The 57,671-nt window shown below is 62.0% G+C and carries 50 protein-coding genes (2 of these 50 only partly in view); 24 read left to right on the plus strand and 26 right to left on the minus strand.

What is annotated here, in order from left to right; genetic code table 11:
• Positions 1-1,278, plus strand: partial view of an NAD(+) synthase gene (locus ABRA89_RS09010; RefSeq protein WP_349941128.1) — the 3' portion only. It extends 801 nt beyond the left edge of the window; 1,278 of the gene's 2,079 nt are visible here — the last part of the coding sequence; its start codon lies beyond the left edge, outside the window; its stop codon occupies positions 1,276-1,278.
• Between the two features lie 21 nt (positions 1,279-1,299).
• Here ABRA89_RS09010 and ABRA89_RS09015 read toward each other — a convergent pair whose 3' ends face one another.
• Both ABRA89_RS09015 and ABRA89_RS09020 read right to left on the minus strand, forming a co-directional pair.
• Positions 1,300-3,255, minus strand: coding sequence for a hypothetical protein (locus tag ABRA89_RS09015; protein ID WP_349941129.1), 1,956 nt, complete (start codon positions 3,253-3,255; stop codon positions 1,300-1,302).
• A gap of 50 nt (positions 3,256-3,305) precedes the next feature.
• Entirely contained in the window at positions 3,306-4,601 is a 1,296-nt protein-coding gene (locus tag ABRA89_RS09020) for an adenylosuccinate synthase (protein ID WP_349941130.1), read from the minus strand.
• A 280-nt stretch (positions 4,602-4,881) separates the two neighbouring features.
• Between ABRA89_RS09020 and ABRA89_RS09025 the strand changes: the two genes are divergently transcribed.
• Positions 4,882-5,784: a DMT family transporter gene (locus ABRA89_RS09025; RefSeq protein ID WP_349941131.1), complete on the plus strand. Its 903-nt coding sequence runs from the start codon at positions 4,882-4,884 to the stop codon at positions 5,782-5,784.
• 86 nt (positions 5,785-5,870) lie between these two features.
• Positions 5,871-7,418, plus strand: coding sequence for a putative bifunctional diguanylate cyclase/phosphodiesterase (locus ABRA89_RS09030; RefSeq protein ID WP_349941132.1), 1,548 nt, complete (start codon positions 5,871-5,873; stop codon positions 7,416-7,418).
• A 795-nt stretch (positions 7,419-8,213) separates the two neighbouring features.
• Here the strand turns inward: ABRA89_RS09030 and ABRA89_RS09035 are convergent.
• Positions 8,214-10,142 (minus strand): methyl-accepting chemotaxis protein, encoded by a 1,929-nt coding sequence (locus tag ABRA89_RS09035; RefSeq protein WP_349941133.1) that lies wholly within the window; start codon positions 10,140-10,142, stop codon positions 8,214-8,216.
• Positions 10,143-10,694: 552 nt separating this feature from the next.
• Between ABRA89_RS09035 and ABRA89_RS09040 the strand changes: the two genes are divergently transcribed.
• On the plus strand, positions 10,695-11,798 hold the full coding sequence (locus tag ABRA89_RS09040) for a diguanylate cyclase (protein WP_349941134.1): 1,104 nt from the start codon (positions 10,695-10,697) through the stop codon (positions 11,796-11,798).
• A 15-nt stretch (positions 11,799-11,813) separates the two neighbouring features.
• On the opposite strand, the gene serA is transcribed toward ABRA89_RS09040, so the two are convergent.
• From serA to ABRA89_RS09055, 3 genes are all read right to left on the minus strand, one after another.
• Positions 11,814-13,412, minus strand: coding sequence for a phosphoglycerate dehydrogenase (gene serA, locus ABRA89_RS09045; RefSeq protein WP_349941135.1), 1,599 nt, complete (start codon positions 13,410-13,412; stop codon positions 11,814-11,816).
• A gap of 287 nt (positions 13,413-13,699) precedes the next feature.
• A complete protein-coding gene (locus ABRA89_RS09050; RefSeq protein ID WP_349941136.1) occupies positions 13,700-14,875 on the minus strand; it encodes a phosphoserine transaminase in 1,176 nt (391 codons plus the stop codon).
• 179 nt (positions 14,876-15,054) lie between these two features.
• Positions 15,055-15,870, minus strand: a complete 816-nt coding sequence (locus ABRA89_RS09055) for an outer membrane protein (protein WP_349941137.1) — start codon at positions 15,868-15,870, stop codon at positions 15,055-15,057.
• A gap of 277 nt (positions 15,871-16,147) precedes the next feature.
• Here ABRA89_RS09055 and metX point away from each other — a divergent pair, with 277 nt between their 5' ends.
• The 11 genes from metX to ABRA89_RS09110 all read left to right on the plus strand — a co-directional run bounded on the left by metX (position 16,148) and on the right by ABRA89_RS09110 (position 26,433).
• Complete coding sequence (gene metX, locus ABRA89_RS09060; protein ID WP_349941138.1) at positions 16,148-17,335, plus strand: homoserine O-acetyltransferase MetX; 1,188 nt, start codon at positions 16,148-16,150, stop codon at positions 17,333-17,335.
• Entirely contained in the window at positions 17,332-17,988 is a 657-nt protein-coding gene (gene metW / locus ABRA89_RS09065; RefSeq protein WP_349941139.1) for a methionine biosynthesis protein MetW, read from the plus strand. Before metX ends, metW begins: the two co-directional genes overlap by 4 nt.
• Positions 17,989-18,073: 85 nt before the next feature.
• The gene (locus tag ABRA89_RS09070; RefSeq protein WP_349941140.1) at positions 18,074-19,345 is read left to right on the plus strand and encodes a hypothetical protein; all 1,272 of its coding nucleotides are present in this window, start codon (positions 18,074-18,076) and stop codon (positions 19,343-19,345) included.
• A gap of 51 nt (positions 19,346-19,396) precedes the next feature.
• A complete protein-coding gene (locus ABRA89_RS09075; protein WP_349941141.1) occupies positions 19,397-20,761 on the plus strand; it encodes a sensor histidine kinase in 1,365 nt (454 codons plus the stop codon).
• Positions 20,758-21,399 (plus strand): response regulator transcription factor, encoded by a 642-nt coding sequence (locus ABRA89_RS09080; RefSeq protein ID WP_349941142.1) that lies wholly within the window; start codon positions 20,758-20,760, stop codon positions 21,397-21,399. Before ABRA89_RS09075 ends, ABRA89_RS09080 begins: the two co-directional genes overlap by 4 nt.
• Positions 21,400-21,619: 220 nt before the next feature.
• A complete protein-coding gene (locus ABRA89_RS09085) occupies positions 21,620-21,892 on the plus strand; it encodes a hypothetical protein (protein WP_349941143.1) in 273 nt (90 codons plus the stop codon).
• Between the two features lie 111 nt (positions 21,893-22,003).
• Positions 22,004-22,981, plus strand: a complete 978-nt coding sequence (locus tag ABRA89_RS09090; protein WP_349941144.1) for a PQQ-dependent catabolism-associated beta-propeller protein — start codon at positions 22,004-22,006, stop codon at positions 22,979-22,981.
• Positions 22,982-23,030: 49 nt separating this feature from the next.
• Positions 23,031-23,723, plus strand: coding sequence for a cupredoxin domain-containing protein (locus ABRA89_RS09095; RefSeq protein ID WP_349941145.1), 693 nt, complete (start codon positions 23,031-23,033; stop codon positions 23,721-23,723).
• Between the two features lie 73 nt (positions 23,724-23,796).
• Complete coding sequence (locus tag ABRA89_RS09100; RefSeq protein WP_349941146.1) at positions 23,797-24,594, plus strand: ABC transporter ATP-binding protein; 798 nt, start codon at positions 23,797-23,799, stop codon at positions 24,592-24,594.
• Complete coding sequence (locus ABRA89_RS09105; RefSeq protein WP_349941147.1) at positions 24,591-25,460, plus strand: ABC transporter permease; 870 nt, start codon at positions 24,591-24,593, stop codon at positions 25,458-25,460. Before ABRA89_RS09100 ends, ABRA89_RS09105 begins: the two co-directional genes overlap by 4 nt.
• A 64-nt stretch (positions 25,461-25,524) precedes the next feature.
• The gene (locus tag ABRA89_RS09110; protein WP_349941148.1) at positions 25,525-26,433 is read left to right on the plus strand and encodes a hypothetical protein; all 909 of its coding nucleotides are present in this window, start codon (positions 25,525-25,527) and stop codon (positions 26,431-26,433) included.
• A 33-nt stretch (positions 26,434-26,466) separates the two neighbouring features.
• Here the strand turns inward: ABRA89_RS09110 and ruvA are convergent, their stop codons facing one another.
• From ruvA to ABRA89_RS09160, 10 genes are all read right to left on the minus strand, one after another.
• A complete protein-coding gene (gene ruvA / locus ABRA89_RS09115; protein ID WP_349941149.1) occupies positions 26,467-27,087 on the minus strand; it encodes a Holliday junction branch migration protein RuvA in 621 nt (206 codons plus the stop codon).
• The gene (locus ABRA89_RS09120; protein WP_349941150.1) at positions 27,084-27,494 is read right to left on the minus strand and encodes a type II toxin-antitoxin system VapC family toxin; all 411 of its coding nucleotides are present in this window, start codon (positions 27,492-27,494) and stop codon (positions 27,084-27,086) included. The genes ruvA and ABRA89_RS09120 overlap by 4 nt, the downstream gene beginning before the upstream one ends.
• A complete protein-coding gene (locus tag ABRA89_RS09125; RefSeq protein WP_349941151.1) occupies positions 27,478-27,741 on the minus strand; it encodes an AbrB/MazE/SpoVT family DNA-binding domain-containing protein in 264 nt (87 codons plus the stop codon). The genes ABRA89_RS09120 and ABRA89_RS09125 overlap by 17 nt, the downstream gene beginning before the upstream one ends.
• Before the next feature lie 77 nt (positions 27,742-27,818).
• Positions 27,819-28,337: a crossover junction endodeoxyribonuclease RuvC gene (ruvC, locus tag ABRA89_RS09130; protein WP_349941152.1), complete on the minus strand. Its 519-nt coding sequence runs from the start codon at positions 28,335-28,337 to the stop codon at positions 27,819-27,821.
• A gap of 103 nt (positions 28,338-28,440) precedes the next feature.
• The gene (locus tag ABRA89_RS09135; protein ID WP_349941153.1) at positions 28,441-29,862 is read right to left on the minus strand and encodes an FAD-binding oxidoreductase; all 1,422 of its coding nucleotides are present in this window, start codon (positions 29,860-29,862) and stop codon (positions 28,441-28,443) included.
• Positions 29,863-29,997: 135 nt separating this feature from the next.
• On the minus strand, positions 29,998-30,771 hold the full coding sequence (locus ABRA89_RS09140) for a VOC family protein (RefSeq protein WP_349941154.1): 774 nt from the start codon (positions 30,769-30,771) through the stop codon (positions 29,998-30,000).
• 38 nt (positions 30,772-30,809) lie between these two features.
• The gene (locus ABRA89_RS09145) at positions 30,810-31,523 is read right to left on the minus strand and encodes a DUF1428 domain-containing protein (RefSeq protein ID WP_349941155.1); all 714 of its coding nucleotides are present in this window, start codon (positions 31,521-31,523) and stop codon (positions 30,810-30,812) included.
• 13 nt (positions 31,524-31,536) lie between these two features.
• Positions 31,537-32,142 (minus strand): dihydrofolate reductase family protein, encoded by a 606-nt coding sequence (locus ABRA89_RS09150; RefSeq protein ID WP_349941156.1) that lies wholly within the window; start codon positions 32,140-32,142, stop codon positions 31,537-31,539.
• Between the two features lie 43 nt (positions 32,143-32,185).
• On the minus strand, positions 32,186-32,872 hold the full coding sequence (locus tag ABRA89_RS09155; RefSeq protein WP_349941157.1) for a glutathione S-transferase family protein: 687 nt from the start codon (positions 32,870-32,872) through the stop codon (positions 32,186-32,188).
• Positions 32,872-33,354, minus strand: coding sequence for a VOC family protein (locus tag ABRA89_RS09160; protein WP_349941158.1), 483 nt, complete (start codon positions 33,352-33,354; stop codon positions 32,872-32,874). Before ABRA89_RS09160 ends, ABRA89_RS09155 begins: the two co-directional genes overlap by 1 nt.
• A gap of 52 nt (positions 33,355-33,406) precedes the next feature.
• Here ABRA89_RS09160 and ABRA89_RS09165 point away from each other — a divergent pair, with 52 nt between their 5' ends.
• Positions 33,407-33,901, plus strand: a complete 495-nt coding sequence (locus ABRA89_RS09165) for a MarR family winged helix-turn-helix transcriptional regulator (protein ID WP_349941159.1) — start codon at positions 33,407-33,409, stop codon at positions 33,899-33,901.
• A gap of 13 nt (positions 33,902-33,914) precedes the next feature.
• On the opposite strand, the gene aroQ is transcribed toward ABRA89_RS09165, so the two are convergent.
• The 3 genes from aroQ to ABRA89_RS09180 form a co-directional block, all read right to left on the minus strand.
• Positions 33,915-34,352: a type II 3-dehydroquinate dehydratase gene (aroQ, locus tag ABRA89_RS09170; RefSeq protein ID WP_349941160.1), complete on the minus strand. Its 438-nt coding sequence runs from the start codon at positions 34,350-34,352 to the stop codon at positions 33,915-33,917.
• A gap of 39 nt (positions 34,353-34,391) precedes the next feature.
• A complete protein-coding gene (locus tag ABRA89_RS09175; RefSeq protein WP_349941161.1) occupies positions 34,392-36,203 on the minus strand; it encodes a chloride channel protein in 1,812 nt (603 codons plus the stop codon).
• A 176-nt stretch (positions 36,204-36,379) separates the two neighbouring features.
• Positions 36,380-36,670, minus strand: a complete 291-nt coding sequence (locus ABRA89_RS09180) for an HlyU family transcriptional regulator (protein WP_349941162.1) — start codon at positions 36,668-36,670, stop codon at positions 36,380-36,382.
• Between the two features lie 190 nt (positions 36,671-36,860).
• Between ABRA89_RS09180 and ABRA89_RS09185 the strand changes: the two genes are divergently transcribed.
• Positions 36,861-37,706, plus strand: a complete 846-nt coding sequence (locus ABRA89_RS09185; protein ID WP_349941163.1) for a DMT family transporter — start codon at positions 36,861-36,863, stop codon at positions 37,704-37,706.
• A gap of 69 nt (positions 37,707-37,775) precedes the next feature.
• Here ABRA89_RS09185 and ABRA89_RS09190 read toward each other — a convergent pair whose 3' ends face one another.
• The 3 genes from ABRA89_RS09190 to ABRA89_RS09200 all read right to left on the minus strand — a co-directional run bounded on the left by ABRA89_RS09190 (position 37,776) and on the right by ABRA89_RS09200 (position 40,807).
• The gene (locus ABRA89_RS09190; protein ID WP_349941164.1) at positions 37,776-38,492 is read right to left on the minus strand and encodes a DUF1013 domain-containing protein; all 717 of its coding nucleotides are present in this window, start codon (positions 38,490-38,492) and stop codon (positions 37,776-37,778) included.
• A 166-nt stretch (positions 38,493-38,658) separates the two neighbouring features.
• Positions 38,659-39,690, minus strand: coding sequence for a sodium:calcium antiporter (locus ABRA89_RS09195; protein WP_349941165.1), 1,032 nt, complete (start codon positions 39,688-39,690; stop codon positions 38,659-38,661).
• 112 nt (positions 39,691-39,802) lie between these two features.
• Positions 39,803-40,807, minus strand: a complete 1,005-nt coding sequence (locus tag ABRA89_RS09200) for an NAD(P)H-quinone oxidoreductase (protein ID WP_349941166.1) — start codon at positions 40,805-40,807, stop codon at positions 39,803-39,805.
• Between the two features lie 424 nt (positions 40,808-41,231).
• On the opposite strand from ABRA89_RS09200, the gene rcdA reads away from it, so the two are divergent.
• The 4 genes from rcdA to trxA all read left to right on the plus strand — a co-directional run bounded on the left by rcdA (position 41,232) and on the right by trxA (position 49,011).
• On the plus strand, positions 41,232-41,762 hold the full coding sequence (gene rcdA, locus ABRA89_RS09205) for a protease adaptor protein RcdA (RefSeq protein WP_349941167.1): 531 nt from the start codon (positions 41,232-41,234) through the stop codon (positions 41,760-41,762).
• Positions 41,763-41,841: 79 nt separating this feature from the next.
• The gene (gene addB, locus ABRA89_RS09210) at positions 41,842-44,991 is read left to right on the plus strand and encodes a double-strand break repair protein AddB (RefSeq protein WP_349941168.1); all 3,150 of its coding nucleotides are present in this window, start codon (positions 41,842-41,844) and stop codon (positions 44,989-44,991) included.
• Complete coding sequence (gene addA / locus ABRA89_RS09215; RefSeq protein ID WP_349941169.1) at positions 44,988-48,635, plus strand: double-strand break repair helicase AddA; 3,648 nt, start codon at positions 44,988-44,990, stop codon at positions 48,633-48,635. Before addB ends, addA begins: the two co-directional genes overlap by 4 nt.
• A gap of 58 nt (positions 48,636-48,693) precedes the next feature.
• Positions 48,694-49,011: a thioredoxin gene (trxA, locus tag ABRA89_RS09220; RefSeq protein ID WP_349941170.1), complete on the plus strand. Its 318-nt coding sequence runs from the start codon at positions 48,694-48,696 to the stop codon at positions 49,009-49,011.
• A gap of 539 nt (positions 49,012-49,550) precedes the next feature.
• Here the strand turns inward: trxA and gph are convergent.
• From gph to ABRA89_RS09235, 3 genes are all read right to left on the minus strand, one after another.
• Entirely contained in the window at positions 49,551-50,237 is a 687-nt protein-coding gene (gene gph / locus ABRA89_RS09225) for a phosphoglycolate phosphatase (protein ID WP_349941171.1), read from the minus strand.
• The gene (locus tag ABRA89_RS09230; protein WP_349941172.1) at positions 50,234-50,791 is read right to left on the minus strand and encodes a thioredoxin family protein; all 558 of its coding nucleotides are present in this window, start codon (positions 50,789-50,791) and stop codon (positions 50,234-50,236) included. The genes gph and ABRA89_RS09230 overlap by 4 nt, the downstream gene beginning before the upstream one ends.
• Before the next feature lie 75 nt (positions 50,792-50,866).
• Positions 50,867-51,382, minus strand: coding sequence for a MaoC family dehydratase (locus ABRA89_RS09235; RefSeq protein ID WP_349941173.1), 516 nt, complete (start codon positions 51,380-51,382; stop codon positions 50,867-50,869).
• A gap of 174 nt (positions 51,383-51,556) precedes the next feature.
• Between ABRA89_RS09235 and ABRA89_RS09240 the strand changes: the two genes are divergently transcribed.
• On the plus strand, positions 51,557-52,597 hold the full coding sequence (locus ABRA89_RS09240; RefSeq protein ID WP_349941174.1) for an alcohol dehydrogenase catalytic domain-containing protein: 1,041 nt from the start codon (positions 51,557-51,559) through the stop codon (positions 52,595-52,597).
• 22 nt (positions 52,598-52,619) lie between these two features.
• Here the strand turns inward: ABRA89_RS09240 and ABRA89_RS09245 are convergent, their stop codons facing one another.
• A complete protein-coding gene (locus ABRA89_RS09245) occupies positions 52,620-53,759 on the minus strand; it encodes a GGDEF domain-containing protein (protein ID WP_349941175.1) in 1,140 nt (379 codons plus the stop codon).
• 473 nt (positions 53,760-54,232) lie between these two features.
• On the opposite strand from ABRA89_RS09245, the gene ABRA89_RS09250 reads away from it, so the two are divergent.
• Together ABRA89_RS09250 and ngg are read left to right on the plus strand one after the other, a co-directional pair.
• Complete coding sequence (locus tag ABRA89_RS09250; protein ID WP_349941176.1) at positions 54,233-56,008, plus strand: N-acetylglutaminylglutamine amidotransferase; 1,776 nt, start codon at positions 54,233-54,235, stop codon at positions 56,006-56,008.
• A 15-nt stretch (positions 56,009-56,023) separates the two neighbouring features.
• A protein-coding gene (gene ngg / locus ABRA89_RS09255; protein WP_349941177.1) for an N-acetylglutaminylglutamine synthetase crosses the window boundary here: on the plus strand, positions 56,024-57,671 show its 5' portion. Its footprint extends 149 nt past the window's final position; only the first 1,648 of its 1,797 coding nucleotides appear in the window; its start codon is at positions 56,024-56,026; its stop codon lies beyond the right edge, outside the window.

Below are 57,671 nucleotides of genomic sequence, written 5' to 3' on the forward strand. Positions count from 1 at the left end.
ATGGCCGAATCCGAGCGCTTCTCCCACGAGAATGCGGTCGTTTATTCGGATATCGACACCGGCCGCATCCGCCAGGAACGCCTGCGCATGCCGACCTTTCGCGATGCAGCCGTCACGCGTGGGCATCCCGAAAAGCGCTTCCGCCGGATCGGTTTCGAGCATCGGCCTGCCGACGCAGTCCGAGATCTCAAGCGCCCCGTCCGCCGCTTTCCCTTCGTACCGAACGATGCGGCGAAGCTCGATCAGGATTGCTACGAGGCCTTCAACATCCAGGTCGAGGGGCTCATCACCCGCTACAAGGCGACGCCGGGCGATACGATGGTCATCGGCATATCGGGCGGGCTCGACTCCACGCATGCCCTCATCGTCGCCGCCAAAGCCTGCGACCGGATGGGCGTGCCGCGGGACAAGATTCTGGGTTTCACCATGCCGGGCTTCGCCACCGGCGATTCCACGAAGTCCAATGCCTGGGCGCTGATGCGCGCCATCGGCATCACGGCGGACGAAATCGATATCCGGCCCGCCGCCCGCCAGCTTCTAGCCGACATGGATCACCCATTCGCCGACGGCGAACCTGTCTACGATATCACCTTCGAAAACGTGCAAGCGGGCCTTCGAACCGATTACCTCTTCCGGCTCGCCAACCAGCGCGGCGGCTTCGTGATCGGCACGGGTGACCTCTCCGAACTCGCGCTGGGCTGGTGCACCTATGGCGTCGGCGACCAGATGAGCCACTACGCCGTCAACACCGGCGTGCCGAAGACGTTGATCCAGTATCTCATCCGCTGGTGCGTAAGTTCAGGCCAGTTCGATCCAGAGACGGACACCGTGCTCAACGCTATTCTCGACACGGAAATCTCGCCCGAACTCGTTCCTCAGGATGCACCGGGCGGCCTCCAGAGCACGGAAGAGAAGATCGGCCCTTACGAGCTCAACGACTTCTTCCTCTTCCACACCCTGCGCTACGGCCTGCCGCCGTCCAAGGTTGCTTTCCTTGCCCATCACGCATGGCGGTCAGCCAAGGACGGCCGCTGGCCGATCGGCTTTCCGGAGGCGAAGAAAAACGAATACGATCTGGAGACGATCGCGAACTGGCTGGAGAAGTTCCTGTTCCGCTTCTTCCAGACATCGCAGTTCAAGCGCTCCGCCCTGCCCAATGGGCCGAAGGTCTCAGCCGGCGGCAGCCTGTCACCGCGCGGCGACTGGCGCGCGCCCTCCGACGGGCGCGCCGATCTCTGGATCGCGGAATTGCGTGAGGCGCTCGGCCGTCAGGGCTGAGCGGCGGCTCTCAGGCTGCCCTCAGCTCTTGCCGTCCCAGGCGGCGATCGCTTCCTTGAAGACGCGGTCGCCCGGAACACCCTTCTCGATCGAGACCAGCGCCCTGCGTCCCGTCGCATACGCAATCGGGATATCGATCCACTGTTGGCCTTCGAGCAGAGCGAGGTTGTTCTCCACCGCCTGATCGAGATTGTTCAGCGCGATGATGAAGAAGCCGTCCGAGATCTTGCCCGCAACGCCGATCAGCGGTTCGCCGCGCGCCTGCTCCGTCTTCTTGAGCGCCAGCCGTTGAACCGTCGCGACATTGCCACCGGCGAAACTGTCCGGCGTATCGAACAGCAGCTCGATGACGTGGCTCGCAGGAAGCGTCGGGTCGGCATTGCGCCGGATCGTCAACGTCATGGTAACGTCTTCTTCCGGGATCTCCGCGACGGCGCGGATCGCAGGCTCAGGTGGCTGACCCTCGATCGGAGGCTCCTCGACGACGGACCAGACGACGTTGCCGGTTTCCTGCGTTCCCGGCTGGTCGGAGGTGCGTTCCTGATAGAAGACCGTCCGCTGGGCCACTGGAACCGAAGCGTTCTCGCCCGGGTCGACCGCCGCTACATCCGTGTTCTCGGCATCTGCGCCGTCCGCGGCGGCGACATCGGCCTGCTCGCCGCCGACGATTTCCGGATCGCGGCCAATCTCGCTCGACAGCGTCGGCGAGGTGCCCTCGCTCACCGGCTCTCCGGCCGTGGTCGCGGCGGCGACATCGGTGCCCTCGCCGAACTGGTTGGGCTGTCTTTCGGCGGGACCTTCGTCAACCTCAGTGCCATCCGGCAGAAGACGCTGGGTATAGTCCCGGGTCGTGCCTCCATCTGCACCCGTGGCCCCATCGGATTGTCCGTCCACCGCTGCAGTCTGGGTTCCTGCGTCACCGGTTTCCTGGCCACTTTCGGCTGGTTCGGCCGGACCCTCGGTCTCAGGCGCACCGGTTGCAACGACCGGCTGGTCTTCGCCGAGGATCGCGTTCGAGATTTCGTCGCCATAGAGCCAGGCAGCAGCTCCCAGCCCGCCGAGAATCACGACCAGCGACAGGATGCCCAGAAGCGCGCCGCCGCGCTGGCTGTGCCGGTCTTGAGATTTGGGCACGTAGGCCGGCGCAGAAACGTCTGCTTCGGGGATCGAGACCGATCCGTCATCGTCGCGATCGTCTGAACCCTGGCGGTCGAGATAGAAGTCGTCGCCACCGGTGTTCCGTTCGTCTTCGTGATAATCGTCGTGGGAGTAGTCCGCCTGTGCGATGCCCGCATTGGAGGCGTGAGAAGCATCGCTGCGTCCAACCTCCGTGCCGGCCGCAGCTGGCATCGTCGGCTCGGAACGCTCGTCTTGCACCCAGTTCGCATTCGACGCAGCAGCATCGGAATGGGATGCTTCATAATGCGGCGGTTCATCGACAGCCGGCGCAGCGCCCCATGAGGAATGCACCGGTTCGTGATGGTCCGCCTGTGGTTCGTCGTATACTTCCGGCTCTTCGGAGGGCGTCTGCGCAGAGCGTTCCGGTGTCGGCTCGAGCGGCGTGTCTTCGAGGCGATCCTCGACCACTTCCGCCTGCCGCTCTTCTTCGGCCGGCGAGAGGTTGTGGTCGTACTCGGGTGCACCGCCCGCCTCTTCCACCGGCTCCTCGACATGCGGCGGCTTGTCGGCCGGGCTCTCGGGCTCCGGTTCGGGCGCTGCCTGCGGAGCCTCGGCGACGGGCTCTTCGGCCGGCCCACCGTTCTCGATGTCGAGATAGTGCTGTTCGGTCCGCTGGATGGCCTCTTCGAGTGCGTTCAGCCGAGCGGCGGCGACGTCCTCGCCGAGGGGCGGATTCGCCGCCTGAATCTGCCGTTGGATGGCGGCGCGTGCCTTGTCGTAGACGCGGGAGCGCATGTCCGGCGTCGATCGCGGAAGACCGTCGATCGTCTTGCGAAGTACGCCGCTCAAGTCAGCCATGAAACGCTATTACCCAGTTCTATCAAAGCCAGAATTGATCCGCCGGAACTCTAGTCCTGAAACGGATCGCGAACAAGTATCGTATCGTCCCGTTCCGGGGACGTGGAAAGAAGAGCGATGGGCGCGGAAACCAGCTCTTCGATATGCCGAACATATTTCACCGCCTGCGCCGGTAGATCGCTCCAGCGGCGCGCACCGGCCGTGGTTTCGCTCCAGCCGGCGAAGGTCTCGTAGATCGGCTCCAGCGCTTCCTGGTCGGCTAGACTTGCCGGCAGGTAGTCGATCACTTCGCCGTTCAACCGATAGGCTGTCACGACCTTGATCTCTTCCAGCCCGTCCAGCACGTCGAGCTTGGTAAGCGCAAGCCCGGACAGCCCGTTGATCGCCACCGCCTGACGCACCAGCACCGCATCGAACCAGCCGCAGCGACGCTCGCGCCCGGTCACGGTCCCGAATTCGCGGCCCCGCTCGCCCAGAAACCGGCCGATCTCGTTCTTCTGTTCGCTCGGGAACGGTCCTTCGCCCACCCGGGTCGTATAGGCCTTGGTGATGCCGAGCACGTAGCCCACCTGCCCCGGCCCCGTGCCGGAACCAGCCGCCGCCTGTCCCGCGACGGTGTTGGACGAGGTAACGAACGGATAGGTGCCGTGGTCGATGTCGAGAAGCGAGCCCTGTGCGCCTTCGAAGAGGATACGATTGCCAGCCCGGCGCTTGTCGTCGAGCAGGCGCCAGACCCGGTCGATATACGGCGTGATGTCGCTCGCGACGCTCGTCAGCTCTTCGAGGATCGTGTTGTGGTCGATCTCCGCCTCGCCGAGCCCTCGCCGCAGCGCATTGTGGTGGGCAAGAAGCCGCTCGATCCGGCCCGGCAAGGTCTCGATATTGGCGAGATCCATCACCCGGATTGCCCGGCGGCCGACCTTGTCCTCATAGGCCGGGCCGATGCCCCTGCCCGTGGTGCCGATCTTCATGCCCTTGGCGGCGGCCTGCTCGCGCGCGGCATCGAGTTCGCGGTGAACCGACAGGATCAGCGCGGCATTGTCGGCGATTCGCAGCTTTTCCGGCGTGATCGTCACGCCCTGCTCTTCAAGCCGCTTCTTCTCGGCGACGAAGGCGTGCGGATCGAAAACCACGCCGTTGCCGATGACCGAGAGCTTTCCCTCGCGCACGATGCCCGACGGCAGCAGCGAAAGCTTGTAGGACACCCCGTCGATGACGAGCGTGTGGCCGGCATTGTGGCCGCCCTGAAAGCGCACGACGACGTCCGCCCGTTCGGACAGCCAATCGACGATCTTGCCCTTTCCTTCGTCGCCCCACTGGGAACCGACGACGACGACATTGGCCATGGAATACTCCTGCTGATCCTCTCTCGCCCGACGTCCCCCTTCGAAGGTGACCGGTGCGAGACCGTGATGTCTTTCTCAAGCCGAGCGATACGGCTTTTTGCCATCACGCCCTATAGAGGACCGTCCTTGCAGATGCGAACGGGATGAGCGGATTTCTTCACTGATTCAGCGCGGAATTTGGCCCACAAGCCTTGTCTCCCCCTTGCGAAGCGGCATCTAGGGGCTCCCACCGATTCCAGGCGAAGCTCCAGACGAGCGTGCCGCACCCCTCAAGCGTCCCATGATTCGCGTTCTCGCCAGTCCTTATGTCCTGCTTGCCCTCACAATGCTGTTCTGGGGCGGCAATGCGATCGCGGGAAAGCTCGCGGCGGGACATGTCTCGCCGATGCTGCTGACGCTCATCCGCTGGACGCTGGCCACCCTATTCATGACACCGTTCGCGCTGAAGCAGCTGAAGGCAGACTGGCGGACGATCCGCCCGCGCCTCCTTACGCTCTTTCTCCTCGGCGCCTGCGGCTTCACCATGTTCAACGCCTCGCTCTATGCGGCGCTCAACTTCACGACCGCGATCAACGTCACCATCGAGCAATCCTCGATGCCGCTGGTCGTCTTCGTCCTCAATTTCCTGATCTTCCGCTCCGGCGTCACCGGCTATCAGGTCGCAGGCTTCCTGCTCACCTTCACCGGCGTCCTCCTCACCGCTTCGCACGGCGATCCGGCTCGGCTCTTTACGCTCTCGCTCAATCTCGGCGACGGGATCATGCTGATCGGCGTCTTCATCTATGGCGCCTATACGGTGGCGCTCCGCGTCAAGCCGCAGCTCTCGTGGCAGTCGACGATCTTCTGCCTCTCCCTTGCGGCCTTCCTCGCATCGATCCCCTTCGCACTCGGTGAATACGCTCTTGGTCTAACTGTCTGGCCAGATACCCAGGGCGCGACCGCCGCCCTCTACACGGCGATCTTCCCGTCTCTGATCGCGCAATCCCTCTATATCCGCGGCGTCGAAGCCATCGGCCCCAACCGCGCCAACCTCTTCGTCAACCTCGTGCCGATCTTTGGCGCAATCTTGGCTGTGCTGATCCTCGGCGAAGTCTTGGAGGGTTACCACGCCGCTGCACTTGCGTTCGTGATCGGCGGGATATTGCTGGCGGAAAGAGGCGGCCGAAAAAGCCGAACGCCATGACCTATGATGCTCGGCGAGCCGCTTAGCGAAACATTAGTTATCAAGCGTTAGGACCGTGGTGCCAGAGCAATCAGGGCATTACCACGATGACCTTCACTTCGAATATTGTCCGCCGTATCGACCGGATTATCCTGACGTTTCTGCTGCTTTTCGCTGCTCAATGCGCGTTCGTACTGACCTATCCCTCGCACGCGCTACGGAATACAATCGAGCAGGCAGGCCTGATAGCGTTGAATCTTGTGCTCTTCGGCATGCTCTTCGGCATGCGAAGGCTGGTCAGTCTATTGAACGATCACATCAAGAAATCGGTTCGCGAACAATCGAGATCGTATCAAATCGATTGTACGACCGGTGTTTTCACACGAAGTGCGTTTATCGAGAGCTGTGACGCCGAACTGAAAACCGCCCGAAAAGACCTCGGATTCCTTCTTCACTTCGATCTCGATAACCTCAAGGTCATCAACGACACTCGCGGTCACGGTGCAGGCGATTTTGCTTTGCGCCAACTGACGAAATCGGCACGCGCGGTCGATTCGAGAGCTATTATCGGGCGCCTTGGCGGCGACGAGTTCGCCATGTTGGTGATGAATCGCCCAGCGAGCGAGGCGAAGTGGGTAGCCGAAGAGGTCAAGAAGCAACTTGGGCATCCGGTCCGGTTTGAAGGGAATACGCTCGAGTTGACGACTTCAATCGGTATCACTTCGATCACTGATGAAACGAAAAAGATAGAAGAACTACTGCATCAAACCGACCTTGCCCTTTACGCAAGCAAGAATGCGGGGCGAGCGCGTGCCAGTTTCTTCGATCCGTCGATGCTTAGCGAAACCAAGAGGATCAGGCTCGTCGAGCGGGAGCTTCGCGCTGCCATTCTCCTCAATGAACTGATGCTCGAATATCAACCGGTCTTTGACCGCGATGACCGAATGGTGGGCTGCGAGGCCTTGGTGCGGTGGCAGCATTCCGTGCGCGGTCGCATCATGCCATCGGAATTTATCGAGATCGCAGAGCGGTCAAGACTCATAGATAAGCTAGGCGAATGGGTACTCCGGCGAGCCTGTTCGGATATGGTAAAATTTCCAGGGCTCAGGGTCGGCGTGAATATCTCGGCCGGACAGATCAAACGCGACGAAATCATCTCAACAGTAGAAGCGGTTCTGCATGAAACGGGCCTAGAGCCGCAACGACTGGTGCTTGAGATAACAGAGAGTATGGGTCTGGATCAGATACTGGAAGCACGCGCTCGCATCGAGCAGCTGCTCAAGCTTGGAGTTAGGGTATCACTCGATGACTTCGGCGCAGGCCATAGCGGCTTTTCCTACCTGCAGTCATTTCCCGTCTGCTCTATCAAGATCGATCGGGCGTTCATCGCCAAACTCGGCGAGAGCAAGGCGAGTACCAATCTCGTCGGCGCGCTCGTCAATCTCGCGCATGCCTGTCAGATCGACGTAGTCGCAGAGGGCATCGAGACCTCCGAGCAGCTGAACCTTTCCAAACAGGCGGGGGCGAATTTCTTTCAAGGGTATCACCTTTCGCGGCCGATCTCGTTGGGTGCCCTGACAAAGCTTGTATCCGAACAAAGCACCGCGCACTGCTGCGTAGAAGATAGCGAACAATCGCTACAACGCGTCGCCTGATATCCTGCCCGCAGGGATCCGACCGAGCTCAAGCAGGCGCTCCTCGTCCTTGCAGATTTCGTCCGAGCGGCCGACGCACATTCGCAGGCGGACAAAAAAGTGGTCGGACCCAGCCCCGGAGGTCAGGAAAGGTCAATCGCGAACAAGCTCTTCATTCGTCACTCAGATCCGTCCGCATCCGGTAGAGAAGTTCTTTTTGCTACCGTCGTTTCGATAGACGCTGAAGCTCTTGAAAGCTGGTCTGCGCATCGAAGTGCCTCACGCCTTCCACCCTTCTCCGCTGACTGTCCGGTTCGGCGATGCAGGCAATCCGGTCACCATCGTAAGTTGAGAAGACGGCAGACAAATTCCGGTTGCAGGTACCCGGAGCACAACAAGCCGTCGAGCTCTTTACTGTACCATCTCGGTCATTTTCGCCGTTCAAACCGCGATCGCAAAACCTCCGACGAATCGCATACTCTCGAAGCGGACTAAGCGAACAGGGACGTTCTTGGTTCTCAACACTCCCATCCGTGTCCAGAAACTTCGCCGCGTGCAAGAGTAGAAAAGCAGGTTCGGTCCATAACGAGTTTGACCTTGAAATGAACCAAGCGGACTACCGCTGACCGACTAGAGAACTTGAAACCCGAAAAGCTTACAAGCGGCTCGAGACGACCGGGACGACGCTTGAACAGCCGCACGGTTCGCGGAGCCCCGTACGTCAGGCCCTCCCGATATCACCCTGCGCAATAAAAAAACGCCGACCCGCACTCCAGCGCGGACCGGCATCCTGAATTTCCCGGTAGGAATAGTGGCTTAAAACTCTTCCCAGTCGTCCTCGGCAGGCTTCATCAGCGTGTTGCCGACCTGAATCGGGGCGCTGCGTTTGGGCGCAGGGGCAGCTTTCGGCTTGGCCGGGGCCGGCTTAGGCTCGGTCCGCTCTGCGGCTGGCCGGGCCTTGGCCTGCGGGCGGCTGGAGAGCGCGAATTTGGCGATCAGCAGGCTTAGATGCTGGGCTTCTTCTGCGAGCTGGTGCGTGGCGGCGGTCGTTTCCTCCACCATCGCGGCGTTCTGCTGCGTCGTCTGATCCATGTCGATCACGGTTGTGTTGACTTCGCCGAGTCCCATGGACTGGCCGGAAGCGGCCTCCGAAATCGCCGAAATCGACGCGTTGATCTCCGCGATGAAACCGGCGATCTCACTGAGGGACGTGCCGGCCTTGTCGACGAGTTTCACGCCATGACTGACTTTCTCGCCGGAATTGTTGATCAGTTCCTTGATCTCGTGCGCGGAGTCGGCCGAGCGCTGGGCCAACGCGCGGACTTCCTGCGCGACGACCGCAAAGCCGCGCCCTGCCTCGCCGGCCCGTGCCGCTTCCACGCCCGCATTGAGCGCAAGAAGGTTGGTCTGGAAGGCGATCTCGTCAATCACGGTGATGATCTGCGACATCTGCTTGGATGAAGCGTCGATGGTCGACATCGCCTGACGCGCTTCCTCGACGACGCTGACGGAGTCGTCCGCCCGCCGCTTGGCCGCATTCGCGGTCTCGCGCGCCGTCCCGGCCTGCTTCGAGGTGTCTTTGACGCCGTCACTGATCTCGCCGATGGCTGAGGTCGTCTCCTGAAGACTCGCCGCCTGGCGTTCTGTGCGCTGGGAGAGATCGTCGGCGGCAGCCCGGATTTCCGAAACCCCCGTCTCGATCGAGCCGGATACCTCGGCGATCGATCCGATCGCGGTCTCGATGGCGTCGAGCGCCCGGTTGAAGTCGCTGCGCAGCTTCTCGTAGGCCGGCGGGAATGCGGTGTCGATGCGCGCCGTGAGATCACCCTCGGCGAGACGGTTGAGGCCCGTGCCGATCTCACTCACGACCTTCGCCTGATGAGACATCGTCTCTTCCTGGCGCTTGCTGGCGTTCTCACGCTCGGCGCTCGCGGCCCTTTCGGTATCCCGCGCCTGCCGCTCGACGAGGTCCTTCTCCACCGCGCCCTTTCTCAAGCCGTCGATGGTGCGCGCGAGTGATCCGATCTCGTCGGCGCGCTCGGTGCCGGGGATGTCGGTTTCCATTTCACCCTGACCGAGGCGCTTCGTCGCGGCGCTAAGATGGCTCAAAGGAGCGAACAGCTTGCGCGAGGCGAAGACACAGCCGATGGAAACCAGCGCCACGATGCCGAGAGAAACGAGGAGAATGATAATCTCCAGCTGACGCACATGGGCGAAGAACTCTTCCGCCTTTACGCCAACATAGAGAATGCCGATGGTCTCGCCGCTGGCGTTTTTGATCGGGTCATAGGCGGTGTAGAAAGACGTTCCCAGAATGTCGGCCTCACCACGATAGGGCTGACCACGTTCCAGAACCGCATCGTAGACCGGGCCCTTGGCAAGCTTCGTGCCCACCGCACGGGTCCCGTCGTCCTTCATCACATTGGTGGTGACGCGTGTATCGCCCATGAAGATGGTCGCGGTGCCGCCAACGAGTTCCTTCACTGTGTCCACAGGAGCGGTGTTGTCGTTGAGAAGGGTTCCGTCAGCATAGAACTTGCCGTCGCGTAGAGCGTAATTCGTACCGACGTTGCCGAGTACGTTCCAGGCGACGCGCATATTCGCTTCCTGACGCTCAGTCGCCTGGCGTTCGGCGCTGGTGTTGAGTGAAACAAAAATCGTTCCGAGAACTGCGCCCGCAAGCAACAGGAGACCGATGACGACCATACCGGCCGTTTTCGCAGAAAGCGACAGTTTGGAAAGCATTGGTGTCCCTCTTAATCTCGACAGAGATTGAATAACGTCGGTTATGATGTGTCCCGTTTCGGTAAGGAACCAGTTAACGTCGGGACTTCAATGCAAGAAACTGCGCCAACCAGAGCGAATTATCTGCCACTTATCGTCATCCTGCGCTATAGCGCTGGCTTCGGGCTTAATTTACGCAAATCGCGAAAAGTTGCAGTTTCGCAACTAAAGATCGAATATTTTGGAGATTTGTCGCTAGCGATATATTCCTTGGCTCAAGTCTCGGCAAACCAAGATTACTGCGCGGCACCAGACATGAAATTTTGCGTCGAAAGCATGAATATTGGCCGCGAGGCACTCTTCCTCTTTTCGGTACGAGTTGGCACGAGAGCTGCAGTCTATGCCGAGATTCACTCGCCTCTTCGCGATATCAGGCGACGCAAGCTGCACTCCAATACTGCCTTAAACTTCACAACCCAAAGATGATCAGATAGCCACATACAGCATTACCGGAAAGGTAACCCCGTACGGGTAACATGAGGCTCGGCGGCACTTATGCTGCGGGGTGGAGTGATGCTTAGTCAGGATCTGCTGCTGGACATGGTGAACGCGATGGGCGTCTTTGCCCTCGTGACGCTCACCTATGCCTATATCCTGCGCGGCACGAAGGTCGGCACCGTGCGGAGCGTCCTGATCGGCATCATGTTCGGAACCGGCGCGTGCCTGGCGATTGCCAACGCCACCGAGTTCATTCCCGGTCTCTTCATCGATCTGCGCGTCGTGATGCTGGTTCTTGCTGCGCCGTTCGGCGGCGTGCTCGCGGCTGTCATCGCCGCTGTGATGACGATCGCGCTGCGCATTCACGAAGGCGGGGTCGGCGCGCAGGCAGGCGTGATGAGCATTGTCGCGACGGCCGCTGTTGGCATTTGCTTTGCGCATTTCGTGATGGACGTCAAACGACCAATCTCAATTGACAAGCTGTTCACCCTCGGCCTTGCGAGCAATATCCCCCACCTCCTCATCCTGACTGTGCCTGTTCCGAACGCCGCTGAAATGTTCATGTGGGCGATCGGTCCGCTCACCGTGGCCGACACCCTTGGCGTCCTTTTGCTCGGCCGCGTGCTCGGCGATGCCTGCCAGAGCCACTTCTCTCGCGAACGTCTTGCCGTGGAAGCAACGACCGATCCGTTGACCGGCCTGCCGAACCGCCGCGACTTCGAACGCCGGATCGCGCTCGTCCTCGAACGAGCCAGCCGCGACGGTACGCCGGTCTCCCTGCTCGTTATCGACGTCGATCATTTCAAGCGGATAAACGACACACTCGGGCACGAGGTGGGCGATGTCGTGCTGATCTGGATCGCGGATATCATCCGCGAGCAAATGCGCGGCTGCGACCTGATCGCCCGCTATGGCGGCGAAGAGATCGTCGTCGCCATGCCCGGCTCGGACACCTCCGGAGCGTTGCGTACGGCCGAGCGGATACGCGGCATTGTCGAAGCAAAAGGGGAGCTTGAACCGAAGACTGGCCATCGCGTGACCATCAGCATCGGAGTCGCGACCGAGATCGAAGAATTCGTCGATCTCTTCAACGCAGCCGACGAAGCGCTCTACGCCGCCAAGCGGCAGGGCCGGAACAGGGTCGTCATCGAGCCCGGCCCGCACCGCGCGGCGGCGTAGAATCTGCGTTCTCGCTCAGGAAATACCGTCGAAGCGCAGGGCAACGGCGCGGTGGATTTCCTTGTGATCGCGCACCTGATCGAGCACGCCTTCCGGCACCGCCGAATCGACGTAGAGAAGCGCGATCGCATCGCCGCCGGGCCGGTTACGGCCGAGCTGGAAGTTCGCGATGTTGACGCCCGCCTGACCGAACACCGTGCCGAGAAGGCCGATGATGCCCGGCGCGTCGTTATTGGTCGTATAGACCATGTGCTCGCCGATCTCGGCATCGATGTTGATGCCTTTGATCTGGATGAAGCGCGGCTTGCCGTCCGAAAACACCGTACCGGCGACCGAGCGTGTTTGCTTCTCGGTTACGATCGTCAGCTTGATGAAGCTGTCGAACACACCGGACTTGTCGCGAGTGGATTCCGTGATCTGGATACCGCGTTCGCGCGCCATGATCGGCGCCGAAACCATGTTTACGTCGGCCACCTGGCTCTTCATCATACCGGCTAGCGTCGCCGAAGTGAGTGCCTTGGTGTTCATCTCCGAGACGAGACCGTCATAAACGATCTCTACAGAGCGGATCGCCTCTTCGCTCACCTGACCGACAAAGGCGCCAAGGCATTCGGCGAGTTTCACGAACGGCGTCAGGATCGGCGCTTCCTCGGCGGTGATCGACGGCATGTTGATGGCGTTCGTCACCGCACCGCGCGTCAGATAGTCCGACATCTGCTCGGCGACCTGAAGAGCGACATTTTCCTGCGCCTCCGTCGTCGAAGCGCCGAGATGCGGGGTGCAGACAACGTTGTCCAAGCCGAAAAGTGGCGAGTCTGTCGCGGGCTCTGTCTCGAACACGTCGACGCCGGCGCCCGCCACCTTACCGGATTTGATGGCTTCGGCGAGATCGGCCTCGACGATCAGCCCGCCGCGTGCGCAGTTCACGATGCGCACGCCGTCACGCATCTTGTTCAGCGCCTCAGCGTTGATCATGCCGCGCGTCTTGTCCGTCATCGGCGTGTGGAGAGTGATGAAGTCGGCGCGCTTATAGAGATCGTCGAGCTCGACCTTCTCGATACCGAGCTGGTTGGCGCGCTCTTGGGAGAGATAAGGATCGAACGCAATCACTCGCATGCGGAGGCCAACGCCGCGGCTCGCGACGATCGCGCCGATATTGCCGCAACCGATGACGCCAAGCGTCTTGCCGGTGAGCTCGACGCCCATGAAGCGGCTCTTCTCCCACTTGCCCGCCTGGGTCGAGGCATCGGCGGCCGGAAGCTGGCGCGCGACCGCGAACATCATCGCGATGGCGTGTTCGGCCGTCGTGATCGAGTTGCCGAAGGGCGTGTTCATCACGATGATGCCCTTCTTGGAGGCCGCCGGAATGTCGACATTGTCGACGCCGATGCCGGCGCGGCCGACGACCTTCAGATTGGTCGCCGCCTCGATGATCTTCTCGGTGACCTTCGTCGCCGAGCGGATCGCGAGGCCGTCATACTGGCCGATGACCTCAAGCAGCTTCTCCTTGTCCTTTCCGAGGTTCGGCTGAAAATCGACCTCGACACCGCGATCGCGGAAAATCTGGACGGCGGTTTCGGAGAGTTTATCGGATACCAGTACGCGAGGTGCCATGGGAGATGTCCTGTGGATGAGGCGCTGCCGTTGTCGGCGCGCGGGGAATTAGTAAGTGGCGAATGTCGTCACCCCGGCCTCCATGCCGGGGTCCATTCCTCTTGCCGCGCGCCGCGTGCGATCCTTGCGATCGTTTGCGACGGTTGGGGAGGAAGGGTCTCAAGAGTGGGCGCCATGCGCTCTCGGAGACCGGGATGACGAGAGATCGAGTGCGGGATGGACTTTCTGCGCGCCCCGCTCCACGGCACGAAGCCCGAGGATAACGAGACGCGAGTGTATAGGCGCTGTCAGGCCGCCTTCTTCAGCGAAGCTTTCTGTGCTTCGAAGGCCCAGCCGACCCACGGCATGAGTGCCTCGACGTCTGCCGTCTCGACAGTCGCGCCGCACCAGATGCGCAGGCCTGGAGGGGCATCGCGATAGGCACCGACGTCGAGCGCGACGCCCTCTTCATCGAGAAGCTTGACGACGCCCTTGGCGAAGGCCGCCTGCTCGTCGTCGGAGAGCGCCACCACGTCCGGATCGGTGAAGGAGAGGCAGACGGAGGTGTTCGACCGAATCGCCTTGTCAGCGGCGAGGAAACCGAGGAAACTATTCGCTTCCACATAGGATTCCACCGCCCGCAAATTGGCGTCGGCTCGTGCCTTCAGGGCGTCGAGGCCACCAATGCCTTTGCCCCACTGAAGTGCGTCGAGATAGTCCTCGACGCAGAGCATCGACGGCGTGTTGATCGTCTCGCCCTTGAAGATGCCCTCGATCAGCTTGCCGCCCTTGGTCATGCGGAAGATCTTCGGCAGCGGCCAGGAAGGCGTATAGCTTTCGAGGCGCTCGACGGCGCGCGGCGAGAGGATGAGCATCCCGTGGGCCGCCTCGCCGCCCATCACCTTCTGCCAGGAGAAAGTGACGACATCGAGCTTGTCCCAGGGCAGGTCCTGCGCGAAGGCAGCGGAGGTCGCATCACAAATGGTAAGGCCGCCGCGATCCGACGGGATCACGTCGCCGTTCGGCATCTTCACGCCGGACGTCGTGCCGTTCCAGGTGAAGACCACGTCTCGATCGAAGTCGACCTTCGAGAAGTCGACGATCTCGCCATAACCAGCTTCGAACTTGCGCACATCCTCAAGCTTCAGCTGCTTGATGGCATCCGTGACCCAGCCCGAACCAAAGCTTTCCCAGGCGACCATGTCCGTGCCGCGTGCGCCGAGCATCGACCACATGGCCATCTCGACCGCGCCCGTATCCGAGGCGGGCACGATACCGATCCGATAGTCGGCGGGAATGTTCAGGAGTTCGCGGGTCTCGTCGATGGCTCTCGCGAGCTTGGACTTGCCGATCTTGGCCCGATGGGACCGGCCGAGGGCCGCATCCTCAAGAGCTTCGAGGCTCCAGCCGGGGCGCTTTGCGCAGGGGCCGGACGAGAAACGCGGATTGGCCGGGCGCGTGCCCGGCTTTGCATGCAGTGTCATATCTTGACTACCCTTTCAGATAGGCGCGCCTCGTTGGGGAGGCGTGTCCCACTGTCGGCGATATGACCTTCTTACGGTTTGGTCAAGCCGTGTTTCGATAAATGGCGAGGCATTCTAAGCTCGCGATTCGAAAAGATGGCTGATCACACAGAGCTGGGAAGACGTTCGATCAGGCACGCCTACCAGAGCGAGTAGCGCAGGCCGACAGTGATCGCATGGCGGTCGAAACCATCGTCTTTCTGTTCGAGGCTAAACTTGTCGCCGTCCTGGATGTGGGTGACGCTCATCCTGGGCATGTCCGCACCTTCGACGTCGGAGTAGCGGTAACCGACATCGAGCTTCAGGCTCTTGTTGATATCATAGGAAACGCCGGCCATCAGCGAATAGGTAAAGCGCCAGTCGGATGTCTCCTGCGTATCGTAGGTAAAGGTGTTGTCGAAGGTACAGCTGCCGCCGAGATATGAGCAGGTGGCCTGTTCCATCTTGACGTGCGTGGCGCCGACACCGCCGCCCACGTAGGGTGTCAGACCCACATATGTTCCGAGATCGAAGTAACCGTTCGCCATTACCTGCCAGGCGGTCAGGTCGCCGGAGCGCAGATTGTCATAGGCTCCGTCGGCGAACGTTACATCGGTCTTGAAGCGCGTCGCGGTGACGTCCGCGCGGAGATAATCGGTAAAGCGGTGTCCGGCACCGAGGGTGAATTCAAAATCACCATCGACATCGAGATCACTGTATTGTCCGCGCTGCGGAAAAGCTGGCGGGCAAGCTTGGCCCGTGCATTCGATGGTCCAGTCGGCGTCGGTCATGCTTTCGAACGCATAGCCAACATCACCGCGCAGATACCACCCATTGCCGATCTCGACCGGCTGCAGCTCGGGCGCTGCTTCGTAGATCGGCGTCGAATAGATCGGCGGCAGGTCTGCCGCATGAGCTGTGGACCATCCGAGCAGTGATACGCTCGCGACGACTGCCGCTCTCAGGTTCTTCGTCATATCGGCTTACCCCTGCTTCAAGGCGGTTCGTCGATCCGCGATCGATCGAACTTTGAGGCCACCATGGATCAGAACCGTTAAGAGCTGATTAACCCTATCTTTTAACCATGATTTTTCGCCTTGCCCGAACCCTGACATCGATCAGATCACGCACCAAACGCCCCGTTGGCGCGGCTCCCCTGCCGCATTGAGCCGCCACGAAACTTCCGATGTTTCCCCAAACGATCCGATGCATTAGAGACGGGGCTCAATGGAAGAGATCGAACACAGTCCGAGCATGAGCGAAACCGTCATCGACGAAGATCTGACCCGCGCTGCGGGCAGCCGCGAGGCCTACAGGCCGTCGAGCCCCGTCGCCGAATTCGGCGCGAACGAACCTCTGCACCTTGATGCCGGTATCGATCTCGCTCCGTTCCGGATCGCTTACAACACCTATGGCGAGCTGAATGCGGACAAGTCGAACGCCATTCTGATCTGCCATGCCCTGACCATGGACCACTATCCCGCGAGCCCCTCCCCGACTACGGGCAAGCCCGGCTGGTGGTCGGCTCTGATCGGCGAAGGCAAGCCGATTGATACCACCAAGTTCTTCGTCATATGTTCGAACGTGATCGGCGGATGCGGCGGATCGACCGGACCAGCCTCGATCGATTCCGAGACCGGCGATCCCTATGGCCTGAACCTCCCCGTCATCACCATCCGCGATATGGTGCGGGCGCAGAAGATGCTCGTCGAGCGCTTCGGCATCGACACGCTTTTTGCCGTCGTAGGCGGGTCCATGGGCGGAATGCAGGTGCTCGAATGGACCGTCAGCTATCCGGACAAGGTCTTTGCCGCCGTACCCATCGCCACCGGCGCGCGCCACTCGGCCCAGAACATCGCCTTCCACGAAATCGGCCGTCAGGCGGTGATGGCCGATCCGGAATGGTATGGCGGGCGCTATTTCGCGAGAGGGAAGCGCCCGACCAAGGGTCTCGCCGTCGCGCGGATGACGGCGCACGTCACGTATCTCTCGGAGATGGCACTGCACCGCAAGTTCGGGCGTAACCTTCAGGATCGCGAGACCTTCGGCTACGGCTTCGATGCCGATTTCCAGATCGAGAGCTATCTGAGGCATCAGGGCTCGACCTTCGTCGACCGGTTCGACGCGAACTCCTATCTCTACCTCACGCGGGCGATGGACTATTTCGATATCGCTGCCGATTTCAAAGGCCTCCTCGCCAACGCGTTCCGGGGCTCGAAGACGCGGTTCTGTCTCATCTCGTTCTCGTCTGATTGGTTGTTTCCGACGGCCGAGAGCCGGGAGATCGTCCACGCGCTCAATGCCGCGGCGGCTTCGGTCTCCTTCGTCGAGGTCGAGACCGACAAAGGGCACGACGCCTTCCTGCTGGACGAGCCGGATTTCTACCGCGCGATGGACGGGTTTTTATCATCTGCCGCCCGGGCACGAGGACTGACCGAATGAGCGCTATCGATCTTCCCGGCAGCCCCACTACCGCGACCGTCACCGCACCACCGAGCGCGCGTGTCGATCTCGACATCATCGCAGAGCTGGTGACGCCCGGTAGCCGGGTTCTCGACGTCGGCTGCGGTGACGGCTCGCTGCTACAGCTGCTGGAAGCTCGCCGCCAGGTCGATGGACGCGGTGTGGAAATCTCGCAGGCTGGCGTCAACGACTGCGTGGCGCGCGGGCTTTCCGTCATTCAGGGTGATGCGGACCGCGACCTCGTCTATTATCCGGATCAGTCCTTCGACTATGTGATCCTTTCCCAGACGATCCAGGCGACTCGCAATCCGAAAGAGGTGCTCTCTCAGCTTCTTCGGATCGGAAAGCGGGCGATCGTCTCATTTCCGAATTTCGGTCATCTCACGGTCCGCGCCGCGCTGATGTTCCGGGGTCGGATGCCCATGACGAAGAACCTGCCGCAACCCTGGTACGACAGTCCCAACATCCATTACTGCACGATCCGCGACTTCGCAGAGCTCGCGAAAGAACTCGGAGCGGAAGTCGAAACCGCGCAGGCGATCAATGCGACCGGTCAGAAGATGGCCATGGCGATGCCATGGTCGTTCTGGAACCTGTTCGGCCAGCAGGCGGTGTTCGTTCTCCGGCGATAGAGTTCGCGGCGCTTTCCCGCGCTTCCGATACGGCACCTCCATGCTATTGTTCACCGGAGTCGATTTCGGCGAAGGGAGATCGGGCATGGCAAAGATCAGGAAAGCCATCGCACCCATGATAGTCGCGATGGCTATGATCGCGGTAGGCGTCGTCGGCAGCGCGCGCGCTCAAACGTCCGGCGAGTCGACCTATCTACCTTACGAAGGCACGACAGCCTGGGACGAGAACAGCTTCGGGACGGTCTTTGAGGGCGACGGCTGGCGCGTAACGCTGCGCAAGATGGGGACCGGCGACACGGCGCGAACCGTTGCCGATATATCCCGCGAGGATGGTGCCTCACAGCTCTTCGATCTTTTCGATGCGGAGTTCAATCCGCGCGGCGAGATCGGCCTCCAGCCCCTCACCCCCGGCGGGCAGACACTTCTCATCACCTATTATTCCGGCGGCGCCCATTGCTGCACCTCGATCGTTCTCTTCTGGGAACGGGACGGCGGAATCGAAAAACTCGACTTCGGCGACTACGACGGCGGCGGCGCGGGTTTCGAAGATATCGATGGCGACGGAACTAAAGAAATCATCACCGTCGATCAGCGCTTTCTCTACTTCTTCGACGGCTACGCCGCATCCCTATCGCCGACGCGCATCCACAAGCTCGACTGGGACGGCATCCAGGATGTCACCGAGGTTCAGTGGTATCGGCCCTATCTCCGAAAGGAATTCACCGGCGATCTCAATCGATTCTTGAACCCGGATGAGGGGATGGATTTCGGCGGACCCCTTCCGCAAGGGATCGTCGCCGGGCTCATCGCGAAAGCGGCTCAGCTGGGCGTCTGGCGCGCGACTGAAGCGATGATGCCGCAGGATGTCCTTTCGGCGACCCGAGAGGACTGGTCGATCACTTGTCCATCAGATGTCTGCAGCGACGAGCGCGAATTTTCGACACTGAAAGAGGCGCTGGAGACCATCCTGCCGGGCTGGGGCTACCCGAAGGAACCGCCTCTTTCACAAGAGGTCCAAGCCTATTTTGCTTCTCTCGTCGGCAGCGAATTCGGCGCCGTGCGCGAAGATGGCGAACTCGGCTGCGATCTCGGTCCCATAGCCTTTTCGAAAGGTCTGGACGGCGCGAATATCGAATACTCTGCCTATGAAAGCGCCTGTACGTTCCACAACGGCTCCGTCGGCGAGAATACGTCGCTCGTGGAAGGTCTCTGCTCCGGAGAGGGCATGTCCTGGTTCAGCTGGTTCGTGTTCGAACAGAACGGCGACACGCTGCGCCGGACAGACTGGTCGAGCGATCCGGCGCAGGCCCTTGCCTCGCCCCGATTCTCGGAGTTCCGCCGCTGCTCGGCAGGATAGATGACGCGCCTCGTGTTGCCTCAGGGCCCATAACGAGGCAACACATCCGGCGTGTCACTCAAATCCCGCCTCGCCCTGACCTTTGCCATCGCCTTCGTCGCCATCATCTCGATCGGCGGATTGTTGACCTATGAGCAGGCGCGCGACTCGATCGCATCGGAACTGAGAGCCGCCGAAACGAGCGCGGCGAACCGTGTCGCGCAACTCATCGCCGAACTTCCCGCCACGCGCGATGTGCAAGGCAAGCTTCAGGGTTTCATCCGCGCCCATAATGGCGATCGCGATGTGCGTATGATGCTGATCGATTCGCGAGGCGAGGTGCGGGCGACGTCTCAGCCGGCCGAGGTCTATCGAGGGCTACCGCAATGGTTCGTCACGCTGCTGGCACCGCCGCAGCCCACCCGGATCATCCCGCTCAGCGGCCTTGCGGCGCCGGTCGTCGCGGTCGTCGTCTCCATCGATCCGCGAAACGAAATCGCGGAGACCTGGGGCGATGCGGTCAACTTCGTGATGATCCTCGTCGCCTTCGTTCTCATCACCTTCGCCGCGATCTGGCTCGTCGTCGATTATTCGCTCAAGCCGCTCGGCCTCATTCAACGGGCATACGAGCGGATCGGCGCCGGGGAGACCGCGGTGCATGTCGCGCCGAAGGGACCGCCGGAACTTCGTGATCTCGCCCATGGACTCAACCGGATGGCCAACCGTCTCGACGACGCCTCGCTCGCCAACCGGCGCCTCTCCGAACAGCTGCAGCGGCTGCAGGACGAAGAGCGGGCGGCGCTTGCCCGCGATCTTCACGACGATGTCGGACCGCTTCTCTTCGCCATCGATGTCGAGGCCGGTGCGATCGCGCGCAAGCTCCCGCAGGAAGAGGAAAGCGGCGCTGCCGAGCGGGCGCAGGCGATCAAGACGAGCGCCGCCCAGGCCCGGAAGGCGGTGCGGCGCATCCTCACCGAACTCAGGCCCGGCGTCATGCCCGGCCTCGGCCTCAAGGCAGCGCTGGAAGACCACCTCGCGACCCTCGGCGAGCGCCATCCGAACGTCGCCTTCAAGATCGAGGCTGAGGACGCCACCTATCCGGCGCCAGTCGAAACGACGATGTTCCGCGCAATCCGCGAGGCCGTTCACAACGCTTTGAAGCACGGACTGCCGACGCGCATTTCCGTCAGACTGTCCGAGAAGAACAACGTCTTGTCCTTCAGCGTGCGCGACGATGGCGGAGGCTTTGGCGAAGGAAAGCAGAAACACGGCTTCGGCATTATCGGCATGCGAGAGCGCCTCGAATCGGCCGGCGGCTCGCTGGAGGTGGGCGAAGTACTTCTTCCCGCTGGCGTTCGCGTCGAAGGTCGCATACCTCTTTCGCAAAAAGCAGGTTCGGCCGCTTCAGGAGAAAATTCGATGGAGCAGGAGACGTGAAGATACTCATCGTCGATGACCACACGGTCGTTCGAGACGGCGTCAAACGTCTGGTCGATACGCTTGGCGTCACGGAATTCGGGGAAGCGGAAACACCGTCCGAGGCGCTGGCGGAATTCCGCCGGCTGAGGCCGGATGTAACCGTGCTCGACATCAACCTGAAGAACGGCAGCGGACTGGAGGTCCTGCGCCGGCTGAAGGCCGACACGCCGACGGCCAGGATCGTCGTCTTCTCGATGTATTCCGACATCGCTTATGCCGCTTCGGCCCGGCGCGAAGGCGCTCTGGGCTACGTCGCGAAAAGCGCGCCGTCGGACGAACTTCTCGTCGCGATCGAGAAGGCCCTCGACGGCAAGACCTATACCGATACGGAGACGGCGGCGCTGATGAGCGAGCAGCCGCAGAATGCGGGCCTTGAGACGCTGACGCGCCGTGAGCTGCAAATCCTTCAGATGCTGGGAGAAGGCAACAGCCTTTCCGAGATCGCCGAAGGTCTCGGCATCGCCTACAAGACGGCCGCCAACACCGCGACAAAGCTGAAGGAAAAGCTTGGCCTCGACCGGACCGCCGATCTCGTGCGCTTCGCCCTCGAAACGCGGGGCGGGCGAATGCTCGCGGAACAGGCTGCCGAAGAATAACGAGCGATTCAGCCATTTTCAGCGCGAAGCGGCATGAAGCCGGGAAGTAGTCCCGTTGCCGCGAATACGGCCGCGCCACATCCTACCCTCGGTCGCTGCCACTCACCGCGTCTCCCAAGGTGCAAGTGGGTGGTGGCGGCCGGCCCTTCGCTCATATTCGACGCAAACGCGAAGGTAGCTGTTTCACCGCCGATCTCAGTGCAAGAGGACATAAAAGATCATGATGAAACGCCTTCTTCTCGCTTCGATCTTCGCCGCAGGTTCCACCATGGCTTTCGCTCAGGATGGTGACGACTCGGTCGAAGAGATGGCCTCCGACGAAGAAACCCAGATGGTGCAGGAGACGCTTTCCAAGATCGGATGCGAAGCGCCAAGCGTCGAAAAAGAGAGCGACAATCTGTTTGAGGTCGATGACGCGACCTGCGAAATCGGCCAGTACGACATCAAGCTCAACGGTGATTACAAAATCACGGTGATGTCGATCGACGAATAAATAGAGAGCTCGGCACCCGGTGCGATCCGGTTTCCTGCGGATCGCACAAGCTGCCAGGCTTTGAAATTGACCTTCGGAACGCCAGAGCGTGCCGATCCCAAGGGAGGACCGATGAAGAACCTTTTGGTTTCCAGTGCAATCGCCGGGGCTTTGATGCTCGCTGGCACGCCCGCCTTCGCCTACAAGATATTCGTCTCGAACGAGAAGGGAAACGACATCACGGTTCTCGATTCGGAGACTTTCGAGGTGACCGACACCTTCGATGTCGGTCAGCGCCCCCGCGGCATCGCGGTGAGCCCGGATGGCAAGAGCCTCTATGTCTGCACGTCCGACGACGACATCATCAAGGAATTCTCGACCGACACCTACGAGTTCATCCGCACCCTGCCCTCCGGTCCGGATCCTGAGCTTCTCGTCCTGTCGCCCGACGGCAATACGCTTTACGCCGCGAACGAGGACGACAACCTCGTTACGGTGATCAATCTGGAGACCGGATCACGCGTGATCGAGATTCCGGTCGGCGTCGAGCCGGAGGGTATGGGCGTTTCGCCAGACGGCCAGACGATCGTCAACACGTCGGAAACGACGAACATGGCCCATTTCATCGACAAGGACAGCCATCAGATCACGGCAAACGTTCTCGTCGATTCCCGGCCGCGCTTTGCCCAATACAAGGCCGATGGTTCGGAAATCTGGGTCTCCGCCGAGATCGGCGGCACCGTTTCGGTGATCGATGCCGAAACCAAGCAGATCAAGGAAAAGATCACCTTCGAGATCCAGGGCATCCGCTCGGAGGCAATTCAGCCGGTCGGCATTCGCATCACGCCCGACGACTCCAAGGCCTATGTCGCGCTCGGCCCCGCGAACCGCGTCGCCGTCATCGATACCAACACCTACGAGGTGGTCGATTATCTCCTGGTCGGCCAGCGTGTCTGGCAGCTCGCCTTCTCGCCGGATGCCGAGCATCTCTTCACCACCAACGGTATCTCGAACGACATCTCGATTGTCGACGTCTCCGATGACGAGGTGATCAAGTCGGTTCAGGTCGGTCAGCAGCCCTGGGGTGTCGCCGTCGCAGACGTCGATTGAGTGCAGGCACCCCGCTCGAAACAATCGCAAACAGCAGACTGGAGGAACTATGCTGAACAACAAACTCTGGCTCGCCCTTATGGCATCGAGCATCATGCTCGCGCCCGCTGCATATGCCCAGGACGACGCATCCGGCTCGGCCGAGAGCACAATGGAGTCGGGCGCGTCTGACGATGCATCCGCCGCCGCGGACGATGACGACGACGACGCAGTCTCCGGCGAAGCAGCCGGAATGGATGACGATGACGACGATGATGATGACGATGACGTCGCATCCGGCGAGATGGTCCCGCCGGCGAGCGAGCTTAACATGGCACCGGGCTCCGAGATGATGCCGGCCGCCGCACTCAACGGCGACCAGATCGGCCTGCCTCCGGTTTCCCTTTCTTCGCAGATCATCACGCCTCTCGTCATCGGTGAGGACGGCGAGCCTTATGCGGTCAGCGCCAAGGATTTCGTGCTGCGTGCCGGCCAGCCCTATCGCTGGGACATCGTGTCCGAGGGCGGCGTGGAGTATAAGTGGCATGCGCCGGACTTCTTCCGGAACGTCTGGAACAACCAGATCGTCGTGGAGGATCGCGAAATCCACATGGACGGCTCGCCCGCCTGGCTGGAATTCGATACCCAGGGACCGATCACGGTTCAGTTCCAGACCATTCGCCCCGGGCGCTATGAATGGTATGTGGAAGGACTCTCGGACGAAGAGCACGACATGAAGGGCACGATCACCGTCGTACCATAAGCCTTCGCCGACAGATCGATTACCGAAACGGCGCGCTTTTCTCGCGCCGTTTCCGCATTGGGAGGCATAGCGCGTGGCCAATACGGCTGACGTTTCGAAGACATCGGCGCCGTTCGCTCTCGAAGTGGACGGCGTCAGCCATTCCTATGGCAGCCGCAAGGCGCTGGACGACGTGTCGTTCTCCGTGCCGCAGGGCTCGTTCACCGCCCTTCTCGGTCCGAACGGAGCCGGCAAGTCGACGCTCTTCTCGCTGATCACGCGGCTCTTCAACACGCGGTCGGGGGATATCCGCATCCTCGGATTTCCGCTCCGCGAGAAGCCGACCGAAGCACTCCGCCGACTCGGCGTCGTCTTCCAGGCGCGCACGCTCGATCTCGACCTCTCGATCAAGCAGAACCTCACCTACCATGCCGCGCTGCATGGCATCGGCAGCAAAGCGGCCGAAGAGCGCATCGGCGAAATCCTGAAAACTTCCGAACTCTCCGAACGCCTCGGCGAAAAGGCGCGTAATCTCTCCGGCGGCCAGCTCCGCCGCATCGAGATCGTCCGCGCCTTCATGCACCGCCCGCGCCTCATCCTCCTCGACGAGCCGACGACGGGTCTCGACATTAAGTCGCGCGCCGAGATCGTTTCGGAGGTGCGACGGCTCGTAGAGGAGGAGAACGTCTCCGTTCTGTGGGCGACCCATCTGATCGACGAGATCGACGCCTCGGACCGGGTGGTCGTCCTCCATCGCGGCACGGTGCTCGCCGAAGGATCGGTCGACGACGTGACCGAGGCCGAGAACGCGGAATCGATCCACGACGCCTTCACCCGGCTCACCGGTCTTGCCCGGCCGGATCAACCCAAGCAGGTGGAGACCTTGGCATGAGCGAGGACGTCTCTACCGAGCGCTCGGCCGCGAGCACCGTCCACCACGACGAGCCCACCGGCTTTTCCACGAGAGCCTACGCGATCTGCGCTGGCGGCATCATCTGGCGCGAGGCGCTGCGCTTCCTGCACCAGCGCGAGCGCTTCGTCTCGGCATTGGTCCGCCCGCTTCTGTGGCTCTTCATCTTCGCCGCCGGTTTCCGTCAGGTGCTCGGCGTTTCGATCGTCGCCCCGTACCAGACCTACATCCTCTACGAAGTCTACATCACGCCGGGCCTCATCGGCATGATCCTCCTTTTCAACGGCATGCAGTCCTCGCTCTCCATGGTCTACGACCGGGAAACCGGGACGATGAAGACGCTGCTGGTCTCGCCGCTCCCTCGCTGGTTTCTGCTTGTCTCGAAACTGGCCGCGGGCGTCGCGGTCGGCATTTTGCAGGTCTATGTCTTCCTCGCTGTCGCGTGGTTCTGGGAGGTTCGCCCGGACTGGATCGGCTATCTCTACGTCTTGCCGGCACTCGTCCTGACCGGGCTCATGCTCGGCTCGCTCGGCATGCTGCTCTCCTCGCTCGTTCAACAGCTGGAGAACTTCGCGGGTGTCATGAACTTCGTGATCTTCCCGATGTATTTCGCATCTTCGGCGCTCTACCCGTTGTGGCGCGTCCAGGAATCGAGCCCACTCCTCTATACAATCTGCCTGTTCAACCCGTTCACCCATGCGGTGGAGCTCGTGCGCTTCGCCCTCTATCAACAGTTCAATCTGGAAGCGTTTCTCGTCGTGACCGGCTGCACCGTGTTCTTCCTTGGTGCAGCGATCATCGCCTATGACCCCGCACGCGGCACCATCGCGCGCAAGAAGCAGGGCTGATAAAAACGGGCCAAGACGATGCCCGCCACGAGATGAAACGCAACGAAAAAGGGAGGCTTTTTCGATGACGACGAAAACCACTTCGCTCCGCCTGACGCGCTCGGCAGCGTGGATCGCAGCGGCGCTCTCAATCGCGCTCGCGCAACCTGCCCTCGCCCAGCGCGACGAGAGCCAGCCGCGCGACATCCCGGAAGGCTTCGTCCTGCCGGGTCCTGCACCAACCAATGCACCGGATGCCAACGCGGACGGGACCGTACCGGCTGCCGAAAACCCTGATGCGGCTACCCAATCCGAGGAACAGGTAGCTCCCACGGGCGAAAGCGCCGCGACGAGCGAACCGACCTCGCAGGGCGGTTCGCTTGCGCCGGCCACCGAGACTGTCGTCGGAGAAGGCCGCACGGCAGCCAACCCGATGGCCTTCGCGAATGCGCCGGAAACCGGGACCACGGACTGGCCCTGTGTCCAGCGGCAGGTCGCGACGATCCAGCCGGCACAGATGTGGGCCGGACCCGATCTCTCCCTCGGCAACGAGATCGAGCGCACACCTGAAATGCGTGCCATCGTGGATCGTGCGGTCGCCCGTCGCATTTCCGGCGAGGAAGCCCAACAGCTGGCGCGCGAATATATCGACGAAGTGCCTGAAGCCGACCGGGAGAAGGTTGCGGCAGCGCTCTTCACCGACATGCTCGATCGACTGAACGCCGAGCGCGGCCAGGTCATGAACGGCATCCTGCGCTACGGCTCACGCCAGAAGCAGCTTGCCGACGCCCTGCGCGAGAAAGCGGCCCGAATGGCAGAACTGCGCCGCGAAGGCGACGCCACGGCCTTCGCCGATATCCGCGAGGAAATCGCCTGGGACACCCGCATCTTCGACGACCGTCGCAAGTCTCTCACCTATGTGTGTGAAGTCCCGATCCTCATCGAGCAGCGCGCTTTCGCTCTGGGACGCGAACTCAGCCGCAACCTCGGCTGAAACAGGATCGGCACGGGAAGCGCTGAGACGATCTCACCGGCTCAACGCCTTCAGTCCGAACCGGATCAGCTTGGCGCTGTCGGCCCCCTCGCCTGCTTCCTTGACAGCCGTAGCGACGGCGGTCGCAGCCTGATCGCGCGGATAGCCAAGATTGGTAAGCGCCGAGACTGCATCGGCGACCGGAGCGGAGGCGGTCCCGCCGCCGATATCCCGCTTTAGCCCGAAGCTCTCCTCCGAACCCGCCCCGGAGAAGGCCGGCGCGCGGTCTTTCAGTTCGGCGACGATCCGCTGGGCGACCTTCGGCCCGACCCCCGGGGTGCGCGCGACCATCGCCTTGTCCTGTAGCGCGACGGCATTGGCGAGATCGCCCGAGGAGAGCGTGCCGATCACGGCGAGCGCCACCTTCGAGCCGACGCCCTGCACCGTCTGCAGCAGACGAAACCAGTCCCGCTCGACGGCCGTCGCAAACCCGTAGAGCCGGATCATGTCCTCGCGGACGATCGTCTCGATAAAGAGCACGATTGCCTCGCCGACGCCCGAGAGCCCCGCCAACGTGCGGGTCCCACAAAAGGCCACGTAGCCGACGCCGTGGACGTCAACGACCACGTGATCCTCGCCGATCTCCTCGACCGTCCCTTTCAGCTTTCCGATCATGCGGTGCCTTCCGGCGTGACGATGTCGAGGTCGGGAAAATAGCTGCGATACCGCGCCGGATCGCGCGTCAGCAGCCGATGCCCTCCGACAAGCGCATGCGCACCGATCAGAAAGTCCGGCATCGTCCGCTCCCGCCTCCCGCCTCGCTGGCGGTAGAGGCGATGGGCTTGCCCGGCCGGATACGCGGCGGCGAAGGGGAATGCTTCGCGGCGATAGGGAAACACCGAGTAAATCGCCTCGATGTCGATCTCGGGACCAAGGCCGGCACTCAATTCAGCCCAGACGACCGCACTCAGGATCGCCGGTCCCTGATCCAAGGCCATGGCGACCGAATTCGCGGATCCTTCGAATCGCGGGCTGGGTTCAGTGAGATCGATCCAGATGTTCGTATCAATCAGGATCGACATCGTTCCGAGGCCCCCTCAGCCAGTCGACGTAAGTCTTACCGTCCATACCGTTGAATAAATTCTGACCATGAAACTGGCTAAAGTGCTGCCGCATGGCCTCAATCCGCTCTTCGCGCGAACGCTCGACGTTGACGAGGCTGACCCCGTCACCTTTTTCGACGAAGTCCACCTCGCTGCCTGGCCCGATTCCGAGCTTGTCACGGATCGGCTTGGGGATCGTCACCTGCCCTTTTTCCGTCACGCGCATGGCATCGCCTCCGGTAATACCGCTTCAGTAATACCTACGATCACAAAAAGAACAAGTCAAGAACGAACGTGGTGATTTCACCGCCCGGCCATGGCCAATCTCGAATGCGCCGATTGCCGGTGATGGGTGTGGCAGATCGCAATCGCAATCGCGTCCGCAGCGTCGTCCGTGTCGAAGGTCGCCTTTGGCATCAGCACGTTGACCATCATGTGGATCTGCTTCTTGTCGCCGTGACCGACCCCGATGACGGCCTTCTTCACTGCATTCGGCGCGTATTCGGCAACTGGAATTCCCGCAAGCGAGGGCACCAGCAGCGCAATACCCCGCGCCTGCCCGAGCTTCAGCGTCGCAACAGCGTCCTTATTGACGAAAGTCTGCTCAACCGCCGCCTCATCGGGCCGGTGGGAATGGATGATCTCGCTCAACCCGTCGTGCAGCTGCCTGAGGCGCGAGGCGAGATCGCATTTGGCATCGGAGGTCACCGTGCCACTCGCAACGAAGCGCAGGGAGTTTCCTTGCGTCTCCACGACGCCCCAGCCCGTGCGCCTCAGCCCCGGATCGATGCCGATGATGCGAATGGGTGTCTCCTGCAGCATGATGGATTCGCTCCCCGTTCGTTAACACGCACAGGAAGAGATCGCATCCGAATCGTGAACAAAGCTAAAACAATTCGAGATTTTCCGAAAGACGAACGCGCGCCTAATCGGCGTCCAGGGAGAAGATCTTGCCCGGATTCATGATATTGAGCGGATCGAGCGCGGTCTTGATCGCGCGCATCAGGTTGACCGCATCGCCGAGTTCGGCACTCAGATAGCCGCGCTTGCCCTGGCCTATGCCGTGTTCTCCGGTGCAGGTGCCGTCCATGTCCAGCGCACGTTCCGCCAGCCGTTTCATGAAGCGTTCGGCGGCCGCGATTTCGGAGGCCTCATCGGTATCGATCAGCAGCGTCACATGGAAATTGCCGTCGCCCACATGGCCGACGATGGGCGCGATCAGCCCAGCCGCCTCCGCATCGGCTCTGGTCTTGTCGATGCAGTCGGCAAGGCGTGAGACCGGCACGCAGACATCCGTCGCAATGCCCTTCGCACCGGGTCGCAGGCCGAGCGAAGCCCAGTAGAAATCATGCCGCGCCTTCCAGAGGCGGGAGCGCTCCTCTGCCCGACTCGCCGACTTCAGCTCGCCGCCGCCGTTATCCTCCACGATCGCCGCGAATGTCTCAGCCTGCTCCGCCACCGAGTTGGGGCTGCCGTGAAACTCGACGAAGAGATGGGGCGTCTCGGAAAGGTCCATCTTCGAATAATCGTTCGTCGCCTTGATCGAGAGCGCGTCGAGAAGCTCGATCCGGGCGACCGGCAGACCCATCTGCACTGTCTGGATCACCGCGTTCACGGCATTGGTCACGTCATCGAACGGACAGACGCCTGAGAGAATCTGCTCGGGTATGCCGTAGAGCTTGAGATTGAGCTTGGTGATGATGCCGAGCGTTCCCTCCGAACCGACGAGAAGCCGCGTGAGATCGTAGCCGGCAGACGTCTTCTTCGCCCGCCGAGCGGTGCGGATCGTGGTCCCGTCGGCCATCACGGCGTTAAGCGCCACCACATTGTCGCGCATCGTGCCGTATCGCACGGCGTTCGTGCCGGATGCGCGCGTCGCCGCCATACCGCCGAGCGAAGCGTTGGCCCCGGGGTCGATCGGGAAGAAGAGGCCTGTATCGCGCAGGTGTTCGTTCAGCGTCTCGCGCGTCACCCCAGGCTCCACGGTGCAGTCGAGGTCTTCGGCATTCACCGAAAGCACGCTGTCCATGCCGGAAAGATCGAGCGAAACGCCGCCGAAGGGCGCATTGACATGGCCTTCCAGCGAGGAGCCGACGCCGAAGGGCACGATCGGCATGCCGTGTTTGGCCGCGATCTTCACGAGCGTCTGCACCTCGGCCTCGCTCTTTGCGAAGAGAACCGCATCCGGCAACTGGTTCGGGATGTAGGTTGTGGTGTGGCTATGCGCCCGGCGCACGTCCTCGCCGGTGACGAGCTTTTCGCCGAACGTCTCCGAGAGCTCCGCGAGCGCAGCTTTCGTTCCGGGCCGTTGGGGCCTGTCCTCGGCCAGAATATCCGCAAGCGCCATGATCAACCTCCCCTTGTTCGTAGCGATTCGATCTTGAACGCTTCGACTTGGGAGGACAACGCATGTCGCCCAGATTTGATCACGCCGCCGAACGGTTTGGAGATGTTCGGCGGCCTGAAATATCGGCAGACTGCCTTATCGCCGCGGTCCTGTGAACATCAGCTTCGCACCCTGCGGATCGTTCATCTGGATCAGCCAGCCGCTGTCCTCCGGGAGCTCGACCGGACCGTGGGTAATAGTCCCGCCGCCGGCTTCGACGGCTTCCTTCGCCTTGTCGATGTCTTCCACCGTAAAGGCAAAGTTCCATAACGGTTTCGCGCCCGCATCGCGCGCGTTCATCATCGCGCCGATCCGCGTGCCGCCGACACCGATGAACGTGTAGTCGCCCATGTCACCCATTGGCATCGCACCGAGCTTTTCCCAGCCGAACAGCTTGCCGTAAAAGTCCAGCGCGGCCGTCTGGTCGCTTGTCACCAGCTCGTTCCAGGAACAGTGGCCGGGCGTTTCCGGCTCGAATGATCGGCTATCCTCGTCCGAAAAGCCGCGCATCACGTAGAACACCGCCCCTTGCGGATCGGCAAGGAAGGCGAAGCGGCCGACATTCGGGATATCCATCGGCGGCATGTGAACCGATGCGCCGAGGCTCTGAGCCTTTTCCGTCGCCTCATCGACATCGTCGACCCCGATATAGGCGGACCACAGGGGCGGCATCGGCGCCCCATCCGGCATCTTCATGATGCCGCCGACATCGGAGTCACCCGCCGAGAACATTCGGTAGTCGACACCCGGCGGGCCGTTTTCCGGTTTCGAGATCGTCCATCCCGCAGCGCGCTCGTAGAAGGCCTGCGCAGCGTCCTGGTCGCTCGTCATGAGTTCGTACCAGATCGGCATTCCATGTGGATTGGGCATTTCCGTTCTCCTTCTCGGCGTCGGCTCGATGTGCTGGATCAGGTGGTCGGCAAGACCTCGAACCCGCCGAAGATCATGCGTCTGCCGTCGAACGGCATGTCAGGAGGCATATCCTTCATGCGATCGTCCTCCATGACCGCCTTCATGCCGACATCTCGCTCTTCCTTGCTCCGCCATTCGAGAAAGGCGAAGACGACGCTTTCGTCCGGGTTCGCGAGGACCGCCTTCCGGAAATCGGTGACGTTGCCGTCTGGAACGTCGACGCCCCAGGCTTCGACCTGGCGAAGCACGCCAGCATCTCGAAACACCGGCCAGCCTGCCAGTGCGAAGTCCCGGAAAACCTCGCGTTTGTCGGAGGGAACCGCGATGATGAAGCCCTCGACATAACCGGGCTTTCCCGCAACCTGTTCGTCCATCAGCGCCTCGAACCCGCCGAAGATCATACGCTTGCCGTCGAATGGCATTTCGCCGATCTCCTCCATGCGCGGATCGGACATCATCTTTTCGAAGCAGGCGTCGGAAGCCGCCTTGTCGGCAAACTCCATCCAGCCGAAGGAAACCGTCTCCTCCGGCGTTGCCTTCACGGCCGTCTTGAAGTCGTTGATCTTGCCATCGGGAATGTCGTCGCCCCAGGTGTCGACGATCCGGGTCGCGCCGAATTCGCGGATCAGGGCCGAGGCTTTTCTCGAATGTTCGACGAAAGCGTCCCGATTGGCGGTCGGCACGGGCGTCACGAAGCCTTGAATAAACATGGATTTTCTTTCCTCACTCTGCCGACGGAACGTCGAGCAGCGGTACCTCGCCGGACCGCTCGTAGACGCCGATCGTCACGCCCGTCTGCGACACACGATGCTCGTCGAGCCGAAATCCTTTGGGAGCTGCGCCATCGAAGGCGCGCTTGCCGGAGCCGAGTACGATCGGGAATGTGAGGAGGAACAGCCGGTCGATCAGTTCCCGCTCGACGAGCCCCGGATAGAGCGTGCTCGATCCCTGCAGCAGAAGGTCCGGCCCATCGGATGCCTTGATGCCGGCAATTTCGTCGAGCCCGCCGACGCTTCGCGTGTTCTGCCAGTCGAAGGGACCGCTATCGTGGGTCACGACGAATTTCGTCGCGGCGTTGATGGCGTCCGCCATCGGGTCGTCCTTCACCTTCGGCCAGTGCCCCGCGAAGATATCGTAGGTCCGTCGGCCGAGGAGCAGATCGAATGGGTTCGAGAAGACCTCGCCCATGAAGCCGCCGACGGTCTCGTCGAAATGCGGCATCACCCAGCCACCCATCTCAAAGCCGCCGCTCGTGTCTTCCTTCGAACCGCCGGGTGCCTGGATGACGCCGTCGAGGGACTGGAACAGGCCAGCAACGATCCTACGCATAGAGTTCTCCGTCTTGTCATGTTTGCTCTGGTGAGCGCTCGGCTCAGGCGCGGAGGGGCGCATTCTTCCTGCCGATTTCGGCGCGCCGGTTTGGCGCGAACTCGCCCCTTTGCAGAAAGGCGAAGCCCTCTTCGATCCGTGGCGGCGCCTCTGGGCGCGCATACATCCGCTCGACGAAGCGGCTGAGGTTCGGCGAGGTATCGAGCCAGCCTACGAACCCCGTCCAGTCCAGCGTGTAGGCGGCCATGAAATCGGCCACCGTCAGGTCCGAGCCGACAAACACCTCACGGTCCGCCATATGTGCTTCGAGCGGCTGCAGCATGCGCCGGCAGTCGCGCTCGGCACAGGCAATATCGCCGGGCACGCGCTGGTCTTCCGGATAGATCGCCGAATGAAGCGCGCTACGCCACAGGGGCTGTTCGATCTCGGTCGCGAGGTAGAACATCCACTGGTGCATCTCGGCGCGCAGCCGTGAATCGGTCGGAATGAACCGGCCGCGCCCATGAACCTCGGCAAGATGCATCATGATCGCGGCGGACTCCGCGATGACCAGATCGCCATCGAGCAAGGCCGGGATCTTTCCTAACGGATTGATCGTCCTGAACGCCTCGCCGTGATGCTCGCCGGCGGGAATGTCCACAGGGATCACCTCACAGGCGAGATCGAGTTCGTTGATCAGCCAGAGCGCCCGGATCGCACGGGTCGGCGGTGTGCCATAGAGTTTCATCATCAGCCCCTCCCGGCCGCAGCCCGTTCGAGTGCCGTGATATCGAGCTTCTTCATCTCCATCATCGCCTGCATTGTCCTCTTCGCTTTGGCGCGGTCCGGATCGGCGATAAGCTTTGGCAGTATTGTCGGGACGATCTGCCAGAAGAGACCGAAGCGGTCCTTCACCCAGCCGCATTGTTCGGCAGACGGATCAGCCGAAAGCGCGGACCAGTAGCAATCGACCTCCTCTTGGGTATCGCAGGCAATGGAGAGAGAAACGGCTTCATTGAACCGTGCGAAAGGACCGCCATTCAGCGCTTGGAACGGGCGGTCGAAAATCGTGAAGTCGACGATCAGCACGTCGCCCTCGCCACCCGCCGGCCATTCGGATGGGCCGCTCGTCACGCGATCGATCTTCGAATCCGGAAAGAGATCGACATAGAAATCGGCGGCCTCCTTGCCGTTGCGATCGAACCAGAGGCAGGTGGTCAACTTGTCGCGCATACGCTGGCATCCCGAGCTTGACCTAAAAGGTTGATATCAACATAATAGCGGAATGTCAAAGGCGGACCCGAATCAACAAAACGAGATCGCCCGTGAAGTGCCATTTCGGACGACCCTGCATGTGCGGGAGCATTGCCTCTGCCTGCATACCCAACGCGCGGCGCGGGCGATCGCGCGCCGGTTCGACCAGGCGTTCCAACATCTTGATCTGAAAAGCGGTCAGTTCTCGCTGCTGATGTCGCTCAACCGGCCGGAGCCGCCGACGCTCGGTTCTGTCTCCACGCTTCTCGGCATGGATCGCACCACGCTGACGGCGAACCTCAAGCCGCTGGAGCGGCGCGGGCTGGTGGAAGTGCGGCCGGACGAAAAGGATCGCCGCGCCCGCCGGCTGATCCTGACGGCAAATGGCCTGTCGCTGCTGGCAGAAGCGGCACCGATCTGGGAGACGACCCAGGCCGAGATCGAAGGGTGGCTTTCCACGCCCGATGCCGACGCCCTTCGCGCGGGCCTCAATGCAATTCGAGACCGCGGCGCAACGCCCGAATAGCCCGCCCCCGACTTTACTTCGCGAGCAGCGAGCAGACCCGGCGCACCGCCGCCTGATAGCCCTCGGTGCCGAGCCCCGCGATTACGCCGTCCGCCCGGCCCGACACATAGGAATGGTGACGGAAGCTCTCGCGCTTGTGGACGTTCGAGATGTGCACCTCGAAGACCAGCCCCTCGAAGGCATTCAGCGCATCGAGGATCGCGACCGAGGTGTGGGTGAAGGCGGCCGGGTTGATGACGATCGCGGCAGAGGTTTCGCGCGCCTCGTGAATCCAGTCGATGATCTCGTATTCGCGGTTCGACTGATGGAAGCGGATGCTGTGCCCCGCCTTCCCCGCAAGCGCCGCGCAATCGCGCTCCACATCGGCCAGAGTCTCATAGCCGTAGATTTCCGGCTGGCGCTTGCCGAGCAGGTTCAGGTTCGGCCCATTGAGGATCATGATCTCGGCCATGGCGGCTTCCTGTGAATCTTCGGGGGACGCTGGCGATTATCAGCCGTAATGGTTCTGCACAACGGCCTTCGCGATCTCCTCGCGGGCGATGATCCCGCAGATGTCGTCGGCGCGCGGAATGCCCGCCGTCTGCCCGATGACGATCGCGGTGGAACGGGTCCGGCGATTCATGCGGGTGATCACGGCATTGAGATTGTCCCGCGCCGAGACGACCACATAGTCGAGCTGGGTAATATCAGCGAGCGTCTGGTTGGCGAAGCGGTCCGGCCTGTAGGGCACGGTACCGAAGCGGACAAAGCCGACGATACGCTGGCCGTCGGCGACGATGACGCGGGTCTTGTCGACCTCGACCTCTTTCAGCGCGTCGGTGACCAGCATGTTCTGCTGGAGCACCGTCACGTTCGTCGCCATCACCTCGCTCGCCCGCTGGACGAGGAACATGTTGGTCGTCCGGTCGGTCGGGATCGGCCGTCCCCGCGCCCTGAGCTTGATCGTGTAGATGTCCGACGTGATCAGCGCGCGCCGCGTGCCGATGGCGATCGCGACGGCCAGCACGAGCGGCAGGATGATCTCGTAGTCGCGCGTCATCTCGAAGATCATGACGATGGCGGTCATCGCCGCGCTCGTCGCCCCGCCCACCATCGCGCCCATGCCGATGATCGCGAAGGTCTCGACGGTCAGCCCGCTTTCCGGGATCACCATATTGCCGAGAAGGCCGATCGCGCCGCCGACGGTCGCGCCCATGAAGAGCGAGGGCGAAAACACCCCGCCCGATGCACCCGAACCGAGCGAGACGCAGGTGGCGAACAGCTTGCCGGCAAAGAGGAGAAGCAGAAGCCCGACCGAGAGAATACCGCCCGAGATAATGTCCTGTATCGTCGCATAGCCGACGCTCATCACGTGATACTGGCCGGTGCCGAGATAGAACGCATAGCCCGACAGGCCGACAAAACTCATGCCGAGGACGTTCTGCACATAGGGATTCAGCTTGGACTGCTCGAAGACGTCCTCCGACCAGGCGAGCACCTTCACGAAAGCCCAGGCCGCAAGCCCGATGACGACGCCCAGTATGGCCGCGAGCACCAGCTCCCAGCCATTCACCGCCTGATCCGGCAGGCCGCCGATCGGCACCATGAAGGCCGACTCGACGCCCATTGCGAGCCGGTAGACATAGGTACTCGTAGCCGTGGCGACGACGACGGGCAGGAAGGTGCGGGTCGAGACTTCCGGCAGCAGCACTTCGGAGGCAAACAGCACCCCACCCAGAGGCGTATTAAAGGTTGCGGCAATACCCGCCCCGGCGCCAGCCGAGAGAAGCGTGATTTTCTGCGGCCGAACGAGGTTCAAGTATCGCGCGAAGGTCGACCCGAAGGACGATCCGATCTGAATGATCGGCCCTTCACGGCCGACGGATGCTCCGGTACCGATGGAAATTGCCGACGCGAGCGATTTTACCAGCGCCACCACCCCGCGCACATTGCCGCGCTTGTGGTAGATCGCGAACATCACCTCCGGCACGCCGTGCCCCTTGGCCTCCGGCGCGAAGTTTCGCACCAGCCAGACGACGATCAGCCCGCCGATCACCGGCACGAGAATGATCCCCGCTCCCCAGACGCTGGGCGGTCCGTATTCCAGCGGTTCGAGCTCCAGCGAGAAAACGCCGTAGAACGCCAGATTTCCGATCACGGCGATCAGATACTTGAAGACAATCGCTCCAAGCCCAGCCACGACACCAACGATGAGCGCCAGCACAAGGAGCGTCCAAATTCGAACCTCCCGCTCGGGCACCGGCTCGATGCCATCCCCTCCGGCTTGCGCTGAAGACGACGGGGCGGGCTGAACGGCGGACATTGCGGAGACTCGGGGCTGGCTTTAGTGGTGAAATTATGAATTGGCCGCCGTCTTAGACCGCTCACTGTCGTCACGCAAACCGGTATTCGGCTCAAAGCGAAACACACCGTGAAGCATAGGGCACCGCCTAACCGGGCTCGTCTTGAAAGAGTTGCTTCGGAGCAGAAACTGACAGTCTACCCGAACACCCCATCGCCCTGCTCGTCGACCACCCGGCGCGCTTTGATCATCGCCGCGGTTTCCGCATCCGTGCGTGAGGGGAACAGATCGGCGCGGATGAGCCGGTGGGATTTCGTCTCGCCGCCGATCTCCTTCTCGATAATGGCGGACAGACGAAACTGGCCGCCCTCCGGCATTGGCGCCGGCGTAATCGTGAAGCCTTCATAGACTTCCGGCTCGCCACGCATCTCGGACGCATTTTCGGATTTCGTGCCAACGCCGAACAGGCGCTTCAGAAAGGATGTCATGCGAGCGAATTAGGGTTGCGGCAGCGGATGGCAAAACTCGATCAAGGCACCTGCTCAAACCAGCATACAAATGGAAATTCTCAGCTGGGATTTTCCTGAAGATCGATGACAAAGCGGCATTTGCCACGCACCGCACGGAGGGATAGCTTCTCGCCCGTGCAAGCCTCCTCGTCCATTCGGATCAATCTTGATGTCGCTCGTTGTCTTTGCCGCCGTTCTCGCCGCGGCCTGTCTTCATGCGCTCTGGAATGCCATGGCGAAGGGCGGCAGCGACAAGCTCGTCTCGATGGCGGCAATCGTCTCGGGCCATGTGCCGGTCGCCGTCCTGCTCGCCGCCTATCTGCCAATGCCCGTGCCGGAGAGTTGGCCCTATATCGCGGCGAGCATGGGGCTCCACGTCGGCTATCAGTATTGCCTTCTGCGGTCCTATCGCATCGGTGATCTCACACAGGTCTATCCGATCGCCCGGGGCATTGCGCCGCTCATCGTCGCCCTCGTCTCGATCTTGTTTCTCGGCGTCGCGCTCTCGTTGCCGGAGATGATTGCGATCGCGCTTATCGGATCGGGGATCGTCAGCCTCGGCCTCGTGCGCAGCAAGACGGGCCTTCGCAATCCAGCGGCAACGGCCTTTGCCATCACGACCGGCTGCTTCATCGCCGCCTACTCATTGAATGACGGCACCGGAGCGCGGCTCTCGGGCGAACCGATCGCTTTCTATGCCTGGGCCTCGCTCGGCAATGCGCTGATCTTCCTCGCCGGGATCCGCATTCTTGCGCCCGGCACGCTGTCGCGCATGCGTCGCGAAGCCGGACGCACACTGGTCATCGGCGCGAACGCATCCTTCCTCGCCTATGCCATCGTCGTCTGGGCCTTCACCGAGGCGCCGATCGCGCTGGTCACGGCCCTGCGCGAGACATCGATCCTCTTCGCGCTGCTCATCGGCGTCTTCGTGCTGAAGGAAAGACTCGATCTCGCCAAGGTCATCTCGACCTTCGTCACCATCGCGGGGGCCGCGCTCTTACGCGTCTCGAAATAGACGAAGGCCGCACCGAGGTTATCCGGTACGGCCTTCGAGTTCAGCTCAGAGAAGTATTGAGAAGACCGATCAGCGGTCGTCGCTGTCCTCGTCCTCGCTCTTGCCCTTCATGGAGGAGAGCTTGGCGAAGACGGCCGCCGCATCGAGCTCTTCGTCCTCGCTGTCGGACTTGCCCGCACCGGCGCCGGCGGAGACCCAGTTCTCTGTCTGGGAGGCCGAGAGCAGACGCTCTTCCTCGGCCAAATCTTCCGGCTTCGGCGGCAGGCCGCGCGTCGCCTTCTCGACTTCGAGGTCAAGATCGATCTGCGTGCAAAGGCCGAGGGTCACCGGGTCCATCGGCACGAGATTGGCCGAATTCCAGTGGGTCCGCTCGCGGATCGCCTCGATCGTGTTCTTCGTCGTACCGACGAGACGCGAGATCGCCGCGTTTTCGAGCTCGGAATGGTTGCGCACCAGCCAGAGGATGGCGTTCGGACGGTCCTGGCGCTTGGAGACCGGCGTATAGCGCGGCGCCTTGCGCTTGGCTTCCGGCACGCGAACCTTCGGCGGGGCGAGCTTCAGCTTCAGCTTGCCGTTCTTTTCCGCCTGCTCGATATCATCGCGCGAAAGCTGACCATTGAGGATCGGGTCGAGACCCTTGATCCCCTGAGCCGCTTCGCCGTCGGCGATAGCCTTGATCTCGAGCGGATGCATCGAGCAGAAATCGGCGATCTGGTCGAAGGACAAAGACGTGTTGTCGACGAGCCAAACGGCGGTCGCTTTGGGCATCAAAAGTTGCTGGGCCACGAATACAATCCTTCTCTTGCGCCGCTCCGGAGGGGCGGGCTGTGGATGTCACCACGATGTCCGGGAAATCGGTGTGTCTTATAAGGCGTCGAACGCCTCGCCGCAACAACGCGGAACCGTCAAATTTGAAACGAATGGGCGCGAAGCGAGCCGCGCCCTCTCCGGTTCAAACCAGCAGCACCAATACAGACAAGCCGTAAAGCAGGAAAACGCCGGTCGACTCGAAACCGATATTGAGGAAACCCCTCTTCTCTCGCTTCATCATGCCGAGCAGGATCAGCGTCACCATCAGCATGGCAAACAGCGCGGTCGCCTGGTCATCGTCTGTCGCCGACTTGTAGATCGATTCATCAGAGACGAAATCGGCAGCCGACAGAAACAGCACTTCGAAGGCATTGCCGCCGATAATATCGCCGACAGCAAGCCCCACCGCGCCGATCCGCACCGCCGCAATCGCCGTCACCAGCTCCGGCAGGGAGTTTGCGATGGCGGTAAATGTCGTTCCGAACAGCGTCTGTGAGACTCCGGTCACTTCGACGAGCGCGATCGAAGCCTCGCCTATCGCATAGCCGGCGACGGCGGTGATCCCGGCGTAAAGCAGGAAGAGCAGCCAGAGCTTTTTGTCGGAACGCTTGTCGTAGCTTTCCGAAGCGTCGGACTCCTCCTCCCGCGTCTCGTCCGTCTGCTTGGCGAACCACATGTCCTCTGCGCGGACCTGACGCAGCAGCAAGAGGCCGCCGATATAGGTGATCGGCAGGAGAATGGAGATGGGATGGGTCCCGAACACGCTGAGGCCCGTCGTCACGGAGCCGATAAGGGCCATGCACAGAAGCGCGTTCAGAAGAATGCCCTGCGCCAGTGCCACGGGCGTTGCAGCGGCATGCTCCAGATTGGCGCGGCGATAGAACAGATCGGCGACCGCGATGAAAAGGGTCTGTGCGGTCAGCCCGCCGAGCGCATTGCCGATCGCAAGCTCCGGAAACCCCTGATAGGCCGTCGAGACGGAGGTGATCGCGCCGGGAAGCGATGTCGATACGCCCACAAATAGCGCGCCCGCGACGACTTCTCCCATCCCTGTGCGATCGGCCAGTTCGTCGGCGATCGTCGAAAGCTTCACTCCGGCATAGCCGATGGCCGCCGCCGAAGCGAAAAAGAGGATGATGTTCCCCGTGAGCCCGAGGCCCGCAAAATCGATCATGAAACGCGTTTGACCAATGCTTGGCGCCGCGGGGCGCCGTGATGTCCTGGGCGATGAGGTGGGCCACCTCAGTAGCTTGTCCAGAAATTACGCGCGGGCGGATCGAGAACCGTCAGCCCCCGCGGCCAGTCGTCAGGACGATCTTGCCGATATGATCCTCGTCGAGATGGCGATGCGCCTCCGCCGCCTCTTCGAGCGGGTACGTCTTCTCCATCACCGGCCCGACCTTGCCACTCGCAAGCAGGGGGATCACGAGACGCTCGATATCGCGGGCGATATCCGCCTTGAACTCGACGGAACGCGCGCGCAACGTCGATCCGGTGAAGACGAGCCGCTTCAGCATGATCCGACTGAGGTCGATCTCGGCCTTCGGGCCATTCAGGAAGGCGATCTGGACGATCCGACCTTCAACCGCCGCGCATTTGAGGTTTCGGTTTGCATAACCGCCGCCGACCATGTCGAGTATGACGTCGGCGCCATGACCGCCGGTCGCTTCCTTCAACGCTTCGACGAAGTCGGTCTCCTTGTAATTGAAGCACTTTTCTGCGCCGAGCTTTTCGGCTGCCGCGCACTTCTCCGCGCTCCCGGCCGTCGCGAAGACGCGGGCCCCAAAATGCTTTGCCATCTGGATCGCCGTCGTGCCGATCCCGCTCGTGCCGCCATGAACGAGAAAGACCTCGCCCTTCTTGAGCCCGGCCCGCATGAAGACATTGCTCCAGACCGTGAAGAAGGTTTCGGGAACAGCCGCGGCTTCCTCGAAGCCCATTCCATCCGGCACCTGGATCGCGTTCGTCTCGTGAACCGTCACGGCTTCGGCATAACCACCGCCGGCCACCAGCGCCATGACTCGATCGCCGATCTCGAAGCGCGAGGCGCCCTCGCCCAGCTTCTCGACGACACCGGCAACCTCCAGCCCCGGCCATTCCGGCGCGCCCTTCGGCGGCGGATAGACACCCATGCGCTGCATCACATCCGGACGGTTGACGCCCGCCGCCGCCACTGCAACACGGATCTCGCCGGGTCCGGGTTCCGGCATCGGGCGCATCTCGGTGACAAGCACCTCCGGCCCGCCCGAACCATTCAGCCCGATGATCCGCATCTCTTGTGCCTCAGCCATTCGATATCCTCCACATTTCGCCGCTGCGGGCCCACTTAGTGAAGAAATTGATGATGGGGAGGTTGCGCGTTAATCCTCGGTCAAGGTTTACGGTGTTTAATCAAGATAGTTCGGAACTGGATCATTTGAGCCGATCCCGGATAGACGAGGCCCTCTGCGAGTGCCTTGTTTGACGCCTCCCTGTTGAAACTCCTGAGAGCCGTTTTCGACGGCTCTTTTTTTTGTTCGCGCGTCGTCTTCTGCGCTGGCCGGCTCTGTTGCTCGCCGTCGGTGCATGCTATTCATCCACAAGCGCTTTTGAGGTATTAACCCTCCTTAACAGCGGATTCTTGCGTTTGCGCCATTAACCCGGCATTTTCGCAAGCGGTGATTGAGGCCGGCTGACGATTGACGATGCCAGGCGAGTGGAGCACCTTTCGAGTTCATGAGCCATAGCACGAACGACAGCCCGAACGCCGCGGCGCCGGTGCGCCTCGCCGAACACAAGGCCCACAGCCGCGCGTTCCAGCCGATCTTCGATGAAGGCATGGCGCTCGTCGACGAGACGGCGAGCTATCTCGATGGCGAAGGCCGAACCGCTTCCAAGGGTTTGCCGAAATCCGTCTCGACGCTTTATGCTGCCGAATCCATGCGTCTCACCACACGCCTCATGCAGATGGCGTCATGGCTTCTGCTTCAGCGCGCCCTCAACGAGGGCGACATGACCCGCGCGCAGGTCGAGTCGGAAAAGACCAAGGTCCGCCTCAACGGCGAGGCCGAAACGCCGTCCGACCAGAGCTACGTCTACCTTCCGGACGAATTTCGCGATCTCGTGATGCGCGCCACCCTTCTCGAACGCCGCATCGCCATCCTTGATCGCGAGCTCTACGGCGTGTCGCGAAACATCGACGATCGACCCGTCGGCAATCCCGTGGGCGAGCAGATCAACCTGTTGAAGACCGTCTTCCACAGGTAGTTTCCCGCGCTGAGGGAATGGCTTGAGCAAGCGGCGGGCCTGCCTTTCCAAACGGTGAGCGAGCCCGTACCGTCCGGCCATGCGCGCCAACTTCTTTTCAATTCCGCTCCGCTCCCCCTTTCTTGCGACGCTCGCCGATAGCCTGCTCGATGGAAAGCTCGATGTCGGTTATCGATATGACGGCGACCCGCTCTCCCTCGCCGATATCCTGATCTACGTGCCGACCCGGCGCGCTGCTCGCTCGCTCGCCTTCGCGTTTCAGGCAAAGCTCGGCGACAAGGCCGCGATCCTGCCGCAGATCAGGCCGATCGGCGAAGGCGACGAGGCTGAACTCCTGCAAGGCGCCGATCCGGCAATGGTGCTGGATCCGGTCATGGGCGAACTCGAACGCCGCCTCGAACTTGCCCGCCTCGTCCGGCGCTGGCGCACGATGACACGCGAGGCCGAGCTGAAGGCACTCTTCGGATCGGAGGATGTGGTTCTGCCGGCATCAGCCGCCGACGCGCTCTATCTCGCCTCCGATCTCGGCGCACTTCTGGACGAAATCGAAACGGAAGGTGTTCCGTTCTCCCAGCTCGGCGATCTTGCACCGGAGGAACTTACAGAGTGGTGGCGGCTCACGCTCACTTTCCTCACCATCGTCACGCAGCACTGGCCTGAGCAGCTCGCGGCCGATGGCCGCATCAGTGAAGCGCGGGCCAAGAACGACTGGCTGAAGAGCGAGGCGAACCGGCTGCGCAATCATCCGCCCGCCGGCCCCGTCATCCTTGCCGGCTCGACGGCCACCGCTCCGCAGACAATCGCGCTGATGCGCGTCATCGCGAATATGGAAAAGGGCGCTGTCGTCCTTCCCGGCCTCGATCACGACCTCGACGAAAAGGCCTTCGCGGCGATAGATCGAAGCCTCGCAATCGCCTCGCCCGGTCATCCGCAATACGGTTTGAAGCGGATACTGGATGGTACGCTGATCGATCGGGACAGCGTGAACGTGCTGAGCACCGACGATCGCCTGCTTTCCCGCGAACGCTTCCTCTCCGATGCTCTGAGACCGGCCGAAACGACGGAGCACTGGAGCAAAAGCGCGCAGGAACACGGCTATGCAGCACTCGATGACATCGCATTGATCGAAGCCGCAGAACCGCGAGAGGAAGCTCTCGCCATCGCATGCGCGATGCGCGACGCCCTCTCCGATCCGACGGCCACCTGCGCCCTCGTGACGCCGGACCGCAATCTTGCTCGCCGGGTCGTCATCGAACTGGAACGTTTCGGCATCCGCGCCAACGACTCCGCCGGCCGGCCTTTGAAAACCACGGCGCCGGGCACCCTGGCCTCGACACTTCTGTCGGCCGCCTTCGCACCGGGTGATCCGATCCCGCTTCTGGCGCTGCTCAAGCATCCGCTCGTTCGCCTCGGCATGACCTCTGCCGAAGCCCGCCGCGCTGCCCGCGCGATCGAACTCATCGCCCTGCGCGGCTCGGTCGAGATCGCCGATGCGGCCAACCTCGCCGAGATCGTCGACAGACGACTCCTCGGCTCAGCGCGACAGAGCGAAGACGAAGCGGCGGCCCAAGTCGCGAAGGAAGACCGCGTCCGTCTCTCGCGCCCGGCACAGCTCGTCTCGGAAGAGGACCGCGAACTCGCGCGCATCTTCGCGCACTCCTTCCAGACAGCCATCGCCCCGCTGATCGCTCGTCGCGGAGAGGACACCCGCGAACTTGCCGACTACGCCATCGTGCTTGCGCAGGTACTCGAAGCGTTTGCCTGCGATGAGAAAAGCCGTCCGCGCGAACTTTACGCCGAAGAGCCGGGCCGCGCCTTTCAGGAGTTCCTCGCAAACCTCGTTTCGGCACCCCGCACGGGTTTCGACTTCCCGGCAAGCGAACTTGAAGACGTCGTCGATGCGCTGATGGCCGGCGTCACGGTGCGCCCGCGCGGCGGCCTTTCGGCCCGCGCCTTCGTCTGGGGCACGCTCGAAGCCCGCCTCCAGAGCGTCGATACGGCGATCCTCGGCGGTCTCAACGAAGGCACGTGGCCGGCCGGCGCCAAGAGTGGCGCCTTCCTGTCGCGCATGATGCGCCGGGACATCGCGCTCGATCCGCCGGAGCGCCGCATCGGCCTCGCGGCCCACGACTTCTGGATGGCGATGGGCGCGCGGCGCGTCATCCTTACCCGCTCGACGAAACAGGACGGCGCCCCCACCATCGCCGCGCGCTGGCTCCAGCGCATGTCGGCCCTCGCCGGGCCTAAGCTGACGCGTGAGCTGAAAGACCGTGGCGCGATCTATCTCAATGCCGCCCGCTGCCTGGAAGATGCGCCCCGTGCCGACATAGCCGCACGGCCTCAGCCCAAGCCGCCTGTCGACAAGCGCCCCAAGCGCTACTCCGTCACCGAAGTCGAGACGCTGATCCGCGACCCCTACGCAATCCACGCCGCGAAGATCCTTCAGCTCGAACCGCTCGACCCGCTGATGCGCTCGCCCGATGCGGCAGAACGCGGTTCCCTCTACCACGCTGTCCTTTCGGACTTCGTAGAGAACGGCCTCGATCCGATGGCCGACACCGCGCTCGAGCAGCTCATTGAGATTGCCCGCACCCGCTTTGACAACGAGCAGCTGCCGGCCGAAATCGAAGCCTTCTGGTGGCCACGCATGGAGGCGATCGCCGCTGGCTATCTCCACTGGGAGCGGGGTCGCAATGAGAAGGTCGCTGTCCGAAACGCCGAAATCTCGGGTGGCATCACGGTCACCGGCCTCAATGTCGAACTGGTCGGCAAGGCCGATCGGATCGACGTCATGACCGACGGCTCGATCGAGATCATCGACTTCAAGACCGGCACCGCACCCTCGGTCGCCCAGGCGCGCACCCTTCTTGCGCCGCAGATGCCGCTGGAAGGCGGCATGGCCCTGCGCGGCGGTTTCGAGGATCTGAAGGACACGGATCGCATCCACGATCTCACCTATGTCCGACTTCGCGAGCGCGAGGTCTATCCGGAAGGTCTCTCCAAGCCCGCGACGAAAACGGCAGAGGCCGTCGATCCAATGGACCTCTCGATCAAGGCCATTACAAAGTTCGAGGGCCTCGTCGCGAAATTCCAGAAGCCCGATACGCCCTTCACCTCTCGCTTCCGCCCGGCCTATGCCGGCGAGTTCACAGGCCCCTACGACCATCTGGCGCGCGCCCGTGAATGGGCCGTCGCTGGCGGCGCGACCGAGGGAGCCTCGGACGAATGAGCAGCTTCGCCGTCAGCGATTACACCGCCCAGCAGCAGAGGATCGCCGCCGATCCGAACCTCTCGGTCTTCGTCTCCGCCAATGCCGGCGCCGGAAAGACCCATGTCCTCACAGAGCGCGTGGTGCGGCTTCTGCTCGCTGGCTTCGATCCATCGAAAATACTTTGCCTCACCTTCACCAAGGCCGCCGCCGCCGAAATGTCGAACCGCGTCTTTGCGCGCCTCAGTGCATGGGCAGTGATGGAGGGTGAAACCCTTACCGGTGAAATCGCAAAGCTCGAAGGCCGCGCGCCGAAACCCGAGCGGATCGACCAGGCGCGCCAGCTCTTTGCCCGAGCCCTGGAAACACCGGGCGGACTGAAGATCCAGACGATCCACGCCTTCTGCGAGGCGATCCTCCACCAGTTTCCGCTCGAAGCCAATGTCGCAGGCCATTTCGAGGTGCTGGACGATGCCGAAAGCCGCCTCATGCTGGGCGAGGTCCGCCGCCGGCTGGTCACGGGCGCTGCGGCGCTCGCGGCAGAGCGAGAAGCCGCCGGCGAACTGCGCGAAGCCTTCGCCGAAGCGCTTTCAATCGGCGGCGAATTCGGCTTCGACGGGCTGCTCGGAGAAATCGTGCAGAAGCGCGACGATATCCGCCGCCACATCGAAAGTTGCGGCGGTCTCGAAGGCGCAGTCTCCTTTATGGCGGAGGCACTCGGCATTGATCCAAACGCGGACGAACCCGCGATCTTGTCAGCGCACGGCCCCATCCCCGGCTTCGACCCGAGTTACTGCGAGATTGTGCAGCACCTCGCCGAGCGCAGCGACAAGAAGACCGATCAACGCCTCGTCGACCTGCTGCCTGCCCTGAAGGCTGCCGCCGATCCGCTCGAACGCCTCGCCATTCTCAAGCAGATCGTCATGACGCAGGCAGGTGGTCGTCGCGCCTCGGTCGCGACGAAAGCAATCACCGGCGAATTGCCGGACTTCCCGGATCGCGTTGGAGAAGCGCAAGCCTATGTTGAAATGGCCGAAGATCGCCTCGCCGCCCTCAGGCTTTTCCGCGCGTCCCGCGCCGCGCTTGTCATCGCCGATGCGCTGGAACGCGACTATGCCCTTCTGAAGCGCCGCCGGGGCCGGCTCGATTTCACCGACCTCATCGCTCGCACCGCCGATCTCCTGACCCGGTCCGAGGCGGCGGCATGGGTGCACTACAAGCTCGATCAGGGCATCGACCATATCCTCATCGACGAAGCGCAGGATACGAGCCCGCGCCAGTGGCAGGTGATGCGTCAGCTCGTCGACGAATTCTTCGTCGGTCGCTCCACGCACAACCGCACCCGCACTGTCTTCGCCGTGGGCGACGAGAAGCAGTCGATCTATTCCTTCCAGGGCGCCTCGCCGCATATGTTCGATCTCGAACGGCGTGCCGTGAAAGCCAAGGCCGACGAGGCCGGCCTGAAGTTCGCGCCGGTCTCGCTCAACCAGTCCTTCCGTACGCTGGAAGCCGTTCTCGGCGCCGTCGATCAGGTGTTCGAAGCGCCCGAGAACCGGCAGGGCCTATCGACGAGCGGCGAGAGGCCGGTCCACACCTCCGCCCGGCAGGATGGCGAAGGCCTCGTCGAGATCTGGCCGACCATCCGGGCTGAGAGCGCCGTAGAGCCGGAGAGCTGGCTCGACGCAATGGACGAGGAGCCGAAATCTTCGCCCGCCTATCGTCTGGCGCAGCAGATCGCCAAACAGATCGAGGAATGGATCGGCGATCCTGTCGTCGATAAGGGCGAGACTCGGCCACTCGATGCCGGCGACGTCATGATCCTCGTACGCAAGCGGACGAACTTCATCCCGGCCATGGCCGCTGCCCTGCGCGATCGCAATATTTCCGTCGCCGGCGCAGACAGGCTGACCATCACCGAGCATATCGCCGTTCAGGATCTCGTCGCCCTTGGCCGGGTGGCAACAAACTTCGAGGACGATCTCTCCCTCGCCGCTCTCCTCAAGAGCCCGCTCTTCGAATTCACCGACGACGAGCTCATGGCGCTCGCTCTTTCGCGCGGCAAGCGCGAACATCTGTCGGCAGGCTTGCGAAAGCTCGGCGGCGAGGAAGGGCCCGGGCGCATTCCCGACTGGTACCCGGACGGTGAAGACTCAAAGCGCCTTCTCCAAAAGGCGAAATACGCCATCGGCCGCCTTGACGAGCTTAGAAACCGCACAGGCTTCGAATCCGTCTTCACCTTCTACGCCCGCATCCTCGGGCCCGAAGGCGGCCGGGCGAAGCTCATGGCCCGGCTCGGCCGCGATACGAGCGACGTCATCGACGCCTTCCTCGATCTCGCCCTTGCCGAGGATATGGCCGGCGTCTCCGGCCTCGATGCCTTCCTGAGCGATCTCGAAGCCTCGCCGCCGGAAATCAAGCGCGAGATGGAAGGCGGACGTCGCGAAGTGCGCATCATGACGACGCACGCTTCAAAAGGTCTCGAAGCGCCGGTCGTCTTCCTCGTCGATCCGGGCTCGGCGCCCTTTCACGGCTCGCACGGCTCACGCCTGATGCGCTGGGAGGAGATGCCCGGCCTCGTGGCCGATCAGGCCCCCGGCTTTCTCTGGCGCGCATCGAAAGAGGTCGAGAGTTCGGCCATCGCGGCGCTGCGCGAGACCGAGAAGCAGCGCGCCGAGGAGGAATATCGCCGGCTTCTCTATGTCGGCATGACGCGGGCCGCCGAGCGGCTCGTCATTTGCGGGATGGCCGGAACGCGCGGCCCCAGCGATGAGGCTTGGCGTGAGCGGGTCCAGGCTGCCTTGGTTCCGAACGCCGCAGAAATCACAAACGAAGCCGGTGAAACCCTCTGCTGGCGCATCGGAAGCCGCCGTACCGGACCGACACAGGCCCGCCCTGCCGACGCTCGCGGCCAGATGCCGCGCGAACTCGATCTATCGAAACTCGAAGAGGAAGTGCCGCCCCCGCGCCCCCTGACGCCCTCCTCCGCAGGCGCTGCCTTCGAGGCGGACGAGGCCGATCCAGAGATGCCGGAGGAGATCGAAACCACCCAAGGACAGGATGAGCCTGCCTATGTCTCTCCGGTCCTCGGGGCTTCAGCCACGCCCTCGCTCGGCATCCAGCGCGGACTGCTCGTCCATCGTCTCCTCCAGCATCTGCCGACGCTCTCGCCGGATGACCGTGAGCCGGTCGCGGAAGCCTATGCACGGCGCGCCCTCCCCCAGGTCGGCGATGCCCATCGCAACCGTTTGCTCGCTTCCGTCCACCAGCTGATGACCGATCCGGCCTTCGCTCATGTCTTCGCCGAAGGAAGCAGCGCCGAGGTGGCCATCGCCGGAACCGTCCGCATCGGCCGCACCGAATACGCCGTCAACGGCACAATCGACCGGCTGGCAGTGACCGAGACGGACGTCCTCATCGTCGACTACAAGACGAATCGTCCGGCGCCGCAAACGCTCGGCGATGTCCCGAAAGATTATATCCGCCAGCTTGCGATCTACCGCGCGCTGGTGATGCAGCTCTATCCCGGACGCCAGGTCCGCGCGGCGCTTCTCTTTACTGAAGGCCCGCATTTCATCACCCTTGATGAGCCGGTGATGGAGGCAGCACTCGGGAATCTGGAAAACGGTTCTCGGTCGGAGCCGAAACAGGGCATGTCGTCCGCTTGAATCCGTGTTCCCCAGCGTCTACCTGTCAGCCAACAACGAATTGATTGGAGCCCACCTCATGGCCACGAAGACCGTCACCAAAGATACCTTCCAGAGCGATGTTCTGGGCGCGTCGAAGCCCGTCGTCGTCGACTTCTGGGCCGAATGGTGCGGCCCCTGTAAGATGATTGCACCGAGCCTGGAAGAGATTTCGGAAGAGAACGGCAATGTCGAGATCGCCAAGGTGAACATCGACGAAAACCAGGAACTCGCGGTCCAGTTCGGTATCCGCTCGATCCCGACGCTGATGATGTTCAAGGACGGCCAGCACGTCGATACCCTTATGGGTGCGCAGTCGAAATCGAAGCTCGCATCTTGGATCGACAGCGCGAAGTAAGCTGCTTCCGATCACCGAGAGCAACATGACAGATCGAGCCCGGTGGCCTCGTCCGCCGGGCTTTTTCATGTCGGGTATCTGATCGGAAATGTCGCACGATGCGGGCGCGTGGCTGATCGGCCGGAGCGACGATCAAAAGACGATAGCCAGCGAGCAGGTCTCAGCGAGCAAGACGCTCAAGCGGAGGCCTCTCAAAACTTTTGCTCAATCCCCGTTCTAGGATGGATCACCGCGCTCGGCGTGGTGGCGATCGTCAACCCGAGATCAGGGCGACGGAGACGACGGCTGCCCAAGCCAAGACGGCGGCAGCGAGAATAGCGTTTTCTGCGGTTCGATAATTCATAAACATGGCGCCCTTTCCGCACCGTCCTCATCGGTGCTGTGCCGCATCACGTTTAAGAGATATCTCAGACATGACCGTAAGCAACGGCGTGGTCGTCGCAGGCTTTCCCACCGCGTGACGGAAATGAGCCAAATATCGCAAAAAACAGCGGCTTTTCCCGCTCTACGGTCAATTTAGGCGAAAAATGGACAGTCAATCACGTTTGCGTGATACCCGCAAAAACTCCGGGAAGTTCACTCAAACTATCAAGGCGATAGGTCGGATCGAGGGACTCGATTGAGAGCGCCGTATAGCCATCCTTCAACGCCGCGACCGGCATCCCGGCTGCCTTCGCCGCCGTCACATCGTTCTCGCTGTCGCCGACGAAGAGGCTATCGGCAGGTTCGACGCCTAGTTGCCGGGCAGCGTGGAACAACAGATCGGGCGCGGGCTTCTTTGCCGGTCCGGTATCCCCGCCGACGACGAGATCGAACTGATCGGCAATCGCGAAATGTCGGAGGATCGACAACGCGGGGCCAGCCGGTTTGTTCGTCACAAGGGCCGTCTTCGCGCCGTGGGAACGGCTTGCCGCAAGTGCCTCTGAAACACCGGGAAGCAGCGTCGTTAGGCGGGTCGCGCGAGGCTCGTAGAGTGCAACGAACCTGTCGACGATCTCAGCCTTTTCCGCCTCATCCGCCTCACGCTCCCGGCGGGTCAGCGCCCGCTCGATCAGCAACGCCACCCCGCCGCCGATCATGGTGCGCACGTCCTGAAGATCGAAGGGCACGATACCCTTCTCCACCATCGTCTCGTTCAGTGCTTCTCGAATATCCGGGGCGGAATCGACGAGCGTCCCGTCGAGATCGAAGAGAACCGCGCGCGGCCAGCGACCTGCCGCCTTCACGCCGCGTGTTTCCACTTGATGGAACAGCCCATGGACGGCACCTGCTCGCGCGGGCCTTTGCCTGTTTCTGCCACCTGCTTCATCGCCGCAAACAGCTCGCGCGGCTCATTGCCGGTTGGTTTCCTCGCGCCAGCCTCGTCCATCCGGCCGCGATATTGCAGTTCGAGATTGCCGTTGAAGCCAAAGAAATCCGGCGTGCAGACCGCGCCGTAGGCTTTCGCGACGCTCTGGTCGGCATCGTGCAGATAGTGGAACGGAAAGCCGCTCTCTTCGGCAAACCGGATCATGTTCTCGAAGGAATCCTCCGGATAGTTCTCGGCGTCATTTGAACAGATGGCGACCGTCTCGACGCCGACCGCCTTCAGCTCCCTCGCATCGCGCACCAGCCGGTCGGTGATCGCCTTCACATAAGGGCAGTGATTGCAGATGAAGACGACGAGCAACCCGTTTTCGCCTTTCAAATCGAACAAGCGATGGGTGGCGCCATCGACGCCGGGCAGTTCGGCATCGACGGCCTTCCAGCCGAAATCGCAGACGGGCGGATGGGCAGCCATCAAATCTCTCCGTGTATTTGCAGCGCGAGTGCTTCCAGCACGAGATATGAACCTGATGCTCGGACTAGAAGCCACCTACCCTTCGACCGGTCCATCGAACATCGCCAAGGTGATCCATTCGGCGGCAAGCGCTGGTCGGACAGAACCTTCGATCGCGATCTCGGCATTCCATGAGGTCTGCAGGCTGACGGCCCGCTCCTTCAACCCGATCATCTTGAAGACGCCGCGCACCCGCGCGCCCGTCTTCACCGGCGTCAGGAAACGCACTTTGTCGAAGCCGAAATTGACGCCCATCTTGGCGCCGGTCACCCCCGGCAGCGCGTCATAGGCCAGCGTCGAGAGCAGCGAGAGCGTCAGGAAGCCGTGGGCGATCGTACCGCCGAATGGGCTCTCGGCCTTCGCGCGTTCCGGATCGACATGAATGAACTGATAGTCGTGTGTCGCGCCGGCGAAGGCATCGATCATCTTCTGGTCGACCGTCAGCCAGTCGGAGGTGAAGGTCTTTCCGCCGATATATGCGCGATAGGTATCGAGCGGTACCAGACGTTCCTTGAGTCGGCGTTCCGTCTCTTCGACCGATGTCAGGGGCATGGCGTTCCGTTCGCTTGGCACTTCATGCCCCGGTCCGTCCAGTGCACCCGCCCGTTATAACCACGGCGGGGCGGGATTTCGACCCTCGTTTTATGTCTCGGCGGGCAACGAAATCGCGCCTCATGCCATTCCCCGTGCGACATCGAACAGGACACGACCAAACAAGGCCAACAGATGACCGATCTACCCAGCAAAATGAAAGCGCTCGTCCTCGACCATGACGGCTATGCCGAAACCCTGGAGGGACCGACCCTCGACGACCTCTCGAAATGGACGAGCCTGAAGGAGATCGACGTTCCGAAACCCGGTCCACGCGGCGTCGTCGTCAAGATGGCGCTCGCCAACGTCAATCCGTCGGACATCCACTATATCAAAGGCGAATACGGCAAACCCCGCGAAAAGGGCACGCCAGCCGGATTCGAGGGTTGTGGAACGGTCGTCGCGGCAGGCGAGAAGGCTGAAGGGCTCGTCGGAAAGCGCGTCGCGGTTTCGACGAGCCAGGGCGGCTCGGGCACCTGGGCGGAATACGCCATGACCGACATGGCGGCCGCCGTTCCTGTCTACGACCAGCTGCGAGACGAGGATGCAAGCGCCCTCTTCGTCAATCCCCTCAGCGCCTGGGCGATGATCGATCTCGTTGTCGAGGCCGGTGCGAAAAGCTTCGTCATGACCGCCGGCTCCAGCCAACTCGGCAAGCTGATGGCGTCTCTCGCCAAGGAGCGCGGCCTGCACTCCATCGCAACGGTCCGGCGCGAGGAGCATCGCTCGCCGCTCGAAGGCCTCGGCGTCGGCACGGTCCTCAACACGGCACGCGATGATTTCCCGTCGATGCTCAAGCAGGCGATGAAGCAGCACAGCCCGACGATCATGCTCGATGCCGTAGGAGACAAAGCCTCAGCTGCGATCTTCAACGCCATGCCGACCAGCGCCCGCTGGATCATCTACGGCAAGATGAGCCCCGAAGTACCAGACCTGCCCAATCTCGGCCAGCTCGTCTTCATGAAGAAAAAGATCGAAGGCTTCTGGCTCGCCGAATGGATGGGCGAGGCTTCGCCCGAGCAGAAGCAGAACGCTTTTCAGGCCGTCCAGAAGCGTTTCATCGATGGCCAGTGGAAGACAGACGTCGCCGAAACCGTCTCCCTGGACGATGCGCCGAAGAAACTCGCGAAAGCGATGGAGGGCATGAACAGGGGTAAGGTTCTCCTCAAACCCTGACCCTCCGACCGAGCGGCAGTCCTTACGCGGAAAGAGCGCGCGACATTTCTGGCAGATCCGGCTGGTAGATGACGCAGTTGTTCTTTCCGCGCCGCTTGGCGGTGTAGAGCGCTTGGTCCGCGCGCGCCATGCAGGCCGTCAGAGTATCCTCATTGCCCGACAGCCGTGAAACGCCGACGCTGACACCGATCCGGACAAGAAGCCCGGCGCTCACTTGGAAGGGCGTCGCCAGCTTGACGCATATCCGAGCGCCGAAACTTCGGATCGCCTGGTCATCCATGCCACGCGCGAGTATCAGGAATTCGTCGCCGCCGAGCCGACAGATCGCCGAATCCTCAGGCGCAACTTCGCCAAGCCGTGCCGTGGCCTGTTGAAGCAGTTCGTCACCGACACCGTGGCCATAGCTGTCATTGACCTCCTTGAATTCGTCGAGATCGAGATAGAACAGCAGGAGATCGGGGTCTTCGACGGATCTGCGGGCAAACAGATCTTCGAGGCCGCGTCGATTCAACACTCCCGTCAACGGGTCCTTGAGCGCCTGCTCGCGCTCACGCAGTTCACCCTTCAACGCGCGGATCGTCGCCTCACGTTGCTGCTTGACGATGCCGATGCCGATGATCAGGAACATTACACCCTGAGCCAGGAAGAGCGGTACTAGGTCCTGCTGGATGAAGGCGTACCCGATCTCGTAGCCAAGCACGATCAGCATGCCCTGGATAATCGCATAGCGCGGCGCGGCGAAATTGCGCCCCAGAATACCGCCGATCGTCGCAAAGTTCGAGGCAAGGGCGATCACCATCATCGGCTGGTCGCCCGAGTAGATGATGACACCCGTCGTTACCGCCATCAAAGCAGCCCAGCCGAGCCCGCCGATGAAAATTCCGTCCGAGGGACGCCCCCACTGGCACCGCGCCCGATAGCGCAGCGCGAGGAGGAAGGCGTCGACAAGCGTGATCCACAGGAAGACCGGATTGCCGGACCGCAGATAGGCGACGGTGCTCACCATCATCGTGTTGAGCGCGCCAAAAATCAGTGGACCGAATGCCGTATAGAAGGTCGCGTAGAGACGCTCCCGCACTTCCAACGGAAGATCGGCTCCAACCTGGGCAATCCATCGTACCCAACGATATCTCGGCTCAACGACCGTCTCGCGCCCGTGCATGAGTCAAAAACCTCTTCAGTCCGCTCATCCTGAACTGAGGTCGTTAAAATTTTTTGCTACCGGGAGCTAAACCTGTGGATTTCCTTTAATTTTACAATTGCAGCGATTTCATTGCTATCAGCTTCAAGATGGGCGGACTATGAGATCTCAAGTAATCGAAAAATACTGACCTCTGCTCGATCAATTTATCCAATCAACCAGCTGCTCTTCGAAGCTCATCATCCGCACCTGAACGAGACGCTGCTTTGGCAATCGAAACTCAGGCGAATCCTGCTGCCAGATCCAATGTTTAGCGCGTAGACCGATCGTCGAAATCGTGGCCGATCGCCTTCCGCACTGCAAAAAATTTCAGCGCAAAACTGGTTTATCCGTGAAGCGGTTGGTCTATATCCTCGATCCAGCGAGACGCATGGCCGCCGTTAGAGCGGCCTGAGACAGTTCGAAATCGATCTTCAGCAGCGAACGGAGTCCCCATGTGTGGCATTTGCGGTGAAATCCGCTTCGACGGTGAGAACGCTTCGCCGGAACGGGTTCAGCGCATGGGCGACTGCCTCGCCCGGCGCGGGCCGGATGGCTCGGGTCAGGTCATGCGCGGCCGCGTCGGCCTCGCCCACCGCCGCCTCAAGATCATCGACCTGTCGGAAAAAGCCGAGCAGCCGATGGTCGATCCGGTTCTCGGGCTGACGATCGCCTTCAACGGCTGTATCTACAACTATCCAGAACTCAAGAAGGAGCTGGAGGCCAAGGGCTACAACTTCTTCTCGACCGGCGACACCGAAGTCATCATCAAGGCCTATCACGCCTGGGGCCGCGATTGCGTAAAGCGCTTCCACGGCATGTTCGCCTTCGCGATCCACGAGCGCGAGACCGGCCGGGTGATGCTTGCCCGCGACCGCTTCGGCATCAAGCCGCTTTATCTCAGCCAAAACGACAAGCGCCTCTATATCGGCTCCTCGCTTCAGTCGATCCTGAAGTCGGGCGATGTGGACACCGGCATCAATAAGATCGCGCTCCACCATTATATGACATTCCATGCTGTGGTTCCGCCGCCGCACACCATCGTCAAGGGCGTGCGCAAGCTGCCGCCGGCAACGACGAGGATGATCGAGGCCGACGGTTCCTTCACAGACGAAGTCTTCTGGTGGCCGGAATTTGCCCCGAAGTCGGGTGATGAAATGCTCACCTCCGACGACTGGCGCGACATGGTGATGGAGGCGATGAAGCTCGCCGTCGATCGCCGCATGGTCGCCGACGTTCCGGTGGGCGTGCTCCTATCCGGTGGCGTCGATTCCTCGCTCATTGTCGGACTGCTGGCGGAGAAGGGCCAGAAGGACCTCAACACCTTCTCGATCGGTTTCGAGGATGCCAATGGCGAGGTCGGCAACGAATTCGAGTATTCCGATCTCATTGCCAAGCACTACGGCACCGAGCACCACAAGCTGTTCGTGCCGGGCGACGAGCTGATCAAGGAGCTGCCCAACGCCATCGAGGTGATGTCCGAGCCGATGGTGTCCTACGACAATATCGGCTTCTATCTCCTGTCGCGGGAAGTGGCCAAGCATATCAAGGTGGTTCAGTCCGGCCAAGGCGCGGACGAGATATTCGCCGGCTATCACTGGTATCCGAAGGTCGCCGGCGCGAACGATCCACTTGCCGCCTATCAGCGCGCTTTCTTCGACCGCGACCACGAGAAGCTCGGCACACATCTCAATCCCGAATGGATGCCGGATACCGATGTCTCCAGGGAATTCGTCGCCAACCATTTTGCCATGGAAGGCGCGACCGAAGCCGTCGACAAGGCGCTGCGGATCGACGCCCATGTCATGCTGGTCGACGATCCGGTCAAGCGCGTCGACAACATGACCATGGCCTGGGGGCTCGAAGCCCGCGTGCCCTTCCTCGATCATGAACTCGTCGAACTCGCCGCCCGCGTTCCGGCCGATGAAAAGCTGAAACAGGACGGAAAGGGCGTCCTGAAGGAAGTCGCCCGGCAGGTGATCCCGTCCGAGGTGATCGACCGAAAGAAGGGATACTTCCCGGTTCCGCAGCTGAAATATCTCTCTGGCCCGACGCTCGATTTCGTCAAGGACGCGCTCCATTCGGACGCCGCGAAGTCGCGCGGGCTTTTCCAGAAAAGCTACACCGACGCGCTTTTTGAAGATCCGTCCGAGCACATCACGCCGCTGCGCGGCTCCGAACTCTGGCAGGTGGCCCTTCTTGAGATGTGGCTGCAGGCGCAGGGGGTTTAATTGGTCTCACCGGAAATGCAGCCAAGACCGAAATCCAACGCCGAACTCCGCCTCCGACGCAAACGCTCGGCGAGCCTCACCGCGCCCGCCTCGCAGATCGGCCGGCATCTGAAGGACGTGAAGCAGGATGCGTTCCTGGACTGCGGCTGGGGACGCCTCGTCTTCGCGCACACCTTCCAGGATACCGGCAATCTCGTCGCCAACCTGCGTGAGGAGGGCCCGGACAGGCGCGACATCGCGTTCTATGTCGCCGATCCGCATGTCCTCCTCGCCTACGCGCCGCAGGAGCTGTTCCTCGATCCGTCGCATACCTATCGGCTCGATCTTTCCACGTATCGGCCGAGTTCACGCCGGCCGCGTGGCTATTTCATCCGCCGCATGTCGAGCGAGCAGGACGGCACCGAGATCAATCGCATCTATCAGACGCGGAATATGGTGCAGGTGCATCCGGCCTTCCTGACCGCCAATCATGACAACCGGGCGCTGACCTATTTTGTCGCCGAGGACGAAACGACCGGCGCCATCGTCGGGACGGTGACCGGCGTCCATCATCGTCGCGCCTTCGACGATCCGGAGAACGGCTCCTCGCTCTGGTGCCTCGCGGTTGACCCGCAGGCCGTCCATCCCGGCATCGGTGAAAGCCTCGTGCGGCGTCTTTCCGAGCATTTCCAGGCGCGCGGCTGTGCGTTCATGGACCTCTCTGTCATGCACGACAACGACAAGGCGATAGCGCTCTACGACAAGCTCGGCTTCCATCGCGTCCCCTTCTTCGCGGTCAAGCGCAAGAACCAGATCAACGAGAAGCTCTTCACCGGCCCGGACGAGGGCTTTGACGAGCTCAACCCCTACGCCCGCATCATTGTCGACGAAGCGCGGCGGCGCGGCATTCATGCCGACGTCACCGATGGGCCGGGCGGTTTCTTCCGCCTCACCCAGGGTGGGCGTACGATCCACTGCCGCGAAAGCCTTTCGGAACTGACCACCGCAGTCGCCATGTCGATCTGCGACGACAAGACGGTGACGCGGCGCATGGTCGAGCCGGCTGGGGTGAAGGTTCCTGACCAGATCGACGGCGACAAGGCAGACGATGCCGAGATCGCCGCCTTCATCGAGAAGCACGGCTCGATCGTCGTGAAGCCCGCGCGCGGTGAACAGGGCCGCGGCATAGCGGTCGGCATCGACAATCTCGAAGACGCCAAGGCGGCCATCAAGACCGCCTCGGAAGTCTCCGAACGCGTTCTCCTCGAAGCCTGCTTCGAGGGCGATGACCTACGCCTCATCGTCATCGACTACCGCGTCGTCGCGGCCGCTCTCCGTAAACCGGCGCAGATCACTGGAGACGGCGAGACGAGCATCCGCGATCTCATCGAAGCGATGTCGCGCCGGCGTTCGGCAGCTACGGGCGGCGAGAGCCGAATTCCCATGGATGGCGAGACGACACGCTGCGTGAAGCATGCCGGCTACGACATGGAGGATGTCCTGCCCAAGGGTGAGACGATCGCAGTGCGAAAGGCGGCCAATCTCCACACAGGCGGTACGATCCACGACGTCACCGGCGAGCTTCATCCGGATCTGGCCGCCGCTGCCGTGAATGCGGCACGGGCGATCGAAATCCCGGTGACGGGGATTGACCTGATGATCAAGAAACCGCACCAAGCGGACT

The organism is Fulvimarina thalattae (assembly GCF_040239565.1).
Classification (GTDB): domain Bacteria; phylum Pseudomonadota; class Alphaproteobacteria; order Rhizobiales; family Rhizobiaceae; genus Fulvimarina.

Excerpts from the sequence above, each read along its gene's own strand:
- ABRA89_RS09015 (WP_349941129.1), bottom strand. The coding sequence starts at position 3,255 with ATGGCTGACTTGAGCGGCGTACTTCGCAAGACGATCGACGGTCTTCCG.
- ABRA89_RS09020 (WP_349941130.1), bottom strand. The coding sequence starts at position 4,601 with ATGGCCAATGTCGTCGTCGTCGGTTCCCAGTGGGGCGACGAAGGAAAG.
- ABRA89_RS09025 (WP_349941131.1), top strand. The coding sequence starts at position 4,882 with ATGATTCGCGTTCTCGCCAGTCCTTATGTCCTGCTTGCCCTCACAATG.
- ABRA89_RS09030 (WP_349941132.1), top strand. The coding sequence starts at position 5,871 with ATGACCTTCACTTCGAATATTGTCCGCCGTATCGACCGGATTATCCTG.
- ABRA89_RS09035 (WP_349941133.1), bottom strand. The coding sequence starts at position 10,142 with ATGCTTTCCAAACTGTCGCTTTCTGCGAAAACGGCCGGTATGGTCGTC.
- ABRA89_RS09040 (WP_349941134.1), top strand. The coding sequence starts at position 10,695 with ATGCTTAGTCAGGATCTGCTGCTGGACATGGTGAACGCGATGGGCGTC.
- serA (WP_349941135.1), bottom strand. The coding sequence starts at position 13,412 with ATGGCACCTCGCGTACTGGTATCCGATAAACTCTCCGAAACCGCCGTC.
- ABRA89_RS09050 (WP_349941136.1), bottom strand. The coding sequence starts at position 14,875 with ATGACACTGCATGCAAAGCCGGGCACGCGCCCGGCCAATCCGCGTTTC.
- ABRA89_RS09055 (WP_349941137.1), bottom strand. The coding sequence starts at position 15,870 with ATGACGAAGAACCTGAGAGCGGCAGTCGTCGCGAGCGTATCACTGCTC.
- metX (WP_349941138.1), top strand. The coding sequence starts at position 16,148 with ATGAGCGAAACCGTCATCGACGAAGATCTGACCCGCGCTGCGGGCAGC.
- metW (WP_349941139.1), top strand. The coding sequence starts at position 17,332 with ATGAGCGCTATCGATCTTCCCGGCAGCCCCACTACCGCGACCGTCACC.
- ABRA89_RS09070 (WP_349941140.1), top strand. The coding sequence starts at position 18,074 with ATGGCAAAGATCAGGAAAGCCATCGCACCCATGATAGTCGCGATGGCT.
- ABRA89_RS09085 (WP_349941143.1), top strand. The coding sequence starts at position 21,620 with ATGATGAAACGCCTTCTTCTCGCTTCGATCTTCGCCGCAGGTTCCACC.
- ABRA89_RS09090 (WP_349941144.1), top strand. The coding sequence starts at position 22,004 with ATGAAGAACCTTTTGGTTTCCAGTGCAATCGCCGGGGCTTTGATGCTC.
- ABRA89_RS09095 (WP_349941145.1), top strand. The coding sequence starts at position 23,031 with ATGCTGAACAACAAACTCTGGCTCGCCCTTATGGCATCGAGCATCATG.
- ABRA89_RS09105 (WP_349941147.1), top strand. The coding sequence starts at position 24,591 with ATGAGCGAGGACGTCTCTACCGAGCGCTCGGCCGCGAGCACCGTCCAC.
- ABRA89_RS09110 (WP_349941148.1), top strand. The coding sequence starts at position 25,525 with ATGACGACGAAAACCACTTCGCTCCGCCTGACGCGCTCGGCAGCGTGG.
- ruvA (WP_349941149.1), bottom strand. The coding sequence starts at position 27,087 with ATGATCGGAAAGCTGAAAGGGACGGTCGAGGAGATCGGCGAGGATCAC.
- ABRA89_RS09120 (WP_349941150.1), bottom strand. The coding sequence starts at position 27,494 with ATGTCGATCCTGATTGATACGAACATCTGGATCGATCTCACTGAACCC.
- ABRA89_RS09125 (WP_349941151.1), bottom strand. The coding sequence starts at position 27,741 with ATGCGCGTGACGGAAAAAGGGCAGGTGACGATCCCCAAGCCGATCCGT.
- ruvC (WP_349941152.1), bottom strand. The coding sequence starts at position 28,337 with ATGCTGCAGGAGACACCCATTCGCATCATCGGCATCGATCCGGGGCTG.
- ABRA89_RS09135 (WP_349941153.1), bottom strand. The coding sequence starts at position 29,862 with ATGGCGCTTGCGGATATTCTGGCCGAGGACAGGCCCCAACGGCCCGGA.
- ABRA89_RS09140 (WP_349941154.1), bottom strand. The coding sequence starts at position 30,771 with ATGCCCAATCCACATGGAATGCCGATCTGGTACGAACTCATGACGAGC.
- ABRA89_RS09145 (WP_349941155.1), bottom strand. The coding sequence starts at position 31,523 with ATGTTTATTCAAGGCTTCGTGACGCCCGTGCCGACCGCCAATCGGGAC.
- ABRA89_RS09150 (WP_349941156.1), bottom strand. The coding sequence starts at position 32,142 with ATGCGTAGGATCGTTGCTGGCCTGTTCCAGTCCCTCGACGGCGTCATC.
- ABRA89_RS09155 (WP_349941157.1), bottom strand. The coding sequence starts at position 32,872 with ATGATGAAACTCTATGGCACACCGCCGACCCGTGCGATCCGGGCGCTC.
- ABRA89_RS09160 (WP_349941158.1), bottom strand. The coding sequence starts at position 33,354 with ATGCGCGACAAGTTGACCACCTGCCTCTGGTTCGATCGCAACGGCAAG.
- ABRA89_RS09165 (WP_349941159.1), top strand. The coding sequence starts at position 33,407 with ATGTCAAAGGCGGACCCGAATCAACAAAACGAGATCGCCCGTGAAGTG.
- aroQ (WP_349941160.1), bottom strand. The coding sequence starts at position 34,352 with ATGGCCGAGATCATGATCCTCAATGGGCCGAACCTGAACCTGCTCGGC.
- ABRA89_RS09175 (WP_349941161.1), bottom strand. The coding sequence starts at position 36,203 with ATGTCCGCCGTTCAGCCCGCCCCGTCGTCTTCAGCGCAAGCCGGAGGG.
- ABRA89_RS09180 (WP_349941162.1), bottom strand. The coding sequence starts at position 36,670 with ATGACATCCTTTCTGAAGCGCCTGTTCGGCGTTGGCACGAAATCCGAA.
- ABRA89_RS09185 (WP_349941163.1), top strand. The coding sequence starts at position 36,861 with ATGTCGCTCGTTGTCTTTGCCGCCGTTCTCGCCGCGGCCTGTCTTCAT.
- ABRA89_RS09195 (WP_349941165.1), bottom strand. The coding sequence starts at position 39,690 with ATGATCGATTTTGCGGGCCTCGGGCTCACGGGGAACATCATCCTCTTT.
- ABRA89_RS09200 (WP_349941166.1), bottom strand. The coding sequence starts at position 40,807 with ATGGCTGAGGCACAAGAGATGCGGATCATCGGGCTGAATGGTTCGGGC.
- rcdA (WP_349941167.1), top strand. The coding sequence starts at position 41,232 with ATGAGCCATAGCACGAACGACAGCCCGAACGCCGCGGCGCCGGTGCGC.
- addB (WP_349941168.1), top strand. The coding sequence starts at position 41,842 with ATGCGCGCCAACTTCTTTTCAATTCCGCTCCGCTCCCCCTTTCTTGCG.
- addA (WP_349941169.1), top strand. The coding sequence starts at position 44,988 with ATGAGCAGCTTCGCCGTCAGCGATTACACCGCCCAGCAGCAGAGGATC.
- trxA (WP_349941170.1), top strand. The coding sequence starts at position 48,694 with ATGGCCACGAAGACCGTCACCAAAGATACCTTCCAGAGCGATGTTCTG.
- ABRA89_RS09230 (WP_349941172.1), bottom strand. The coding sequence starts at position 50,791 with ATGGCTGCCCATCCGCCCGTCTGCGATTTCGGCTGGAAGGCCGTCGAT.
- ABRA89_RS09235 (WP_349941173.1), bottom strand. The coding sequence starts at position 51,382 with ATGCCCCTGACATCGGTCGAAGAGACGGAACGCCGACTCAAGGAACGT.
- ABRA89_RS09240 (WP_349941174.1), top strand. The coding sequence starts at position 51,557 with ATGACCGATCTACCCAGCAAAATGAAAGCGCTCGTCCTCGACCATGAC.
- ABRA89_RS09245 (WP_349941175.1), bottom strand. The coding sequence starts at position 53,759 with ATGCACGGGCGCGAGACGGTCGTTGAGCCGAGATATCGTTGGGTACGA.
- ABRA89_RS09250 (WP_349941176.1), top strand. The coding sequence starts at position 54,233 with ATGTGTGGCATTTGCGGTGAAATCCGCTTCGACGGTGAGAACGCTTCG.